Source organism: Pontibacter flavimaris (assembly GCF_001907195.1).
GTDB classification, from domain to species: Bacteria; Bacteroidota; Bacteroidia; order Cytophagales; family Hymenobacteraceae; genus Pontibacter; species Pontibacter flavimaris.
The window spans coordinates 230687-288357 of record NZ_LVWA01000003.1 but is presented as its reverse complement, the minus strand read 5'-3'; the positions used below and the strand labels follow the sequence as shown (position 1 = coordinate 288357).

The 57671-nt window shown below is 54.2% G+C and carries 47 protein-coding genes (2 of these 47 running past the window's edge); 30 read left to right on the top strand and 17 right to left on the bottom strand.

Features of this window, described 5'->3' with window-relative positions; genetic code table 11:
* The 7 genes from A3841_RS03445 to A3841_RS03415 form a co-directional block, all read left to right on the top strand.
* Nucleotides 1-914, top strand: partial view of a TolC family protein gene (locus A3841_RS03445; protein WP_073850915.1) — the 3' portion only. It extends 415 nt beyond the left edge of the window; only the last 914 of its 1329 coding nucleotides appear in the window; its start codon lies beyond the left edge, outside the window; it ends in the stop codon at nt 912-914.
* An 18-nt stretch (nt 915-932) separates the two neighbouring features.
* Complete coding sequence (locus A3841_RS03440) at nt 933-2075, top strand: efflux RND transporter periplasmic adaptor subunit (protein WP_073850914.1); 1143 nt, start codon at nt 933-935, stop codon at nt 2073-2075.
* A 35-nt stretch (nt 2076-2110) separates the two neighbouring features.
* Nucleotides 2111-5311, top strand: coding sequence for an efflux RND transporter permease subunit (locus A3841_RS03435; protein WP_073850913.1), 3201 nt, complete (start codon nt 2111-2113; stop codon nt 5309-5311).
* Between the two features lie 241 nt (nt 5312-5552).
* Nucleotides 5553-7028: a copper-containing nitrite reductase gene (gene nirK / locus A3841_RS03430; protein ID WP_073850912.1), complete on the top strand. Its 1476-nt coding sequence runs from the start codon at nt 5553-5555 to the stop codon at nt 7026-7028.
* Nucleotides 7029-7046: 18 nt separating this feature from the next.
* Nucleotides 7047-7829: a formylglycine-generating enzyme family protein gene (locus tag A3841_RS03425; RefSeq protein ID WP_073850911.1), complete on the top strand. Its 783-nt coding sequence runs from the start codon at nt 7047-7049 to the stop codon at nt 7827-7829.
* 41 nt (nt 7830-7870) lie between these two features.
* On the top strand, nt 7871-8503 hold the full coding sequence (locus A3841_RS03420) for an SCO family protein (protein WP_073850910.1): 633 nt from the start codon (nt 7871-7873) through the stop codon (nt 8501-8503).
* Between the two features lie 51 nt (nt 8504-8554).
* Nucleotides 8555-9967 (top strand): alginate export family protein, encoded by a 1413-nt coding sequence (locus A3841_RS03415; RefSeq protein WP_170866139.1) that lies wholly within the window; start codon nt 8555-8557, stop codon nt 9965-9967.
* Nucleotides 9968-10053: 86 nt separating this feature from the next.
* Here the strand turns inward: A3841_RS03415 and A3841_RS03410 are convergent, their stop codons facing one another.
* Nucleotides 10054-10929 carry an SDR family oxidoreductase gene (locus tag A3841_RS03410; protein WP_073850909.1) on the bottom strand — a complete coding sequence of 292 codons (876 nt, stop codon included), beginning with the start codon at nt 10927-10929 and terminating at the stop codon, nt 10054-10056.
* Nucleotides 10930-11029: 100 nt separating this feature from the next.
* Here A3841_RS03410 and A3841_RS03405 point away from each other — a divergent pair, with 100 nt between their 5' ends.
* Nucleotides 11030-11455, top strand: coding sequence for a nuclease A inhibitor family protein (locus tag A3841_RS03405; RefSeq protein ID WP_073850908.1), 426 nt, complete (start codon nt 11030-11032; stop codon nt 11453-11455).
* A gap of 6 nt (nt 11456-11461) precedes the next feature.
* Here the strand turns inward: A3841_RS03405 and A3841_RS03400 are convergent, their stop codons facing one another.
* A complete protein-coding gene (locus A3841_RS03400) occupies nt 11462-12916 on the bottom strand; it encodes a phytoene desaturase family protein (RefSeq protein ID WP_073850907.1) in 1455 nt (484 codons plus the stop codon).
* A 95-nt stretch (nt 12917-13011) separates the two neighbouring features.
* Between A3841_RS03400 and A3841_RS03395 the strand changes: the two genes are divergently transcribed.
* The 4 genes from A3841_RS03395 to A3841_RS20815 all read left to right on the top strand — a co-directional run bounded on the left by A3841_RS03395 (nt 13012) and on the right by A3841_RS20815 (nt 16063).
* On the top strand, nt 13012-13842 hold the full coding sequence (locus tag A3841_RS03395; protein WP_073850906.1) for an SDR family oxidoreductase: 831 nt from the start codon (nt 13012-13014) through the stop codon (nt 13840-13842).
* A 144-nt stretch (nt 13843-13986) separates the two neighbouring features.
* Nucleotides 13987-15210 carry a BaiN/RdsA family NAD(P)/FAD-dependent oxidoreductase gene (locus tag A3841_RS03390; RefSeq protein WP_073850905.1) on the top strand — a complete coding sequence of 408 codons (1224 nt, stop codon included), beginning with the start codon at nt 13987-13989 and terminating at the stop codon, nt 15208-15210.
* A gap of 81 nt (nt 15211-15291) precedes the next feature.
* Entirely contained in the window at nt 15292-15741 is a 450-nt protein-coding gene (locus A3841_RS03385; RefSeq protein ID WP_073850904.1) for a ferritin-like domain-containing protein, read from the top strand.
* A 100-nt stretch (nt 15742-15841) separates the two neighbouring features.
* Nucleotides 15842-16063, top strand: coding sequence for a DUF6544 family protein (locus A3841_RS20815; protein WP_394332883.1), 222 nt, complete (start codon nt 15842-15844; stop codon nt 16061-16063).
* Nucleotides 16064-16482: 419 nt separating this feature from the next.
* On the opposite strand, the gene A3841_RS03380 is transcribed toward A3841_RS20815, so the two are convergent.
* Nucleotides 16483-18336: a DEAD/DEAH box helicase gene (locus tag A3841_RS03380; protein WP_073850903.1), complete on the bottom strand. Its 1854-nt coding sequence runs from the start codon at nt 18334-18336 to the stop codon at nt 16483-16485.
* Between the two features lie 659 nt (nt 18337-18995).
* On the opposite strand from A3841_RS03380, the gene A3841_RS03375 reads away from it, so the two are divergent.
* From A3841_RS03375 to A3841_RS03350, 5 genes are all read left to right on the top strand, one after another.
* Nucleotides 18996-19532 (top strand): hypothetical protein, encoded by a 537-nt coding sequence (locus A3841_RS03375; protein WP_073850902.1) that lies wholly within the window; start codon nt 18996-18998, stop codon nt 19530-19532.
* Between the two features lie 168 nt (nt 19533-19700).
* Nucleotides 19701-23096 carry a UvrD-helicase domain-containing protein gene (locus tag A3841_RS03370; RefSeq protein ID WP_073850901.1) on the top strand — a complete coding sequence of 1132 codons (3396 nt, stop codon included), beginning with the start codon at nt 19701-19703 and terminating at the stop codon, nt 23094-23096.
* Nucleotides 23097-23214: 118 nt separating this feature from the next.
* Complete coding sequence (locus tag A3841_RS03365; protein WP_073850900.1) at nt 23215-23649, top strand: VOC family protein; 435 nt, start codon at nt 23215-23217, stop codon at nt 23647-23649.
* A gap of 441 nt (nt 23650-24090) precedes the next feature.
* Complete coding sequence (locus A3841_RS03355) at nt 24091-27003, top strand: PD-(D/E)XK nuclease family protein (RefSeq protein WP_073850898.1); 2913 nt, start codon at nt 24091-24093, stop codon at nt 27001-27003.
* 47 nt (nt 27004-27050) lie between these two features.
* Complete coding sequence (locus A3841_RS03350) at nt 27051-28145, top strand: FUSC family protein (protein WP_073850897.1); 1095 nt, start codon at nt 27051-27053, stop codon at nt 28143-28145.
* 49 nt (nt 28146-28194) lie between these two features.
* On the opposite strand, the gene A3841_RS03345 is transcribed toward A3841_RS03350, so the two are convergent.
* Complete coding sequence (locus A3841_RS03345; RefSeq protein ID WP_073850896.1) at nt 28195-29181, bottom strand: aldo/keto reductase; 987 nt, start codon at nt 29179-29181, stop codon at nt 28195-28197.
* Between the two features lie 146 nt (nt 29182-29327).
* On the opposite strand from A3841_RS03345, the gene A3841_RS03340 reads away from it, so the two are divergent.
* On the top strand, nt 29328-30389 hold the full coding sequence (locus tag A3841_RS03340; RefSeq protein WP_073850895.1) for an oxidoreductase: 1062 nt from the start codon (nt 29328-29330) through the stop codon (nt 30387-30389).
* A gap of 113 nt (nt 30390-30502) precedes the next feature.
* On the opposite strand, the gene A3841_RS03335 is transcribed toward A3841_RS03340, so the two are convergent.
* Both A3841_RS03335 and msrA read right to left on the bottom strand, forming a co-directional pair.
* The gene (locus A3841_RS03335) at nt 30503-30910 is read right to left on the bottom strand and encodes a phage holin family protein (RefSeq protein WP_073850894.1); all 408 of its coding nucleotides are present in this window, start codon (nt 30908-30910) and stop codon (nt 30503-30505) included.
* Between the two features lie 75 nt (nt 30911-30985).
* Entirely contained in the window at nt 30986-31660 is a 675-nt protein-coding gene (gene msrA / locus A3841_RS03330) for a peptide-methionine (S)-S-oxide reductase MsrA (RefSeq protein WP_073850893.1), read from the bottom strand.
* A 118-nt stretch (nt 31661-31778) separates the two neighbouring features.
* Here msrA and A3841_RS03325 point away from each other — a divergent pair, with 118 nt between their 5' ends.
* Nucleotides 31779-32597, top strand: coding sequence for an aminotransferase class IV (locus A3841_RS03325; protein WP_073850892.1), 819 nt, complete (start codon nt 31779-31781; stop codon nt 32595-32597).
* 160 nt (nt 32598-32757) lie between these two features.
* Nucleotides 32758-33474 (top strand): 3-ketoacyl-ACP reductase, encoded by a 717-nt coding sequence (locus tag A3841_RS03320; RefSeq protein WP_073850891.1) that lies wholly within the window; start codon nt 32758-32760, stop codon nt 33472-33474.
* Nucleotides 33475-33548: 74 nt separating this feature from the next.
* Here the strand turns inward: A3841_RS03320 and A3841_RS03315 are convergent, their stop codons facing one another.
* Nucleotides 33549-34313 (bottom strand): MBL fold metallo-hydrolase, encoded by a 765-nt coding sequence (locus A3841_RS03315; protein ID WP_073850890.1) that lies wholly within the window; start codon nt 34311-34313, stop codon nt 33549-33551.
* Between the two features lie 69 nt (nt 34314-34382).
* On the bottom strand, nt 34383-35177 hold the full coding sequence (locus A3841_RS03310; RefSeq protein WP_073850889.1) for a thymidylate synthase: 795 nt from the start codon (nt 35175-35177) through the stop codon (nt 34383-34385).
* Nucleotides 35178-35569: 392 nt separating this feature from the next.
* Between A3841_RS03310 and A3841_RS03305 the strand changes: the two genes are divergently transcribed.
* From A3841_RS03305 to A3841_RS03295, 3 genes are all read left to right on the top strand, one after another.
* A complete protein-coding gene (locus A3841_RS03305; RefSeq protein WP_235861278.1) occupies nt 35570-36151 on the top strand; it encodes a hypothetical protein in 582 nt (193 codons plus the stop codon).
* Nucleotides 36152-36306: 155 nt separating this feature from the next.
* Nucleotides 36307-38250: an AAA domain-containing protein gene (locus tag A3841_RS03300; RefSeq protein WP_073851195.1), complete on the top strand. Its 1944-nt coding sequence runs from the start codon at nt 36307-36309 to the stop codon at nt 38248-38250.
* Nucleotides 38251-38330: 80 nt separating this feature from the next.
* Nucleotides 38331-38843 (top strand): FKBP-type peptidyl-prolyl cis-trans isomerase, encoded by a 513-nt coding sequence (locus A3841_RS03295; RefSeq protein WP_073850887.1) that lies wholly within the window; start codon nt 38331-38333, stop codon nt 38841-38843.
* 215 nt (nt 38844-39058) lie between these two features.
* Here the strand turns inward: A3841_RS03295 and A3841_RS03290 are convergent, their stop codons facing one another.
* Nucleotides 39059-39643: an acyl carrier protein phosphodiesterase gene (locus A3841_RS03290; RefSeq protein ID WP_073850886.1), complete on the bottom strand. Its 585-nt coding sequence runs from the start codon at nt 39641-39643 to the stop codon at nt 39059-39061.
* A 146-nt stretch (nt 39644-39789) separates the two neighbouring features.
* Between A3841_RS03290 and A3841_RS03285 the strand changes: the two genes are divergently transcribed.
* Entirely contained in the window at nt 39790-40290 is a 501-nt protein-coding gene (locus tag A3841_RS03285; RefSeq protein ID WP_073850885.1) for a pyridoxamine 5'-phosphate oxidase family protein, read from the top strand.
* Nucleotides 40291-40396: 106 nt separating this feature from the next.
* A complete protein-coding gene (locus A3841_RS03280) occupies nt 40397-41128 on the top strand; it encodes a spheroidene monooxygenase (protein WP_073850884.1) in 732 nt (243 codons plus the stop codon).
* 244 nt (nt 41129-41372) lie between these two features.
* On the opposite strand, the gene A3841_RS03275 is transcribed toward A3841_RS03280, so the two are convergent.
* Together A3841_RS03275 and A3841_RS03270 are read right to left on the bottom strand one after the other, a co-directional pair.
* The gene (locus A3841_RS03275; protein WP_073850883.1) at nt 41373-42098 is read right to left on the bottom strand and encodes a DUF1003 domain-containing protein; all 726 of its coding nucleotides are present in this window, start codon (nt 42096-42098) and stop codon (nt 41373-41375) included.
* A gap of 40 nt (nt 42099-42138) precedes the next feature.
* Nucleotides 42139-42804 (bottom strand): DsbA family protein, encoded by a 666-nt coding sequence (locus A3841_RS03270; protein WP_073850882.1) that lies wholly within the window; start codon nt 42802-42804, stop codon nt 42139-42141.
* A gap of 808 nt (nt 42805-43612) precedes the next feature.
* Here A3841_RS03270 and leuS point away from each other — a divergent pair.
* Nucleotides 43613-46381 (top strand): leucine--tRNA ligase, encoded by a 2769-nt coding sequence (leuS, locus tag A3841_RS03265; RefSeq protein WP_073850881.1) that lies wholly within the window; start codon nt 43613-43615, stop codon nt 46379-46381.
* 341 nt (nt 46382-46722) lie between these two features.
* Here the strand turns inward: leuS and A3841_RS03260 are convergent, their stop codons facing one another.
* The 4 genes from A3841_RS03260 to ispG form a co-directional block, all read right to left on the bottom strand.
* Entirely contained in the window at nt 46723-47223 is a 501-nt protein-coding gene (locus A3841_RS03260) for a MarR family winged helix-turn-helix transcriptional regulator (protein ID WP_073850880.1), read from the bottom strand.
* A 203-nt stretch (nt 47224-47426) separates the two neighbouring features.
* Complete coding sequence (locus tag A3841_RS03255) at nt 47427-47789, bottom strand: MmcQ/YjbR family DNA-binding protein (RefSeq protein WP_073850879.1); 363 nt, start codon at nt 47787-47789, stop codon at nt 47427-47429.
* 5 nt (nt 47790-47794) lie between these two features.
* Nucleotides 47795-47962, bottom strand: a complete 168-nt coding sequence (locus tag A3841_RS20180; protein WP_170866138.1) for a DUF6728 family protein — start codon at nt 47960-47962, stop codon at nt 47795-47797.
* Between the two features lie 115 nt (nt 47963-48077).
* Nucleotides 48078-50054 (bottom strand): (E)-4-hydroxy-3-methylbut-2-enyl-diphosphate synthase, encoded by a 1977-nt coding sequence (gene ispG, locus A3841_RS03250; RefSeq protein WP_073850878.1) that lies wholly within the window; start codon nt 50052-50054, stop codon nt 48078-48080.
* A gap of 282 nt (nt 50055-50336) precedes the next feature.
* On the opposite strand from ispG, the gene A3841_RS03245 reads away from it, so the two are divergent.
* On the top strand, nt 50337-50702 hold the full coding sequence (locus tag A3841_RS03245; protein WP_073850877.1) for a hypothetical protein: 366 nt from the start codon (nt 50337-50339) through the stop codon (nt 50700-50702).
* Between the two features lie 61 nt (nt 50703-50763).
* Here the strand turns inward: A3841_RS03245 and A3841_RS03240 are convergent, their stop codons facing one another.
* Entirely contained in the window at nt 50764-52953 is a 2190-nt protein-coding gene (locus A3841_RS03240; RefSeq protein ID WP_073850876.1) for a glutamine synthetase III family protein, read from the bottom strand.
* Between the two features lie 265 nt (nt 52954-53218).
* Between A3841_RS03240 and A3841_RS03235 the strand changes: the two genes are divergently transcribed.
* The 3 genes from A3841_RS03235 to A3841_RS03225 all read left to right on the top strand — a co-directional run bounded on the left by A3841_RS03235 (nt 53219) and on the right by A3841_RS03225 (nt 57447).
* The gene (locus A3841_RS03235) at nt 53219-55060 is read left to right on the top strand and encodes an LTA synthase family protein (protein ID WP_083610182.1); all 1842 of its coding nucleotides are present in this window, start codon (nt 53219-53221) and stop codon (nt 55058-55060) included.
* 372 nt (nt 55061-55432) lie between these two features.
* Nucleotides 55433-56755, top strand: coding sequence for a tRNA (N(6)-L-threonylcarbamoyladenosine(37)-C(2))-methylthiotransferase MtaB (gene mtaB, locus A3841_RS03230; protein ID WP_073850875.1), 1323 nt, complete (start codon nt 55433-55435; stop codon nt 56753-56755).
* Between the two features lie 68 nt (nt 56756-56823).
* Nucleotides 56824-57447: an OmpH family outer membrane protein gene (locus A3841_RS03225; RefSeq protein WP_235861277.1), complete on the top strand. Its 624-nt coding sequence runs from the start codon at nt 56824-56826 to the stop codon at nt 57445-57447.
* A gap of 136 nt (nt 57448-57583) precedes the next feature.
* On the opposite strand, the gene A3841_RS03220 is transcribed toward A3841_RS03225, so the two are convergent.
* A protein-coding gene (locus A3841_RS03220; RefSeq protein WP_073850873.1) for an ABC transporter permease crosses the window boundary here: on the bottom strand, nt 57584-57671 show its final stretch. The gene runs 1157 nt beyond the window's last position; only the last 88 of its 1245 coding nucleotides appear in the window; the start codon falls outside the window, past its right edge; the stop codon is at nt 57584-57586.

Sequence of the window (57671 nt, the reverse complement as noted above, 5' to 3'; positions counted from 1 at the left end):
ATACCAAGATAAACACGGTAGTGGATGTGAGCAAAGCCTTTTATGATATACTGCTCACCCAGGAACAGCACCGCATCCTGCATGTGAACCTGGTTCGCCAGGAAAAGCAGTATAACGATGCCCGCAGCCGCTACGACGTTGGCCTGGTAGACAAGACCGACTACCAGCGAGCAGCCATCACGCTGGCTAACATTCGTAGCGACATCAAGCGCGCTGCGGAAGCCATCAAGGCCAAGGAAGCCTACCTGAAGCAGCTAATGGGTTTCCCGATCGAGAAGGATGTGGAACTGGTGTATGAATATGACCGGATGGAGCAGGCTGTGCTGGTCGATACCACTGAGGTGATTGAATTTGCCAACCGTATTGAACTGCAGCAGTTGCAGACCCAGCGCCAGTTGCTGGAGCTGAACACAGCCTATAATAAGTGGAGCCTCCTGCCGACTGTCTCTGCCTATATCAACTATAACTGGTTATACTTCAACGATCAGTTCGCGGACCTCTACAGCGCGGCCTACCCCACCTCTACCGTAGGGCTGCGTGTTTCTATTCCTATCTTTCAGGGGACCAGAAGGCTACAGGGAATTAAGATCGCCAAGCTGCAGGAAGAGCGCTTAGATGTGGCTATTGAGGATACCCGCAAAGCCATCAACACCGAGTACCAGGCATCGCTTGCCAACTATAAAGCCGACTACACCGATTGGCGCACGCTGCAGAGTAACCTGGAGATGGCTCAGGAGGTGTACGACATCATAAAGCTGCAATACGACGAAGGCGTGAAGGCTTATGTGGACCTGGTGGTAGCTGAAAGCGAGCTGCGTGCCACGCAGATCAACTACTACAACGCCCTTTACAACCTGCTGGCCAGCAAGCTGGACTACCAGCGCGCCATAGGCAACATAGATATCAATCAATAACAATCAGAGAAAAAGAGAATGAAGAGGAAATACGTATGGCTGGCCGCGGCCGTCATCAGCCCAACTATACTTATGTCGTGCGGCGGTGATAAAGCCGGACAGCAGCAGATGAACCCGGCCGCCATGGCCGTACCGGTAAATACTATCAAGGTTTCGGAACAAAGCGTCACAGGAAAGGATACGTACCCCGGTACGGTTACCGCGCTGCAGGAAGTGCAGCTCCGCCCGCAGGTTTCGGGCTACATCACCGATATCTATGTGCAGGACGGGCAGCGTGTAAAGCGGGGCCAGAAGCTCTATGAGATAGACCGCAGCAAATACCAGGCTTCCTACCAGCAGGCGCGGGCCAACCTGGCAAGTGCCGAGGCCAACCTGGCCCGGGTGCAGAAAGATCTGGAGCGTTACGAGCGCCTGGCAGAGCGCGATGCGATCGCCAAGCAACAGCTGGATTATGCCCGCACGGAGGTGCAAACTGCTAAGGCACAAGTTGCCTCAGCGCAGGCGCAGGTGCGCAGCGTTTCCACCGACCTGGGTTATTCCGTTATCAATGCCCCCTTCGATGGCAATATTGGCATCTCGCAGGTACGGGTGGGAGCTCAGGTATCGCCGGGACAACCCTTGCTCAACACCATCTCCTCCACTGATCCGATTGCCGTGGATATCGTGATAAACGAGCAGGAGATTGGCCGCTTCAACCGGATGCAGCAGGGCAACCAGCCAGACTCCCTCTTTACCATCACCCTGAACAACGGAGAGCAGTACCCGCACAATGGCAAGCTGCTTGCCATCGACAGGGCCATTGGCCGCCAGTCGGGTACCACCACGGTGAGGGTACAGTTCCCGAACCCGGACGAGCAGCTGATCCCGGGCATGACGGTATCACTGAATGTGCTGAACCAGGACATTGGCGATCAGCTGGTGATCCCTCACAAGGCCGTGACGGAGCAGCTTGGGGAGTTCTACGTGTATGTGGTGCAGGGCGACTCCGTAGTGCAGCAGAACGTGCAGCTGGGCACGCGTTTTAAGAGCAGCATCGTGGTACGCGAAGGCCTGAAAGAAGGGCAGCAAATCGTTACAGAAGGCGTGCAGCGCCTGCGCCAGGGCGCCAAAGTACAGGTGGGTGAGCCACAGCAACAGCCGCAGGCCTCCAGCCAGAAATAATTTCTATCAATTTAGAGGAGATTTAGAATAGTAAGATGATATCAGATGTTTTTATAAGACGGCCCGTCACCGCCATGGTGATCTCGATTGTGATCGTTCTGGTGGGTACGCTGGCCATGATGAATTTGCCTGTCACGCAGTATCCGGACATCTCCCCTCCTACGGTAGCCGTATCGGCCACCTACACGGGCGCTGATGCCCAGACGATCGAGCAGATCATCGCCACACCGTTGGAGACGCAGATTAACGGCTCGCCGGGCATGGCCTACATTACCTCTACCAACACCAACGGCATGCTGAGCATGACGGTAACCTTCGAGGTAGGGACCGACATCGACATTGCCACCCTGGACGTGCAGAACCGGGCCAGTATCGCGGAGCCGGCCCTGCCGGAGGATGTGCGCCGCCTGGGCGTAACTGTGCGTAAGCGTAACCCGAGCATCATGATGGTGATTGGTATGTACTCGCCCAACCGTACCCACGACGTGGAGTACCTGGACAACTATACCAACATTTATGTGCGGGATGCCCTGATGCGCGTGAAGGGTGTGGGGGATATTTTCTCCATTGGCCAGGACTTCAGTATGCGCCTGTGGCTGCAGCCCGACAAGCTGGCGCAGTACAACATTGGTACAAGTGAGGTGATCGCCTCCATTCAGGAGCAAAACCTGCAGGTGGGCGCTGGTACCGTAGGATCCGCCCCGCAGTATGATTCCCAGTCTTTCCAATACCCCATCACGGTAACCGGCCGCCTACAGACGCAGGAGGAGTTTGGCAACATCATCGTGCGGACCAACCCGGCAGATGGCTCACTGGTATACCTGCGCGACATTGCCCGCATAGAGTTCGGTCGTTTTGACTACAACAGGGGCGCCACGATTAACGGCAACCCGGCCACCATGATGCTGATCTACCAGGCTCCTGGTAGTAATGCCCTGGAGACAGCTGAAGGCATTTATGCTGCGCTGGATGAGATTAAAGTTTCCTTCCCTGCCGATCTGGACTACATAGTATCGTTTGAGTCGGTGTCGGTGGTAGAGGCATCCATCAACGAGGTGGTGCGCACCCTGGTGGAGGCGCTCATACTTGTGATTATTGTGGTATTCCTGTTTCTGCAAAGCTGGCGGGCGACGCTGGTACCGATCCTGGCCATTCCGGTTTCTATTATTGGTACCTTCATCTTCTTTATCCCGCTGGACTTCACCATTAACACGCTGACATTGTTCGGTTTCGTGCTCTCCATTGGTATTGTGGTGGATGACGCCATTGTGGTGGTGGAAGCGGTGCAGCACAACATGGACCACGAGGGGCTATCGGCCAGGGACGCGACACGCAAGGCCATGAAAGAGATCACGGCACCGGTAATTGCCATTGCGCTTATACTTGCTGCGGTGTTTATTCCTGTAGGCTTTATTCCGGGCATCGTAGGGCGCCTGTACCAGCAGTTTGCCATCACCATTGCAATCTCTGTATTGATCTCTGCCTTTGTGGCGCTTACGCTCACACCGGCGCTCTGTTCGCTGATGCTGAAGCCGATGAACGTGAACAAGAGCTCCAAAGGCATCAACAAGTTCTTCTACCGCTTCAACAACTGGTTTGGCCGCACCACGGAGTCCTACTCCAGAGGTGTGCGCAAGTCGATCAAGGCTACGCCGCTGGTGCTTATCCTGCTCGTCCTGCTGTATGCGGGTACCACCGGCATGTTCATGACCAAGCCATCGGGCTTTATTCCTACAGAGGATGAGGGCCGTCTGTTTGTGTCAGTAGAGCTGCCTGAGGGTGCCTCCAAGAGCAGAACGGAAGCTGTTTTGGGCCAGATGGGGGAAATGATGACGGAGGTACCGGCTGTGAAGAACTATACCGCCATCTCCGGCCTGAACGCCATCAACTTCTCCTTCAAGTCTAACAGCGGTACTTTCTTCATACAGTTGCACCCTTGGGAGGACCGTAAGGATAAGGCTGACCAACTGGCAGGCGTAATGGCCACGATGCAGCAGAAGTTTGCCACCATCAAGGAAGCGAATGTGATCGTGGTGGCGCCGCCTGCCATTCCTGGTCTGGGTGCCTCGGGTGGTTTTACCTTCGTGCTGCAGCAGCGCCAGGCAGGCTCTACCCAGGAGCTGGAGCAGGTGATGGGGCAGTTCTTGGGGGCGGCGAATGCCCGTCCGGAGATTGCCATGGCCTACAGCTTCTTCAACACCCGGACCCCGGGCTACCACGTAGAGGTTGACCGCGAGAAAGCCAAAAAGCTTGGCGTAAGCGTATCTGATGTGTACGCTACTCTTTCCACTTACATGGGTAGCCGCTACGTGAACGACTTTACGCGCTACGGCCGTAACTTCCGGGTGGTGGCGCAGGCCGATACCGCTTTCAGGATGGACATCGAGAGCCTGAAGCAGTATTACGTGATGAACCGCCAGGGCCAGTCAGTTCCGCTGAGCGCACTCGTAACCGCTGAGGTAGAGGAAAGAGCCGCTGTGATTTCGCATTACAACCTGTTCCGCTCCGTGGATATCAACGGCAGCGCAGCACCAGGCTATAGCTCCGGCCAGGCGCTGCAGGCCCTGGAGGAAGTGGCGGCACAGGTGCTGCCGGCCGGGTATGGCTACGAGTTTACGGGCCTGAGCCGTGAGGAGCAGGCAGCCGGAAGTACGACCATCTACATCTTCGCGCTTTCCATACTGCTGGTGTTGCTGTTACTGGCGGCCCTGTACGAGAGTTGGTCCGTGCCGTTCTCCATCCTTTTTGCCATTCCGCTGGGAATGTTTGGGGCTATACTTGCCCTGACGCTCCTGCCCAAGCTGGACAATAACGTGTATGCCCAGGTAGGTATGATCACATTGATCGGTCTGGCTGCCAAAAACGCCATTCTGATTGTGGAATTCGCCAAGGAGCGTGTGGATCGGGGCATGGAGCTGATTGAGGCGACCATAGAGGCAGTGAAACTGCGTCTGCGCCCTATTATCATGACATCACTGGCCTTTATACTTGGCGTGACGCCTCTTGTCATGGCCTCTGGTGCCGGTGCCGTATCCCGTCAAACGATCGGGTGGGTGGTAATCGGTGGCATGTTGGCGGCAACGTTCCTGGCCATCTTCGTGGTGCCGGTGCTGTACGTGGTGATAACCAGAATCGCTTACGGCAAAAAAGGCCTGGAGGAGTTACGTGCGAACGCAGACTACCGGCCTGACGATGAGGAAGGCGGCGATCCTACCTACGTGAATCCTCATTCCTAAATCATCCGGATAGTTTCGGATTCCATCAAACAGCCCCGGCTCATCTAAGCCGGGGCTGTTTTTTTTTCGCGTGGCCTGAAGTATGGCCCTGCAGTATCATACTTTAAAACACTAAAATATTCCTGCTTAAGCCCTTTTTGTACCCGGGTGACAAAAGTCATCCGGCGGCATGACAGCTGTCATGAATTAGAAGAGAAAGAGGTATTTATTTAGCATAAGAAATCTTCTAAACAACACAAGTATGAAAAGGTCTACACTCAAAAAAACAGTAGTGCTACTTGGCCTGGGCCTGTACAGTATGGGCATCCTTAGCTCCTGCAGTACGCAATCCTCGCACGCGGAAACTGCGGCTAAAACCGATGATGCCATACCGAAAGAGCTTCCCACCGTGGAGGCGGAACTGACGGATGCACCTAAAGTGCCGGCTCCTATCACACGCAGCCATGCCGCCAAGGTGGTGGTGCGCCTGGAGGTGACGGAGGTGGTGAAGAAAATGGCGGATGGCGTGGATTATACTTTCTGGACATTCGGCGGCTCGGTACCGGGCAAATTCATCCGTATCCGCCAGAACGACGAGGTGGAGTTCCACCTGATGAACCACCCTGACAGCAAAAACCCGCACAACATCGACCTGCACGCCGTTACCGGCCCGGGCGGTGGCGCTGCCTCTACCTTTACCGCTCCTGGCCACGAAACGGTTTTCAAGTTTAAGGCGCTCAACCCCGGCTTGTATGTTTACCATTGCGCCACGGCCCCAGTGGGCATGCACATTGCCAACGGTATGTACGGCCTTATACTTGTGGAGCCGGAGGAAGGGCTGCCTAAGGTTGACAAGGAGTACTACGTGATGCAGGGCGACTTCTATACAAAGGGCGATTTCGGGGCGCCTGGCCTGCAGCCTTTCGATATGCAGAAAGCCCTGGACGAGAACCCCTCCTATGTGGTGTTCAACGGCTCAGTGGGAGCCCTGACCGGCGATAATGCCCTGACAGCCAAAGTAGGCGAAACCGTGCGCCTGTTCGTGGGTAACGGTGGCCCCAACCTGATTTCTTCCTTCCACGTGATCGGCGAGATCTTCGACAAAGTATACGACGAGGGTGGCTCCACAGCCATCGAGAACATCCAGACAACGCTGGTGCCAGCCGGTGGCACTGCCATCACAGAGTTCAAAGCCGATGTACCGGGCAACTACGTGCTGGTGGACCACTCCATCTTCCGGGCTTTCAACAAGGGCGCGCTGGGCATGCTGAAAGTAGAAGGCACCGAAGACAAGAAGATCTATTCCGGACAGATCGTGCAGAAAATCTACCAGCCGGAGGGCTCTACCGTGCAGGAGATGCCATCGGCAGGAGCGCCTAAGGCAGCCATCGCCTCCAGCAAGGATATGCGCCTGGAATTGGGTAAAACCCTGTACGCCCAGAACTGCCAGGCCTGCCACCAGGCCGAAGGACAAGGTATAAAAGGTGCCTTCCCTCCGCTTGCCAAGTCTGATTACCTGAACGCCGACGTGGACAGGGCCATCGGGGTGGTAGCCCACGGCCTGGAAGGGCAGATTAAAGTGAACGGCGAGCTCTACAACAGCACCATGCCTAAGCTCAAGCTTTCAGACGAGGAAATTGCCAACGTGATGACCTTCGTGATGAACAACTGGAGCAACAAAGGCGGCGAGGTGACACCGGACCAGGTGAAGAAAGCTAAAGATAATTACAAGCACTAACCCTTAAACCCCAGAGAGATGCTTTACAGACTGATCGTTTTGTTACTGTTGATGGGAATCAGCTTTAAAGCGCAGGCACAGAAGCCCCTGCCCCAGGATATGGTGTTGGTAAAGGGCGGAGCTTTTGTGCCCCTCTACGGGGGAGATTCCGCAGCGGTTAAGGTGAAAAGCTTTGCGCTGGATGCCTACCCGGTCACCAATGCCCAGTACCTCCGCTTCGTGAAGGAAAACCCGCAGTGGCGCAAGTCAGCGGTAAAAAAGCTCTTCGCGGACGCGAACTACCTCAGGGGCTGGAACGGGGATTTAAGTATAGGGGCCGCGGCAGACCAACTGCAAAACAGCCCGGTGGTGAGCGTGTCGTGGTTTGCGGCCAAAGCCTACTGTGCGTGCCAGGGCAAGCGCCTGGCCACCGTGGAGGAATGGGAATACGCCGCCCTGGCCAGCGAGACAAAGGCCAACGCCGCCAACGACGAGAAATTCTATCAGCGAAGTATAGAATGGTACAGCCAGCCAAACCCCACTTACCTGCCGCCCGTGCAGCAAAGCTTTAGAAACTACTATGGCCTGTATGGCATGATTGGGCTGGTGTGGGAATGGACACAGGATTTCAACTCCTCGCTGCTCATCGGCGAATCCAGGGCGAATGCCAGCCTGGACCGGCAGCTGTTCTGTGGCTCGGGCTCCAGCGGGGCAAAGGATACCAAAAACTACGTGGCCTTTATGCGCTACGCCTTCCGCTCCAGCCTGAAGGCAAACTACACGGTCTCTAACCTCGGCTTCCGCTGCGCGCAGAGTTTATAAGATTTGATTTATACTTGGTATACACCCTTCTTCTAAAAAACATGAAACGTCTTCTACCCTTCTCTTTTATACTTGGCCTAGCCCTGAGCAGCGGCTGCAGCCAACCCGAAACCACTGATGCCCACGCTGCGCACCATGCGCCGGAACAGGCCATACAGGCTTTACCAGCCGCCGAACTAGGCGACATGTCGCTGTACCAACTGGAATCAGAATGGCAAACCGAGGAAAATGAAACAATACAACTGGCCGACCTGCAGGGCAAAGTGCAACTGGTGGCGATGATGTACACGAGCTGCACCTATACCTGCCCCCGCATCGTGGCCGACCTGAAGCGCATTGAGGCGGGCATCGACAAGTATAAAAACGAGGTGGGCATTGTGCTGGTAACCATGGACCCGGCCAACGACACGCCCGAGAAGCTACAGGAATTTGCTCTGGAGAATAAGCTGGACCCTAATCGCTGGCAACTGCTGACCAGTAACGACGAGAGCATCCAGGAACTGGCGGTGCTGCTGAACATGAAGTATAAAAAATCCCCGAACGGCGACATTGCCCACTCAAACATCATCTCAGTGCTGAGTGCGCAGGGTGAGATCATCTACCAGCAGGAAGGCCTCGGCAGAGACCCGGACGAGACCGTGAAAAGTATAGAAGCGCAACTGCAAAGTATGTAAGCGGCGGCCCAACCGATCGACAGTATGAAAGCCCTCTCAAACGCATCGCTTATGAAAAAACGTCTACTCCGCGCGCTCCTGCTGTCAGGGGCCGGTATTCTACTGCTGCAGCATACTGCTTCGGCGCAGCTCTCCTTTACCGGGCAGCTCCGCACCCGCACTGAGTTGCGCGACGGGCAAGGCACTTTGCCAACGTCTGACACCAAAGCCAGCGTTTTTACGAGCCAGCGCACCCGCCTGAACCTGAGTTACAGCACGGATCGCTACCGCTTTTTTATCTCGGGGCAGGATGTTCGAGTGTGGGGCGCCGATCAATCCACCATCAGCAATCTGGAGGGCGGCAAGTTGTTCCTGCACCAGGCCTGGGGCGAGGTGATCCTTAGCGATTCCTCAAGTATAAAAGTGGATCATCTAAGTATAAAAGCCGGACGCCAGGAAATTATGTATGACGACTCCAGGCTGCTGGGCAACCTGGACTGGCTGCAACAGGCCAGGCGCCACGATGCGGTGGTGCTAAAGTTCAGCCATAAGGGTTGGGTGGCGGATGCCGGTTTTGCCTTTAACCAGAACCACGGCAAAGACACCCCGGGCAAGTCCGGCAACATCTACCAAAGTATACCGGCCGTGCCGGTGGCACCGGGTACCAACGGCATCGGCATGCAATATAAAAGTATGCAGTACGGCTACGTTGCCAGAACGGGCAGCTTTGGTAAACTGAGTATGCTGGTGTTTAAAGATGATTTCCAGAAGACGGAAACCGTGGAGGGCACCACTACTTTCAAGGAAGGCGTGAATAGCCGGGTAACTATAGGCGGCGCCTTATTCGCTAATTTATCAGGCAACCTAAGCCTGAACGCCGCGGCCTATTACCAGGGCAACAACGACCGCCTCGGCCATAGCCTGGATGCCTACAACCTCACGATGGATGCCGCTTATACTTCCGGAAAGTTCACTATCAATCCCGGCTTTGATTTCCTTTCCGGCAATAACACAAGCAAGCAAAGCAAGGTGAACCACCGCTTCGACCCGCTGTATGGCACGCCGCACAAGTTCTGGGGCTTTCTGGATTACTTTTACGTGGCCGATGCTTTTGGAATGGAGGGCAACCCAACCCGCTCCCCCGGACTGGTGGATTACTTCATCCGCAACAAGTATAAAACCAGCGATAAACTGCTCCTTACCCTGGACCTGCACGAATTTTACGCTGCCAACAGCCTAGCACCGAGCGAGGCGCTCCCCCACCTGAAACCATCCGGCAGGCGATTCGGAACGGAAATAGATTTCGTGGTAAACTACAGCATCTTCAAAAACGTGAGCCTGGAAGCCGGTTACGCCACCATTTTTGCGACTGATAACCTGAAACTGGTGAAGGCGCCAGCCGCAGCAAAAGAAGACCGCGGCCAGTGGGCCTACCTGATGCTCAGTATCACGCCGGATTTTCTGGCGAAAAATGATGGGAAATGATGCTAAAAGTATAACCACAGGAAAACAACAAAAAGCGCCTCTGCCATACTTGCAGAGGCGCTTTTTTATACTATCACAGGAAATATTTACTGTCCTTTTCCGCGCATCTGCTTCTCCATGGCATCCCACATCTCCTGCGGAATCTGATCGAAGGCGTTGAACTCGCCGGCTCCGTAAAGCCACTCGCCCCCGTCTATCGTTACCACCTCGCCATTTACAAAGGCTGCGTAGTCAGAAACTAAATAGGCAGCCAGGTTTGCCAGCTCCTGGTGCTCGCCAAAGCGGCCCACCGGGATACGTTTTACCGGGTCCAGCTTGTCAGCCAGCTGCTTGGGGAACAGGCGGGTCCAGGCGCCCTCGGTTGGGAACGGACCCGGGGCAATGGCATTGGAGCGGATACCGTACTTGGCCCACTCCGAAGCCAGCGAGCGCGTCATGGCCAGCACACCCGCCTTGGCACAGGCCGACGGCACCACGTAGCCGGAACCCGTCCAGGCGTAAGTGGTCACGATGTTTAGGATGGTCGCCTCCTGCTGCTGCTCAATCCAATGCTTGCCCAAAGCCAGGGTGCAGTTGTAGCTTCCTTTCAGCACGATGTCGGTTACCACGTCAAAGGCTTTGTGGCTCAGGCGCTCGGTGGGGCTCACAAAGTTGCCGGCTGCATTGTTCACCAGCACATCCACCCTGCCGAACTTATCGAGTGTGACCTGCAGCATGGCCTCTATTTCGTTATACTTGCGCACATCGCAGGCAATGGGCAAAACGGTGCCTCCGGTCTCTTCCTCCAGTTCTTTGGCAGTCTGCTCCAGCACCTCCAGTTTGCGGCTGCAGATAACGGCGTTGGCACCGAGCTCCAGGAAATATTTCACCATCGAACGGCCCAGTCCCGTGCCCCCACCCGTCACGATGATGGTCTTGCCTTTCAGGGCGCCTTCTCTCAGCATTGGTTCAGCTTTAATCATAGGTCTATCGTTTAAGGTTATGCGGCTATACGTAACCGAATCACACTAAAGATAAGTATAGCCTGGCACTCATACTTATCAAGTTCGAAAATTAAGGGAAATGAACAAAGAGCAATTGCAGAAAGAGCTGATGCAAGCCGTGGATGGGCTGCTGATGCAAAGCGAAATTGAGGCACCGTTTGAGTTTGTTTATTTGGAGCAGCCGCAGGGCCGGCAGCTAAGGCCCGAAGACGTGGTGGAGCATGCCGGCAAACCATCCGGCATGGCTGTGAAGGTGCATACGCTGGAGGAATTTCTTAGCCAGATGCAAGGCGTGGATTCTGACGTGAGAAAAAGTACCCCCGACGGGCAAGCCGCATACAGGCGTTTAACCGAAACCCTGCTGCGCCTGCTGCAGGACGTGAAAGTGTACAGCATCACGCAGATCGGAACGGAGGCCTACATTCTGGGCAAAGCGGAGGATGGGAACTACGCCGGCCTGCGCACCATGTTTATTCAGGATGAGGCAAGTATAAAGGAGGAATAGCGGCGGCTAATAGTGGTCCTGGAGCAGCTTGTTCGTTGCGATGATCCCGCTCAGGCAAACGCCCGGAATGCCCTGCCCCGGATAGACGGTGTCGCCGCAGAGGTAGGCGCCGCGGTGGTCCAGGCGGGCATCTTTCATTTGCCAGGGCTTGATGTGGCGGTACTGCGGGTAGCCGCCCACTGCGCCGTACGCCCGTTTGGTCCAGAAGATCCAGCCGCCCGGTGTGGCCGATTGCACCCGAATTATACTTTCCCGCTTGAAAAGGCCCCGCTGCACCAGCACCTGAAGTATGGCCTGCTCTAAAGCCGTTTTGTTTTGGATGATGCATTGCTGCGGATGGTGCACGTGCGTGCTTATACTTGCCACCATTTCTCCTTCCGGCGCCCTCAATTTATCCTCTGGGTGGCTAAAGCTGATGAAAATGCTTTTGCTTCCGATCTCGGGCAGCCCCTCCGGCACGTGCAGCTGGTGGTGCAGCACCTGCTTTGCCTCTTCCGCCCGCAGTACCAGCGACATGGTAAAAGCACCGTTCAGCTGCCCGCTCTCCAGCACGTAGGGTTTCAGCCGCTGTTGCATCTGCTCCTCTTTAAAAAGCTGGAGTGTGTTGATTAGCGGGATGCCGGAAATCATAAACCGGCTGCTGATACTGCCTCTGTTCGTTTCCAGCCGGTAGCCATCCCTTAAACTTTTTACCAGCATCACCTCCCGGCCATACTTGATGATCGAGTCTTTGGAAAGTATAAACTGCTCCAGTGGCTTTACCAGATTTATCAAACCGCCGGGCACATAGTAGTTGTTGTACAACGTATAGCACAGGGCCGTGGCGCCGAAAAGCTCGTTCACCTCCGGCAAATAGCTTTGGGCCGTTATCAGCAGCTGCTCGTTCACGAAATCCACGAACAGCTGGTTCTGTAGCAGGTCATACTTTCGCAGCACCTCCTCCATCGTCCGGAACGCCTTGGGCAGCAGCATTAGCTGACCGGGCCTGGCACGTAGCCCCGATAGCAGCACATCCTCTAAATTAGAGAAAGGAAAGCTCTGTTGCTGCAGCGAGGTTCGCCATACTTGCTGGCTAACCTTGTAGCAATGCTCCCAGAACGCGCGCTGGTTATACGTGCCAAACACCCGCTCGGCTTCTGTAATCCATTGCTCCAGGTTGCCATAACGGGTCACGGTTTGGCCATCGGGCAGGTGCACCTGCATGGGCGGCTCCAGCCGCTGCACGGGCACGTTTATACCTGTCTCATCCAGCAGATAGCGCAGCGGCATGTGCGCGTCCAGCCCCACCAGCGTGGTGGCGCCTGTCTCGAACCAGTAGCCCTGGCGCTTGTAGGAGGAGGCACACCCGCCCGGGTATTTGGCCTGCTCCAGCACACAAACCCTCAGCCCGCGCTTCGCCAGCAGGGCCGCTGCCGTCAGCGACCCAACCCCAGAGCCGATTATTGTCACGTCATAGCGCATTTATACTTTACTTTGTGCCACTTTAAGCAGGAGTATTGCCATTCTAAACCAATCGGTCTGCGTAATGTTGTGGAAGTATAAAAGAAGACGATAACATGGAGGACAAACGGACGATCAGCATCATGGGCTGCGGCTGGCTGGGCATGCCCCTGGCGGAGCGGCTGCTGCAGCAAGGGTACTCGGTGAAGGGCTCGACCACCACCCCCGAAAAAATTGAGGTGCTGCTGGAGAAGGACATACAGCCTTACCTGCTGGACCTGGGCAGCGATTTGCTGGACAAGCCCGCGCTGGAGGATTTCCTGGATACGGACGTGCTTGTACTCAACATCCCGCCGCACCTGCGCTCCGACGGCGGAGAGGCCTACATGAGCCAGATGCAGCTGCTGCTCAGGTTCCTGCTGGATTCGCCGGTGAGCCGCATCCTGTTCGTTTCCTCCACCTCTGTGTACCAGGACCTGAACCGCGTGGTAACTGAGGAAGATATTAGCTTTACCGAGGAGCTGGAGCCCAAAAACATGCTGCTGCAGGCGGAGCAACTGATTCAGGACCGGGAGGACTGGGTAACGACCATTGTGCGTTTCGCTGGTTTGGTGGGCGGCAACCGGCAACCCGGGCGCTGGCTGGCAGGCAAGAAGAACGTGCCGGACGGGGACGCGCCGGTAAACCTCATCCACCGGGACGACTGCGTGAACATCCTCTACCGCATTATTGAGCAGGAGCGCTGGGGCAAAGTATACAACGCCTGCGCCGACGAGCACCCACGTCGCAGGGATTTTTATACTTCCACTTCCGTGGCCTTGGGACTGGCGCCTCCTGAGTTCCAGGACATGACGGAGACCCGGTTCAAGCTCATCAACAGCCAGAAATTAAAGGACGAGCTGTCTTATACTTTTGTACACCCTGAGCCGATGGCTTTCTTTTCGTAGCTTTGTAGCTGATCGTTAAGAGTTGATTGCTGATTGTTGGAGTAGTTATTTCTGTTAAAACGCACTGCTGGCGGAGTCGCAAAACGATGCGTCTCTCTCCTATTTGCAACAACAGGCAACGGTCAGTAAACTACAGATCTTGTAATGGACATAGTTGTAATAGGTGGCGGGGCCGCTGGTTTTTTTGGAGCGATAACAAGTGCGGAGGCAAACCCGCAGGCAAAGGTGCTGCTGCTGGAGAAAACGACCAAGCTGCTCTCGAAGGTGCGCGTTTCGGGCGGGGGACGCTGCAATGTTACCCACCACTGCTTTGTGCCCACCGTTTTCGCGCAGTTCTACCCGCGCGGGGCGAAGCAACTGAAAGAGGCGTTCAAAGTATTCGGTGCCCGCGAGACGGTGGACTGGTTTGCCCGGCGTGGCGTAAAGCTGAAGGCCGAGGCAGATGGACGCATGTTCCCGGTTACCGATAGTTCCGAAACCATTGTGGACTGCCTGCTGCAGCAAGCCCGTAAAGCCGGAGTGCAGATAAGAACCGGTGCCGCCGTGGAAAGTATAAAACCCGTGCAGGAAGCGGGGCAGACATACTTTATACTTCAGCTCGGCAGTGGCGAAAGTATAAAAGCAGACAAAGTACTGGTGAGCACCGGCGGAAACCCCAAAAGTCAGGGCTATGACTGGCTTCGCCAGTTAGGGCATACCATTCAGGAGCCCGTGCCGTCGCTGTTCACCTTCAATGTGCCTTCCTCTCCCCTGAAAGATTTGCAGGGTGTGGCGGTGCCGCACGCGCGGGTACGCATTGCCGGCCAGAAACTGGAGTATGAGGGGCCGCTGCTCATCACCCACTGGGGGTATTCCGGCCCGGCGGTCCTGAAATTATCCGCTTGGGGCGCCCGGCATTTTTACGAGCAGCAATATACGTTTACGGCCCTTATCCAGTGGCTGCCGGAGCATACCGAAGAGCGCCTGCGGGAGGAGCTGCAACAGTTCAGGCAGGCGCACCCTAAGAAAAACGTAGCCACTAACCCCCTTTTCGGGCTTCCGCAACGCCTCTGGCAGGGCCTTACCCGGTTGGCTGAGGTGCCGGAGCAGGTGCGTTGGGCGGAGCTTCCCGCCAAGAGCACCAACAAGCTGGTGGAGGCGCTGCTACGCATGCCGGTGGCGGTAAACGGCAAAACCACCTTTAAAGAGGAGTTTGTGACCTGCGGGGGCGTGGACCTGATGGAGGTGAACATGAAAACTATGGAAAGCCGCGTGCAGCCGGGTTTATACTTTGCCGGCGAGGTGCTTGATGTGGACGGCATCACGGGCGGCTTCAACTTCCAGGCCGCCTGGACCACCGGCTACCTGGCAGGCATTGCAATGGCTTAAATTTCATTGGGTTATCAGAATTGGCAACCAAAGCACTTCCATATCAGTATGAATGCATATTAGATCAAAACCGATAAAACTATGGAAATTAATAAAGAAGTACATTCTACTGTACACCACCTGATAGAGCGCTGCAAAGACGGAGCCAAGGGCTATAAGACCGCCTCTGAGGACGTTGAGGATCAGGACCTGAAAGATTTGTTCCGCAAGTATGCCGTGCAGCGCGACAGCATGATCACAGAACTGCAGGACCAGCTGCACCAAATGGGCCATACCGATGAGGAGTCCAGCTCTATTGAAGGCACTATCCACCGCGCCTGGATAGACCTGAAGTCTGCCCTGTCCTCCAAAGACAGGGTGCGGGTGCTGGAGGAGTGCGAGCGCGGCGAGGACTATGCGGTAAAAGCCTATAAAGAGGCGCTGGAGAAGGACCTGCCAGCCCACCTAAAGCAGATTATTGAGCAGCAGTACAAGGATGTAAAGCATGCCCATGACCACATCCGCACTCTGCGCGATGCCGCAAAGGGATAAGCTATACGCTGATTATAGCATAAAAGCATAAAAAAGGAGCCTTTAGAGGCTCCTTTTTTATGCTTCCCACTTTTCGTTTTGCTTAAAACCGGAAGCATCACTGGTTATACATCTGGCCGAAACACCCTTGCGCCCGGCAGCATTTCTGCATAACCAGATAGTATGGCAAAAGGCCGGTGCCAGCAGTGTAAGGGCAAGTATAACAGACGCGGGTATTACGGTAAACGGCGAGTTCTTTTTCAATGACCGTGGACAGGTAAACGAATTCCGGGCAAATGACAGATTTTGTTGTCCCAGAAACAGCAAAGAACACCAACGTTAGAGATAGCCTGACTTGTACGACAGGTACCGTGAGCTAAATGGGATTCAAGATCCGACGGTGGTACGGGCGGCCACATACTACAAGGGCAGGAATATGCATACTACAGTGACGGAATAATGGACTTCACCTATATCAGAGATTCTAAAGTATAGCCTGAAAAAACAATAAGGGTAGCATCCGTCTGATGTTACCCTTATCGTATCTAACTGCGTGAACAGTTAGCTTAATCTTCCAACCTTTTTATGATACTCTTTTAACGGCAGTATTACGGAAAGGTTATGCCGTTTTCAAACTTTTTTAAATCAAAAGGGCCGACGTTTCAAGTCGGCCCTTTCTTCAAGCTCGGAAGTTTAAACTTCTTGCGCTGATTACTTTAATATATACGTGCCATAATTGGCAGTGTTTCAGAAAGAACAAGATTAAAATCTTCTTTTACGGAATCCGCCGCCACCTCTTCTATCACCGTCACGATCTCCACCGCCACCGCCGCTACGACGGTCTCTGAAACCACCGCGATCACCACCGTAACCTCCGCGGTCTCCACCTCGGTCACGATCGCCGCCACGGAATCCGCCGCCGCCTTCACCCCGGAAGCCTCCGCTTCTGCGGCCGCCTCTGTCCCGGTCACGGTCGCCGCCGCCTCCAAAGCCAAAGTCCTCGCCGCCTTCTTTCGGGCCCGAGCCTTTCTTCTGCGATTTCTCCACGATCACCAAACGGCCATCGTACTCCACGCGTCCGATGCTCTCCACGATCTCTGCGGTATACTCGGTGGGCACTTCCACAAAGCTGAACTTGTCGTACAGGTCAATATCGCCTACACGTCCTTCCGGAATGCTGGAGTTCTGCGCCAGCAGGTCGATCAGGTCGCGCGGGTGCACACGGTCTTTCTTGCCGATGGTGATGAACAGGCGGTCCATGCCCTCTTTGGTAGCTCCCAGGCCTTTTTCCGCCTCGGCTCCTTTTTCCTTCACCTTCTGCTCCTTCAGGTTCATCTTGAGCAGGGCTGCCGCTACGTCAAGGGGCGTATACCCATCCGTTTCGTTCACGAAACGCTCAATACGGGCAACATGCTTGGCCAGTTGGCCTTTGTCCAGCACTTCCTTCACTTTATCGAAGAAGATGTTGGTGCGGATCTCGTTCACGTCCTCCAGGCTAGGCACCTGCTGAAGCACGATCTTGGCCTTGGTATAGCGCATGATGTCCTTCAGCTTGTAACCGTCTGAACGTCCTCCCACAAAGGAGAACGCCTTGCCGGACTTGCCGGCACGGCCGGTACGGCCAATGCGGTGCACATAAGATTCCTCGTCCTGCGGCAGATCGTAATTGAATACGGCCTCTACGTTTTCTACGTCCAGTCCACGGGCGGCCACGTCTGTAGCCACCAGTATCTCCAGCGTTCCGTTTCGGAACTTGTTCATCACGGCTGTGCGCTGGTTCTGGTTCAGGTCGCCGTGCAGGGCGTCGGAGAAATAGCCACGGGCCTGCAGGCCGCTTACCAGGTCATCCACCATACGCTTCGTGTTACAGAAGATGATGACGGATTTCATGTTATACATGTCCAGCAAACGGGAAAGAACTTCCTGCTTGGCGCTGTTGCGTACTTCAAAATAAGCCTGGTCGATGTTGGTTACGGTCAACTCCTGGTGCACCACTTTCACGAGCACAGGGTCTGTCTGGTAACGCTTGGTCATCTCCATGATCGGCTTCGACATAGTGGCCGAGAAGAAGATGGTCTGACGGTTTTCCGGAATGCGCTCCAGCACATACTCAATATCCTCGCGGAAGCCCATGTCAAGCATTTCGTCCGCCTCGTCAAGTATGATTTTCTTCACACCGTCCAGCACCAGGGTGCCGCGGTTGATGTGGTCCATTACACGACCGGGCGTACCGATCACGATCTGAACCCCCTGCTTGAGGGCGCGCAGCTGGCGGTCATAGCTCTGGCCACCGTAGATCGGCACCACGCTGATGCCTGTCTTATACTTTGCCAGTTTCTGGATCTCTCCGGATACCTGAATGGCCAGCTCACGCGTAGGGCACAGGATAAGTGCCTGCACACGTCGGTCATTCGGGTCAATGGTTTCAATGGTTGGGATGCCGAAAGCGGCGGTTTTGCCAGTGCCGGTCTGGGCCTGGCCGATGATGTCTTTTCCTTCTAAAACAACCGGGATTGCTTGTGTCTGGATGGGGGAGGCTTCTTCGAAACCCATGTCAGCGATGGCACGCTGCACTTCCGGCGAAAGCGGAAGCTCTTCAAATCTGATTTTGTTCATCTAATTTTTTATAACTGATACATCTGGAGGCAGTCTGCTAATCAACCATTCTCTGCACTTAAGAGAGCGACAAATAAAAAACAACTATGCTAGCCAACAGTGTAGTAACCAGTTATCTGTAAATCAGACCGAATCCAAATCAAGCTGCAAAGGTACTTAATCTAATTGATATTTGCTACTCCCTTCCGAAAATTACCATTATATCTTAATTGCATCTCTATTTCCTCCTTTAACCCTCATAATCAACCCATTTACTTAAATTAATAGTTTAAATATGTATACTTAAATTTTAATGATATATTACGGCTTATTTTAAAATAAATATGGAATAAAGGCAACTACGGGAATGCCGACACGTTAAAACAGTATATTTACTCGCAGAATAAGTATACTCACCACAGATTATACTTTACAATGAATTAATTTTACTTGGACCGCGTAATATACTCACACAAGCCGAAGTCTTACCGCCTCTTTAGCCAGCTGAGTCCTTATGCTTACCACACTGAATTGCACTGATAGTATTAAAATTTTGAATAAAGGAACCTCCTAGGAGCTATAACCATAGCTTTCAAGCACTTATATGCTTTCCCAGAAGATTCAGGAAGATACTTACAAAAATATATCAAAAATATCCCTAACCTCTTATTCTTTTCATTATGCTGCACTTCTCCAAAATCTCAACAAAAGGCAAGGATTTTAACCTCATCGCGTCAGGTGCGCTGGCATTCAAAATCCACAACAAGATCCTCAAGGACGAAACATTCCACAAAGGCGCCAAGATAAGCCGCAACATGCTGCTGGGCGGCGTACCTGCCAAGGCCCTGAACACCGACCGCCGCAACGTGTTCTATGTGATTCTCTCGGATGTGGACCGCACGAATGTAGAGCAGCTTTGCGAGCTGATTGCACAGGAGCGCAGGAAAGGAAGTTATGCTGTTTGCCAGGTTATTCCGCTGTACTATAACGAGCCCTCGTTTAAGGCCCTGAAAACGCTGCGCCAGAACTTCGATGAGGTGATTGAGCTGAACAAATTTAACCTGGGCTCCAGCAAAGTATTGATGAGTTCCGAGCAGCAGCGTTGCCTCATTACCGACTATTCCCTCTCCATGGCCCGCATCATGTACCACGTGTGTGTGAAGGACTTCGCGTCGGTTGCCACCGAAGCAAAAGGCGAACTGGTATACGCCGGCTAAACACAGCTTACTAAAACGATATCAGGCCTCTGCTCCGAAATGGGCAGGGGCCTTTTTTCTTATCCTGTTGTATCCCTTATACTTATCACTCGGCTGCCAATATTTTCAGCCAGATGTTAGAAGGAAGAGCCGGCAAAACTGTATCTTTAAAGTATAGCTACCACTGCCATGCCATCCGTTTTTAAGATATACTCCTCCTCTGCCGGCTCGGGCAAAACCTATAACCTGACGAAAGAATACCTGAAATTGGCCCTGCATACGGCAGACCCGGATTATTACCGCGGCATTCTGGCCATAACCTTCACCAATGATGCCGCTGCCGAAATGAAGGAGCGTATACTTGGCGCGCTTCGCAACTTTAACGACAAAGGAATTACGGAGAAAGAGCAGCAGAAAAGCGAGAACCTGTTGCGCCAGATCACCGAAGAACTGCAGGCAGAGTATCCTGAAGAGCAGCTGGACGTGGAGGAGGTACGGAAACGCGCGGCTATACTGTTCCGCCAGATACTCTACAACTACTCCGAATTCAGTGTGAGCACGATCGACAGCTTCGTGAACAGGATCGTGCAGGCCTTTACGCGCGAACTGAACATCCCGCAGAACTTTGAGGTGGACCTGGACTCCAATACCTTGCTCAGCACGGCCGTGTCGCTGTTGCTGGACAAGGTGACGGACTCAAAGGACGACCTGCTCTCCCAGACGCTGGAGCAGTATGCGCTGGAGAAGGCCCGCGAAGGTAAAAGCTGGACCCTATTGCCCGACGATTTGATGGACTTTGCCCGCAATTTATTAAACGAACAAGTATATGAGGCCATCACCGACCTGCAGCAGCTGAGCCTGGAGGACTTTAAGCAGGTGCGCGAGCAGTTATACTTAGTACAGCAACAGGTGGCCGAAACGGTGCAGGAGGCGGCGCAGCAGGCCCTGCAGCTCTTCGAGCAGGCCGACGTCTCCCCTGCCGACCTCTACCAAAGCACCCGGGGCATCTGGTCCTACTTCAACACCTGGCTCAAGTCAGTGGACCTGAACTATGGCAACAACTACGCCCGCCAGACGATTGAGGACGATAAGTGGTATGCCGGCAAGGCCTCTGCTTACGCCAAGGCGCAGATCGAAAGTATAAAGCAGCCGCTTACCGATTTATACTACCACATTGAAAGTATAAAAGAACAGTATGCCGCCACTTTTACGCTGGTGCAACAAGTAGTGCCGCATCTCTATAAAGTATCCTTGCTAAACGAGCTGGAAAAATGCCTGCAGGAAATCAAGCTCGACAAGAATACGGTCCATATCTCCGAGTTTAACAAGCGCATCATCGATATTGTACTCAAAGAGCCGGTGCCGTTTATTTATGAGCGCCTGGGCGAGAAGTATAAACACATCCTGATCGATGAATTTCAGGACACTTCGGTGCTGCAATGGAACAACCTCTTGCCGCTGGTAGACAACGCCCTGGCCTCGGGACATTTTAGTATGGTGGTAGGTGATGCCAAGCAGGCGATCTATCGCTGGCGCGGCGGCGAGATGGAGCAGATTCTGCACCTGTATAAAAACTCCACGCGCCAACTTTACGAAAACCGCCGCCATGGCCCGCTCATTCGCGAGCGCTATGAATCGGTGGACCAGGCGCTGCAGCCGCAGAACCTGAGCGTTAATTACCGCAGCCGCTCCGAGATCATCGACTTCAACAACGAGCTCTTTACCTTCATCTCCCAGGAGCACCCGGAATTCGGTATGTTCACGTCCATCTACGACAAGGACTTTGCCCAGCAGGTACCTACGGGCAGCGACAAAAGCAGCGGCCATATCCAGATCCTGTTCACCCACGACGATGACCTCAACTACAAGTATGATTTGAACCGCTGCGAGCGCACGGAGGAATTCTATGCGGGTTATCAGCACAAAGAGCTACTGACCTACGACGAGAGTACGCTGAATATGGTACTGCAGCTGGTGCAACAGGCACTGGCCGAAGGCTATACTCTGAAAGACATCGCCATACTTTGCCGTACCAACCAGAAGAGCAAGCTCATTGCCAAGTTTCTGAAAGAACGCAAGTATGACATCATCTCCCAGGACTCGCTCTCGCTGCAGTTTGCCGAGGTCATCAACCTGATCATTGCCATGTTCCGGGTCTTCAACCGCCCCAACGATTCGCTGGCTAAATCAGAGGCGCTGTACCTGGTCTGCAAAGTATCGCTGGGCGTGATTCCGGATGTGGAGATGACTAAGACCATTGCCGACATTGCCAACGATAAGGAGAACCAATCGTTCTTCGGCCAGCTGCGCGTGTTCGGTTTTGAGGTGCAGGAGCGCGAAACGGGCAACCTCTCTATTTATGAGCTGACGGAGAAGCTGATCCGCATTTTTGATTTGCTGGGCAAGAACAACGAGAGCGAGTACCTTTTCCGCTTCCTGGACTTGGTGCTCGAGTATAGCCTAAAGCACAGCAACAACCTTAATAACTTCCTGGCTTACTGGGATGTGCAGAAGGAGAAACTAAGTATAAATACGCCCAAGGACCGCGACGCCGTCACCATCACCAGCATCCACAAGTCCAAGGGCCTGGCCTACCCGATCGTCATCATCCCGTTTGCCGACTGGAGCACCGAGCCGAAGCGGGGCTCGCTCATGTGGAGCGCTTTGCCCGAGGAGGTAAGTGTGACAGGCAAGTTGCGCAGCGTGGCAGTTAACATAAGTTCTAAACTGGAGAATACGACGCTGGCCAAACAGTACAGCACCGAGATCGAGAAAACCTTCATCGAGAACCTGAACATGCTCTACGTGGCCCTCACCCGCCCAATCGACAGATTATACTTGATCGGCAATGCCAAAGACCTGCTGGAGGAGCGCAAGGCGCCGAAGCTGGACGGGCAGGCCAAAAACGTGAGTCATATATTATACCGCTACTTGGCACACAAAGAGCTGTGGACATTCGGCCAGCATTGCTACCAACTGGCGCAAGGCAGGCCGCAAAGTATAAATCATCGCCCCACCGACGAGAAAGCCTACTTCCTTGACCACCTGACCTCTGCCGACTGGGAGCAGCGCCTGAAGATAAAGCAGCACGCCAACAACGTGTTCGACTTCGAAACGCAGACCGTGCAGCGCCAGCAGAACCGCAAACTGCACTATGCCCTGGCCCGCATCGCCTTTGCCCCGGAGCTGGACAAGGTGCTGCGCCAGATGGGCTACGAAGGCATCATCAGCGAGCGCGAAAAGCCAGACCTTAAGCAAAAGCTGACACAGGTGCTGCACCACCCCAAACTCAGCCGCTACTTTACCAACAAAGTGGTAGTAGAGCATGAGAAGGAAGTGCTCGACGCCCGCGCCTACCTCTACAAACCCGACCGCATCGTGTTCGACGGAGAGGCCGTGGTACTGCTAGAGTTTAAGACGCCGCCACCCGAGCGGGAACACAAGTATAAACTGGACCATTACGCCGTACGCTTCCGGCAGTTGGGGTATCAAAACGTAAAATGCATCCTCTTTTATTTCGAAACGGAGCAGGTGCTGGAGTGGCAATACGGCGGTAAGAAGGCAGAGCAGTTGGGGATGTTTTAACCCCACCCCGGCCCTCCCCTAAAAACAGGGGAGGGTGAAATATAAAATACAAGTATAAAATAAATAAAAACCTTAACACCCCCTCCTGTTTTTAGGAGGGGGCAAGGGGGAGGTAACCATGGAACAAAGATTAACGCTCATCACCTTAGGGGTACGAAACCTGCAGCGCGCCAGGGAATTTTACCAGAACGTTTTTGGCTGGCAACCTACGGAGAACGACTCTGAAGGCATTGTCTTCTTTCAATTGAACGGCATGCAGCTGGCCCTTTTCCCGCAGGAGTCCTTGGCTGACGATGCAGGTGTTCCTCCGGAAGGCAGCGGCTTCAAGAAGTTCTCGCTGGCCTACAATGTGCGCTCGGAGCAGGAGGTGGATGAGCTGGTGGCACAACTGGAGGAGAAAGGTGCTACGGTAGTAAAACGCCCCGAGAAGGTTTTCTGGGGCGGCTATAGCAGCTACATCTCCGATCCGGATGAAAACCTGTGGGAGATCGCCTACAACCCCTTTCTGCTGCCAGATGAGCCGAAAGGACATAGGCATACTTCTATACATTAAGGCAAACATAACTATGCAAAAGTTAATCAGAGTCGGATAGATCGTCGCTGCTTTGCTGGTAGCGGTAAATCTTATACTTGATAAAGCATACATTACTTCTGGTCCGTCTGTTATGGTTTTAGCTGTGGATACCTTTGTACAACTGCTGATGCTAATTGGCTTAGGGTGCATCATAGCCGCACTAGCATCTGCTATACCTTTTAAAAGTAGGAGCTATAGTGAACGCTATAAAGTTATGTTGCCTTTTGCTATTGCGCTTACCGCTGGGCTGCTGAATGTAATGCTGCTCATTCTCATTAATCCTTAATATCTTACTTCTGTCATCCTGAAAGGATCTTGCTGGCAAGTTTTAAGACCTTAACTACTAGAACCAGGACTCTTCCAGAATGACAATAAAGGAAATTCACTCAATCGCTCATTCACCCATTCAACATTCCATCCGTGCAAACCTTTCTGGAGCTAACGGCCAAATACGTTTACGAGAAGTATAAAGAGCACATCAGCGACCTATGCATCGTGCTGCCGTCGCGGCGTGCGAGCTTTTTCTTTAAAACTGCGCTGGCACAGGCGTCGCCGGAGCCGATCTGGTCGCCGGAGGTGTATGCGATGGAGGACTTTATCCGCAGTCTCTCCAAAACCGAAGTACTGGAGCCGATTAACCTGCAGCTGGAACTCTTCGACCTCATGCGCGAGCAGGATCCCAAACTCGACTTCGACAACTTCGTGACCTGGGCCGGTACCCTGCTGGAGGACTTCAGCCGCATCGACCAGAACCTGGTGGACACGAAGAAGCTGTTTGAGTACCTGGGTGAGGCGAAGGCGCTGGAGCGCTGGGATCCGAAGTTTTTGGGCAAAGAGCTCTCTCCTACCCTTAAAAAATATTTCAGCCTCTGGGACAACATCGAGAAGACGTACCACAACCTGCAAAAGCGCCTGCTGGAGAACAAGCAGGCCTATACAGGTATGGCTTTTCGGAAGGTTGCCAGGGATATCGATAAAATAGCCAAGGAAAGCACGTGCCACCAGTTCATCTTCATCGGCCTCAACAGCCTGACCAGCTCCGAAGAGAAGATCATCCGTACCCTATTAAAGCATGAGAAGGCCGAAGTGCTGTTTGATACCGATGATTTTTACATGGACGAGCAGGGCCTGAGCAACCGCGCCGGAAGTTTCCTGCGCAAGTATAAAAGCACCTGGAATTTACCGGAGTGGCGCTGGCAACAAAACTTACTCTTAACGGACGAGAAGGAAATCAACGTGATCGGCGTAGCAAACGCGAGTATGCAGGGCAAGCTGGCCGGGCAACTGCTGCAGGAGATACGCGAGCAGAACCCGCATGCGCAGACCGCCATCGTGCTGCCCGACGAAACACTGTTGCTGCCGGTGCTGCACTCCATTCCGGAAGATGTGCCCACTTATAACGTGACCATGGGCCTCAGTTTCCGGGGTACGCCGCTTTTTAACCTCATCGATTTGCTCTTTGAAGTACACCTGACGGGTGTCACGCAACTGCAGAGCTCGGGCTATAAAGTATACCAGTACCACCACCTGAGCGTGACAAAGCTGCTCACCCACCCTTTCATCCGGCGCTATGAACTCGCTTTAAACGATGACCCGGAGCAGGCCCGATATCATGGGATGATCCAGCAGGTGCTGGATAAAATGGTGCAGGAGAACCGGGTGCTCATCACGGCGCAGGAGCTCATCGACCTGAGCCAGCACCACCCGCTTTTCGAAACGCTGTTCCGTACCTGGCGCGACTGCGACGATATTATCGTGGCGATGTACGAGCTCATCGAGTTGCTGCGCCAGGTGTACACGCACGGCCGCAACAGCATTGAGACGGAGTACCTCTACATCTTTTATACTTTGGTCAAGCGCCTCGATACGATTTTCGACTGCCGCGAGCACAAGATTTCGGTGCGCAGCTTCCGCAAGTTTTTGTATGAGCTGATCGGGCAAACGCGCCTGCCGTTTAGCGGAGAACCGATCTCCGAAGTACAAATTATGGGTATGCTCGAAACGCGCGCGCTCGACTTCGAGAACCTTATTATACTTTCGGTGAACGAGAACGTGCTGCCGGCGCCCAAGCGGCAGGAGAGCCTGATGCCGTACGACGTGCTGCGCGAGTTTGGCCTGCCCACTTACTCAGAGACCGAAGGGGCTATGGCCTACAACTTTTACCGCCTGTTGCAGCGCGCTAAAAAGATCAACCTGCTCTACGTCCTACCCTCCGACACCTACGGCTCCGGCGAGAAGAGCCGGTTTATACTTCAGCTGCAGAACGATTTAGCGCTGCGTAACCCCAAGATCACCTTCCGCGACATGATTGCGGCGGTGGAGCAGCAGGAGATGCGGCAATACGAGGAGGACATCGTGGTGCCCAAGTCGCCGGAGATTCTTGCCCAGCTGCGGCAGGAGTTGGAGCGCGGCCTCTACCCTTCGCACCTGAACATGTACATCAACTGCTCGCTGCAATACTACTTTACCCGCATCGCCAAAATGCAGGAGATGGACCAGGTGGAGGAACAACTCGGCGCTGACCAGTTCGGTACCATCGTGCACCAGGTGCTGGAGGATTTCTTCCGTCCACACGAGCAAAGCGGTGAGCCTATACTTGCCGAACATGTGACGCAAATGCTGCAGGCGCTGCCGGAGAAGGTGAAGCAGGAGTTTAGTAAGGTAACACGGGGCGCCAAACCGGAGCGGGGCATGAACTACCTGCTCTTTAAAGTGGCCGTAGAAGTGCTGGAGAAATACCTGCAAAAGCTGAAAAGTTCGGACGAGCTGCCGCTGTACGTGCTGCGCCTCGAGGAAACGCTGGCCACCATACTTCCGGTGCAGGTGGGCGATGAGGTGGTAAATGTGCGCGTTGCGGGTAAAGCCGACCGCATCGACCTGACCGGGAACGAACTGCGCGTGATCGACTACAAAACCGGAAAAGTAGAGCAGAACCAGTTGCGCATCAAGCCGGAGGACGTGGAGCTGCATTTTCTGTCCGACCGCAAGTATGATAAAGCGCGCCAGCTGTGGCTCTACGAGTATGTGCTCAAGCGGGTGCTGGAGGAGCAACCCGAAACCATACTTCGCAACGCCGGCCACATCCTAGCGCAAAGTATAAATCCGAAATCTGGTATCCTCTCCTTCCGCAACCTGGATGCTGGCGTGCTGCTTTCTGATCTTCCCTTTTCAAACAGTCATGCTGCAGCTGAATCCTCTGGGTTTGTGGCAACATCGGAAGCCATCCTCACCGATTTTGTGCGCCGCATGCTGGACCCCGAGGAGCCGATCCGGAAAACGAAAGACCTGGACGTGTGCCAGTGGTGCGCCTACAGGGGAATTTGCGCGCGGTAGCGAAGTATAAAACCATGCTTATCCTGTTGTAGAAATAGCAATCTTGTGTGAAGAAGATCATAGCAATACTGGAAAGATTCGGGCTCACGCTGCAAATCGCCAAGACAGCGCTGGCCGCTGCGCTTTCCTGGTTTATAGCCTCCAGCATGCTAAACGCTGCGTATCCATACTTTGCGCCGGTTTCCGCTATCATCACGGTTCAGGTGACAGTGGCTGACTCGGTAAACAAGGCTTCGCAGCGCATTATCGGAATTATTGGCGGCGTGCTTTTGAGTATGCTCCTGGGGCACTGGTTCCAGGTGAACACGGTGTCCATTTTCTTTATCATCCTGCTGGGGATGGGCATTGCCCAGGCTTTCAAGATGAACCCGCAGATTATCTCGCAGGTGGCGGTCAGCTCGCTGCTGGTGCTTGCTTTTGGCCAGGTTGATTCGGGCTATGCCTATGAGCGCGTGATCGAGACGGTGCTCGGTTCAGGAATCGCCTTGCTGATCAATGCGCTTATCATCCCGACCGATGCCATCCCGGATGTGGAGAAAAGTATAAGAACATTTAATAAAATGGCCGCCACAACCCTCAGCGGGCTGAGTGACTTGCTCAACAATACAGGCACCCGCCTGAAAACAGGCCGGACCGAAGTCAATGCACTAACAAAAGCAGCCCTGGAATGCCGCAAGTCGCTGGAGCTGGCCGAGCAAAGCCTCAAGTATAATCCCTTGCTCACCCACAGGCGCGAAAAGCTAAGCCGCCTGGCTTCAGACAGCAGGCGACTCCACAGCATCATGATTCAGATCCGGGGCATCCGCAGAAGCCTGGCGGATCTGCAACTGAACAACACCTTCCAAAGCGATTATGCAGGAAAGGAGCAGCTTATACTTTCCCTGAAGGCTACCGCGGCGTGCATCAGTGCTTTCGGCAAAACGATTGTTCATCCATCGGAAGAGAAAACGGATAGACTAAGCGCGTCCGTACGGGCGGCACGGCGCGAACAGGCACGTAGTCTCGAAACCCTGACGCATGTCACGGCACTGCCCGTACTTCAGGACATGGGCAGTATCCTGACTGATTTGAGCCGTATTGTTACGGAGACGGAGCGGCTGGAAGTGGAGGAAGAAGAGATAGCTTCGAAGCATGATGCCTAAAAACGGAGCAAGCTTATATGCTGGGCTGCTCCGTTTATATAGGCTATGATCACACATTCACCGCCTTCATCTGCTCCTCCTGGTATCGGCCACCGGCGGCCACGCCTTTTGGCGCGATGGTATCAATCTGCTGTAGTTCCGCCTGCGTGAGCTTCACGTCCAGTGCCTTCACGTTTTCCTCGAGGTATTTGCGGCGCTTGGTTCCCGGAATCGGCACCAGGTCCTCTCCTTGCGCCAGCAGCCAGGCCAGTGCCAGCTGCGATGGGGTGCAGCCTTTCTGCGAGGCCAACTCCTCTATCTTCTGCACCAGGTCCAGGTTTTTCTGGAAGTTCTCGCCTTGAAAGCGCGGCGACTGCCTCCGGTAATCGTCTTCTGCCAGATCCTCAAATTTCTTAAACTGTCCCGTCAGGAATCCCCTGCCAAGCGGACTATAAGGGACAAAACCAATGCCCAGCTCCCGACAGGCAGGCAGGATCTGGTCTTCCACATCGCGGCTCCAAAGTGAGTACTCTGTTTGCAGCGCCGTGATCGGGTGTACTTTGTGCGCTTTTTTAATCGTTTCTACCCCCGCCTCCGACAGGCCCAGGTACCGCACCTTGCCTTCTTTAACCAGGTCGGCCATAGCTCCAACTGTGTCCTCAATCGGTGTGTTTTTATCCACCCGGTGCTGGTAGTAAAGATCAATGGTCTCCACGCCGAGGCGCTTCAGGCTGGCTTCGCAGGCTTGCCTGACATACTCCGGTTTGCCGTTCACGCCCAGGAAGCTACCGTCTTTCCCGCGCATATTCCCAAACTTTGTGGCAAGGATCACCTGGTCGCGCCGATCGGCAATGGCCTTGCCCACCAGCTCCTCATTGGCACCCACACCATACATGTCGGCAGTGTCCAGGAAGTTAACGCCCAGTTCCAGCGCCAAGTGAATGGTGGCGATGGATTCATTGTCATCGCGGTTGGAATAGAAGTCGGACATGCCCATGCAGCCCAATCCAAGCGCCGACACTTCCAATCCTTGTTTTCCTAGCTTTCTTTTTTTCATCTGTAGTTTAGTATCTTGTAGGTGAAACTTAATTTCCCTTTAAAAGGACAAGTATTGTTTACGCGGATGCCACCATGGCGTCTGGATGAACACATACCCTTGGCTTGCTTCTGCCGGGGCTTCGCTAAAATTGAACCTGAAACAACATGAATCAACCCATAAATGTAGGCCTGCTGGGCTTCGGAATGGCCGGAAGAACTTTTCACGCTCCATTTATTTCGAACGTGCCGGGCCTCCGCCTGAAAAAGATAAAAGCCAACCGGGAAGAAAGTATAGCCTTGGCTCGCACCCGTTTCCCAGAGGCTGAGGTCGTGCCGAGCGAAGAAGATGTTTTCAGCGATAAAAGTATAGACCTGGTGGTGATCGCCACGGCAAACCCCACCCACTACCCACTGGCCAAGGCCGCGCTGCAGGCCGGCAAGCATGTGCTGGTAGACAAGCCCTTTACCATCACCAGCACCGAGGCAGAAGAATTGATTTTGCTGGCCAAAGAAAAGCAGAAAGTGCTGACGGTGTACCAGAACCGCCGCTGGGACTCCGACTTTAAAACGGTGCAGCAGGTGGTGCAGGCGGGGCTGCTGGGCAGGCTGGTGGAGTATGAGGCCCACTTCGACCGATATCGCAATGAGATAAAGCCCAACACCTGGAAAGAGGAGGCCCTGCCCGGCGCCGGCATCCTTTACGACCTGGGCGCCCACCTCATCGACCAGGCTTTATACTTGTTCGGCGAGCCGCTGGAAGTATACGCCGACGTGCAGGTGCAGCGTGAACTCTCGCAGGTGACGGACTATTTTGAGGTGGTGCTCCACTACAAAAGTATGAAAGCCATTTTGAAAGCCGGCATGCTGGTGCGCGAGCCGGGTCCGCATTTTATACTTCATGGCACTGAGGGCTCCTTTGTAAAGTATGGCATGGATGTGCAGGAGGAGCACCTGAAGGCCGGGCGCTTCCCGGCCGATACGCCGGATTGGGGCGTAGAGCCCGAGCAGAACTGGGGCACCCTGAACACTACCGTGCAGGGGCTGCATTTCAAGGGCAAAATCGAATCCGGGAGGGGTGACTACAGCGGCCTGTATCAGAACGTATACAAAGCCATACTTGGCCATGAGGAGTTGGTGGTAAAGCCCGAGCAGGCGCGCAATTCGATAAAAGTGATCGAGCTGGCCATGCAAAGCAGCCGGGAAAAGCGCCGGGTAACGTATAGCTGACCCTCCGGCACGGGCAATTGGTGAAGGCCGTGCAGGTGCCGTTTATTCTTTCAGGAGAAAAAAAGCCTGTGCCACACGCGGCGGCACAGGCTTTTTATATGTTTGCTTTCTAGCTACGCTACGGCAACATACTCCGTTTTTGGCTGCTCTTTCTGCTGCAGCAGCGAATATTCGCCATCGTCCTCACCGCGGGCCATGCCTACCAGGTAAAGCGCCAGCGCGGTGGCAACGGCAATGATGATGGCGGGCAGGAACCCGTCTACCTTAAAATTGCCTACCAGCTTATCCACTAGCTTGATCATAAGGGCCGTCACGATGATGCTGACGATCGCCTCCAGCAGGAAGAACGACACCAGGTTCAGCAGTCCGCCCAGAATCCAACCGATGGTGGCGTTGAAGATACCGATCAGGAAGGCTACCCAGAGCGCGGTCCAGAAGCTCTTCACGTGCACGCTCGGCAAGATATAAGCCAGCAGCAGTATCACGCCGGCGCTAACGAGTAAATCAATAATAAATCCCATAGTTTTATGTTATGTTGGAAAATATAAACTTGCCTCTACTACGTGCGCGGCATTAAAATAGATATACTTAATCGTCTATTCTATATATTCCCGCTTGAGCTTGCTCCGGTAATTATCCTCAAACTTCCGCACCTTCGGCCTGGCCACCGATACCACGTAAGGGTCCTGTGGGTTGCGGCGGTAATAGTCCTGGTGGTACTCCTCAGCGATCCAGAATTTATCCAGGGGCTGCACATGCGTGACGATCTTGTTCTTGTAGGTGCCTGCCTCCTCCAGTTGCTTTATATAGGCCTCCGCCTGTTTTTTCTCCTCCGGCGTTTTGTAGAACACGATGGAGCGGTACTGCTTGCCCACATCAGGGCCCTGGCGGTTAAGGGTGGTGGGGTCGTGGGTGGCGAAGAACACCTCCAGCAGCTCCTGGTACGTGATCTGGCTCGGATTATAGTAAACCTGCACCGCCTCGGCGTGGTCGGAAAGGCCGGAGCTGACCTGCCGGTAGGTCGGTTTTTTCTCCTTGCCGCCCGAGTAGCCTGAGATAACGGCCTTCACGCCCTTCAACCTTTCGAAATAGGCCTCGGTGCACCAGAAACAGCCGCCGGCAAAAACAGCGCTTGGCAGTCCCACGGTATCCTCCTCCTGCGCCAGCGCATCGCTGCCCGTCAGTTGCATGCGGTCGGAGGTGTTTGCCTCGGAGCAGGCTATAAAGCAAAAAAGGGCGGCAAAAAGAAAGAGTAAGTTCCTGGTAATCATAAGAGAAGGATTTATACTTTATAGTACGTGATGCCAGCAGGGCGGTTTTTTCTAAATCAAATGCACAAGTCTCCGGCAGATAACTTAAATTTAATACCTTAACTAAAGCAACGGCGTCTTGTTCATACTTTATAACGATGCGTTTCTCCGGGAGTCTGACTGCCACCTGCCCCTTTCCGACAGGGCTTTTCAGTATAATGACGGCTTCTTTGAGACAGCCATACTTGTAAACGGGCACATCCGCTTCTGGGAGCAGCACCGCGAGCGCATGCGCGAGGCGGCCGAGGCCCTGCGACTGGAGCTTCCGGCATACTTTCAGGAGCCCTACTTGGAGGATAAACTGCTGCAGCTGGCCCGCCAGCAAAGAGCCGAAACGTATGGCCGCTTAAAATTGAAAGTATGGCGTGCCGGCGCCGGGCTGTACACCCCACAAACGAGTCAGGTGAACTGGCTGGCAAGTATAGTGCCGGCTACGCCCGCTTCCCAACAGCCGCTGCACATCGGTATATGCCAGAACAGCCACACGTATTATACTTCCCTTTCGCACATTAAAGGTCCCAACGCGCCTTTGTATGTGCTGGCCGGGCTGGAGAAACAGGCACAGCAGCAAGACGACATGCTGCTGCTGGACCGGAATGGCCAGGTGGCTGAGCTCATTTCCTCCAACATCTTTTGGGTGAAGGAGAACATACTCTATACTCCTGCCCTTAGCTCCGGCTGCGTGAACGGCATCCTGCGCCGGAATATACTGGCCTGGTGCCATTCACAAAGTATAAAAACGCAGCAGGTGCTGCTGGCGCCGGAGCAGCTGCGGCAAGCCGACGCCGTTTTCGCCGCCAACGTGACGGGCATCCGCGCCATCGCAAGTATAAACGGATCGGAACTGAGCCAAAATGAAGCGTTTGTGGCCCAGCTTCGCGCGGGGCTGCAAGTATAAAATGCTTCATCTGCAAGTATAAATTATTCCACTTAAGTAAACCCATACTTCCATCCTGTCGCTTTGCCGGAGCATCCATTTATATACTTTATAGGGCCCGGTTTTAAAACATTTTGGGTGATGAACTTGTAATTGGAGCAATAAACCTCAACATAAAAGTATGGAATCACTAAAAGGAAAGAACGCGTTGGTAACTGGTGCCGGCAAAGGCATTGGCCGGGCCATTGCCCTGGCACTGGCCGCTGAAGGCGTAAACGTGGCTCTGATGGCGCGCACCACGGCTCAACTGGAGCAAGTGGCCCAGGAAGTGAAGGCAAAAGGTGTGAAAGCGGCTGTCGTAACGGCTGATGTGACGGATATAAACGCTGTGGATAAGGCTGTGGCGGATGCACGCGAACAGCTGGGCCCGCTTGATATCCTGATCAACAATGCCGGCGTGGGGGCCTTTGCCAAGTTCCTGGAGCTGGAGCCGGAGAAATGGGAAAGCATTATTAAAGTGAATTTGCTGGGCCCCTACTACGTTACGCGCGCCGTGCTGCCCGAGATGATCGAGCGGCAAACGGGAGACATCATTAACATCTCCTCCACCGCCGGGCAGAAAGGCGCCCCCGTAACCAGTGCCTACAGTGCCTCCAAGTTCGGCCTGATCGGGATGTCGGAATCGCTGATGCAGGAGGTGCGCAAGCACAATATCCGTGTCTCCACCCTCACGCCCAGCACCGTCGCCACCGACATGGCCATCGAACTGAAGCTGACCGACGGCAACCCTGAGCGCGTGATGCAGCCGGAGGACTTTGCCGAGTTCATCGTCGCCCACCTCAAGCTCAACCGCCGTGTGTTTGTGAAAGAGGCCGGCCTGTGGTCCACAAACCCCTAGCGCCACCCAATGTATAAATACCAGAAAAGCACAGACTTTACGGCCTGTGCTTTTCTGGTTTCACTAAAGTATACTTACTTATTCGGGTACCATTCCTTCAGGCGTACCTCAATGTTCTTGTTCTTTGCCCCTACCAACTGCTTGAATTTCTCCACATCGCTGAGGCCGTTCTGGCCGCGGTAATGGTACGGGTACACAATTTTTGGCTGAAACTCCAGCACGGCATCGGCGGCCTGATCCACTTCCATGGTGTAGGGCAGGTTCATACTTACAAAAGCCACGTCGATGTCCTCCAGCCGCCGCATCTCGGGTATACCCTCGGTATCACCTGATATGTAGACGCGCTTATCGCCCAGCTGCAGCACATAGCCATTGCCCCTCCCCTTTGGATGGAAGGCACCGGCAGTGTCGGGCAGGTTATACATGGGCATGGCAAGTATGTTGATGCCCTGCTGCATGCTTTGCCCGCCATTGTCAAGTATCACCAGCTGCTGCTTATACTTCTCCGGCAGCATCTCCGCCACCGCACGCGGCACTACCAGCCTTACTTTCTCCGTATTGAGGGCACCCAGGGTGGCCGTATCCAGGTGGTCGCCATGGATGTCGGTGATCAGGATCAGGTCTGGCTCGGGTAGCCCTTTAAAAAGATCCGCTCCACCGTATGGGTCCACATAGATGGTTTTGGCCTTATAGGTCAGCGCCAGCGTACCGTGCGTGATGGGCTGTATCAACAAAGGCCCGCCACTGGTCTTGAGCGTGTCCGGGGGCGTTAGCTGCTGCGCCTGCACCTGCACAAAGGCAAGCAGAAAGGCCAGGGCAAGTATGGGTTTCAGTTTCATGGTGTTAAGATTAGGTGGAAAGGATAATAACCGACATACATACGCAAATTATCCGTACCCGACTGAAACCTACACCGCCACAGGCGCCTTTATACCCGGATGCGGGTTATAGTTCACCAGCTCAAAGTCCTCAAACCTAAACCCAAAGATATCCTGCACGGCAGGGTTCAGCTTCATCTGCGGCAGCTCGCGCGGCGCGCGGCTTAGCTGCAGCTGCGTTTGCTCCAGGTGGTTGAGGTAGAGGTGGGTATCGCCGCCGGTCCAGATAAACTCGCCCGGCTCCAGTCCTGTTACCTGCGCCATCATCAGCACCAGCAAAGCGTACGAGGCGATGTTGAACGGCACGCCCAGAAACACATCGGCGGAGCGCTGGTAGAGCTGACAGGAGAGTTTGCCCTCGGCCACGTAAAACTGGAAAAAAGCGTGGCAGGGCGGCAGTTTCATGTGCTCTATCTCGGCCACGTTCCAGGCGCTCACAATGATGCGGCGCGAGTCGGGATTGTGCTTCAGCTGGTTTACCACCTGTGTGATCTGGTCGATGTGGCGGCCGTCGGGCGTGGGCCAGTTGCGCCACTGCGAGCCGTATACCGGGCCCAGGTCGCCGTTCGCATCCGCCCACTCATCCCAGATGCTCACCCCGTTCTCTTTCAGGTACTGGATGTTGGTATCGCCTTTCAAAAACCAGAGCAGCTCATGGATGATGGAGCGCAGGTGCACTTTCTTGGTGGTGACGAGCGGGAACCCCTGCTGCAGATCGAAGCGCATCTGGTAGCCGAACACGCTCAGGGTGCCGGTGCCGGTGCGGTCTTCTTTCCTTACCCCGGTGTCCAGGATGTGCTGCATCAGGTCTAAATATTGCTTCATGCGTGGTTGCTATTTTTGTGGAGGGATAAAGATAGGAAAAATGTGATTCGCCTGCAGGAAGAAAAAGCCCAAAGTTCAGGGTAATCCAAATGGCTGCAGCCTGCAGCTAAAGCTGGCAAAAAGTGAGGACAGTTTCTCCTTGCAACTACTGCGCTTTTATACTTTTTGCAGCCCGGGCCTGGGCGGCAACCTCCCGGAGCTGCACGACTTGCTTTCTTTGGTAGCGGCGGGGTTTATGTGGCAGCAACCGGCTTTGGCGGTGGTTTTTTGGCTTCCCAGGATTTGCCGCCGGTGCCTTGTTTCTACTGCCTTACGAAAAAATAAATTGGGCCTGATCCAATAAGGATGACCATATTTGCGTGTAAATTGTGGGTTAAGAATACAGAGTGATGATGAAAAAGCTATTTACGTTGGTGGTGTTGAGCCTCTGGTTTGTGGGGGCACAGGCGCAGGAAGCAAAGGTGCAGGCAGAGGATAAGTTGACGCGCTTGATGAGCGAGCGGGAGCAGCTGATACTGGAGTATCAGTATTATAAACAGCAAAACAGCAGCTTCTGGGGCACCCAATCCAAGAAGGATTTGCTCAACGTGATCGAAACGCTCAAGAAGATCATTAACCTGGACACCGAGCTGGTAGGTGCCGTGAAGGAGAACAGCCTGCGGCAGTACGCGCAGAACACGGTGCAAAGCAAGCGCGAGGGCAAGCTCAGCCTGGAGGATCAGCGCAACTTCGAGAAGCAGATTAGCAGCCTGAAGAGCGAGGTGAAAACGCTGGAGAGCACCCTGCGTAAGAAAGACCGCGAAATGGCGGAGCTGCAGACACAGGTAAAGGCCACCTACGACCTAAAGTACGGCAAAGACAAGGTGATCTCGGTGCTGGCGGTGGGCGCCTTTTTACTGCTGATGTACGCTGTTTTCCTGCAGGTGCGCCTCAACAAGGCCAGCTCCAAATCACGCAAGAAAAAGAAAGTATGATGTATACTTTGCCGGGGCATGCATGAATCTTAACGGGTATGGATGTGTTATACTTGCTGCTGCTGCTACAAAGCAATTTCGCGGAAAGCATCCGCATAAAGGGAACTAAAGTATAAAGGCTGGGGCAAAACGCCCAGCCTTTCTTGTTGATATACATGAGCGACATATTATTAGAACTGAAGCAGGTACAGGACCTGCTCAAAATAGAACAGGAAGAGGACCGCCAGCAATACAAGATCAAGAGCCTGAAAAGCACCATTGCCGAGCGCAAGGCCATGGGTTTCTGCTGGTACCCGGTCACCATCTCCAAGGAGGAAATTGGCTTCGGCAACAAAGTAGTGGTAGAGCTGGAGCGCACCAAGGACCGCGACCAGCTGCACCTGTTCCAGGTGGGTAAAACGGCTGCCCTTTTCAGCAACAGCGGCGAGCGCCAAAGTATAAACGGCGTGATCGTGGGCCTGAAACGCAACAAGGTGCAGCTGGCCACCAACAAGGAAGACCTGCCGGACTGGGTAGAGGATGGCCGCCTGGGCATCGACCTCACCTTTGACGAGATGAGCTACCGCGAGATGGAGATCGCCATGAAGAAGGTGCTCGAGGCGTACAAAAACCGTCTGGCGGAGCTCCGGGATATCCTTTTAGGCGATGTGCCCGCCCAGTTCAGCGATGCCACCCTGGACGAGATCCCGTCACTGAACCCCTCGCAGAACGAGGCGGTGCGCCGGATCGTGCAGGCTAAGGATGTGGCCATCATCCACGGTCCTCCGGGCACAGGCAAAACCACCACCCTGGTGCAGGCCATCCTGACTACCCTTAAAACGCAGAAGCGCCTGCTCGTAACGGCCCCCTCCAATACCGCTGTGGATCTACTTACCGAAAAGTTAGCCAACGAGGGCGTGAACGTGATCCGCATCGGCAACCCCTCGCGCGTGTCGGATGTGCTGCTGGAGCATACGCTGGACGCGCAGGTAATGGCACACCGATCCTATAAAACCCTGAAGGATTACCGCAAAACGGCCGAGGAGTACAAGCGCATGGCTTTCCAGTTTAAGCGCAAGTTCGGGCATGAGGAGCGGGCGCAGCGGCAACTCTACAAAATGGAAAGCAAGCGGCTGCTCGACGAGGCCGACCGGGTGGAGGAGTACATCACTGAGGACCTGCTCAACCATGTGCAGGTGATCACCTGCACCCTGGTAGGCGCGGCCAACAAAGCCATTCGCCACCTGGAGTACGACACCGTGTTCATAGACGAGGCGGCACAGGCGCTGGAGCCGGCCTGTTGGATCCCGATTTCAAGAGCAAAGCGCGTGGTACTGGCCGGTGACCATTGCCAGCTGCCGCCCACAGTAAAATCGTTCCTGGCCGAGCAGAAAGGCCTGGGCAAGACGCTTTTCGAGAAGTGCATCGAGCGGCAGCAGGATGTTTCGGTGATGCTGAAGACGCAGTACCGCATGCACCACCACATCATGGAGTTCTCGAACCAGCAGTTTTATAATGGCGAGCTGATGGCGCACGAGAGCGTGCACAGCAGCGATTTGCACGAGTATAGCCCGCACTTTGCGCCGGGCCTGGCCGTGGAGTTTGTGGATACGGCCGGGTGTGGCTACAACGAGGCGGAAACGCCGGAAAGCAGCAGCTCGGCCAACCCCGACGAGGCCAACCTGCTGCTCAACCACCTGGCGCACCTGCTGAAAGACTACAGCCACGCCGACGAGGAAGTGGAGCACCTGCGCATTGGCGTTATCGCCCCTTACCGCGCCCAGATCAATTACCTGGAGGACCGCGTGGAGCACATGCCGAAGCTGCATGAGCTGCGGCAGCTGCGGCACCTGTCAGTAGGCACCGTGGACAGTTTCCAGGGGCAAGAGCGCGACATCATCTACATCAGCATGACGCGCAGCAACGAGCAGGGCGAGATCGGTTTCCTGGCAGACATCCGCCGCATGAATGTGGGCATGACGCGTGCGAAGAAGAAAATGGTGATCGTGGGCGACAGCGCTACCCTTGGCCAGCACCCGTTCTACGCTTCGTTCCTGGCTTACGTAGAAAGTATAAACGCCTACCGCAGCGCCTGGGAGCTGCAGGAGCTAATGGAGTAAAACCCCTAAACATTGGACGGGGTTTAGAGGTATGGATATAAATTATTACCTTTCAAAACTCGAAAACTAAACAATAAGACATGAAGATTGAGAAAAACAAAGTAGTCTCGCTCACCTATGAACTGCGCATTATGGACGAGCAAGGCGAACCAAGCCTGATAGAAACAGCCGATAAAGAACAGCCGATGGTATTCATCTATGGCTTGAGCGGCCTTCCGGAGCAGTTCGAGGAAAAGCTGGATGGCTTGTCGGTTGGCGATTCCTTTGACTTTAAACTGGATGCCGAGGAAGGTTACGGCGGACAGGACGAGAACGCAGTGGTTGACCTCCCGAAGAATGCCTTTGAGGTAGAGGGCGCCGTGCCGGAGGATATGCTGGAGATCGGCAACTACATCCCCATGACCGACAGCGAGGGCAACCAGCTGCAGGGCCGCGTGGTGGAAGTAACGGCTGACACGGTAAAGATGGACTTCAACCACCCGCTGGCGGGCAAGGAGCTATACTTTAAAGGCAAGGTGGAGAGCATCCGCGAAGCCACGCCGGACGAGCTTTCGCACGGCCACGTGCACGGCGAAGGCGGTGTGCATCACTAAAAAGTATAAACGCTGAAAGTATAAAGAGAGGGGCGGCAGGATATTTTCTGCCGCCCCTCTTTAGTTGTAGCGTAAAAGAGGGAATGCAGCCGGATTGTCCTGAATAATCCATGTCTTGTATTTGCTCTTTCACAATTTCGGTAAGCTAATGCTCAAGGACGAGGAGGCGATTGACTTTCTCCAAGGTTAGTTACAGACCTGAAAAGTAAAGATACTCACAACTCCTCCCTCACCCCTGCCACGTACCGCTCCAGTTCCGGGAAGAAAACCTGGAAGTCGGCAAAGTATAAATCATACTGCTCCACCAGCTCCTCGGCCGCCGTTTCCATACCCGAGGCAAAGGTGGTGCGGCGGCTCATGCCCTGCAGCGCCTGCCCTATCCCCTCCACTTCGGCGTAAGACTCCAGCCAGTTCTGCCGCTGCATGTATTCAAATAGGTGCTGCATGCGCGGTGGCAGCACGTGGTGGTGCTGTCCGATCAAGGTATAGGCCTTCTGTACAAAATCAGGTAGGGGCTCGCCGGCATAGGCACTGAAATTGCGGGCCAGGAAATGATCATAATACATGTCGGCAACAACCGGGGAGAATTTTTTATACTTCGGGCGGAGGCGGGCTTTTGTCTCGGCCACCACCGGGTGGGTGTCGGTGTAGGTATCGATGAGGCGGTGCAGGCGGATGCCTTTGGCGATGCCGGGTGCGTACAGCTCGGCCTGCCTGCCCTTCACGGCATCCGCCATAAAATTACCCACCAGTAGCTCATTGTCGTTGCCGGAGAGGTAGATGTGTGCCAGGTAGTTCAAAGGGTGAGGAAGGGTTAGGTGAAAAGTATAAACCGGCTACTCCGCCTATTGTTTTAGCGGCTTCTGGGTGGCGTTGGTTGCAGCGGGCAAAGTATAAACCCTAGGCTACAGCGCCGCGTAATCAAACACAAACAAGATATACAGCTATGCAAAACGACCCAAACACCAAGGAAAATCTCAGGAAGCTCCTGGACAAAATAAAAGACGTGAAGATTGCCATGATGACCACCGTGGATGATGACGGCACACTGCGAAGCCGCCCCATGAAAAACCAGCAGGCGGAGGCGGATGGCGACATCTGGTTCTTTACCGGCTACGAGTCTGGCAAGTCGCACGAAATAAAGCACGACGCCCATGTTAACCTGAGCTATGCCAACCCGGACGACAACCTGTACGTGTCTATCTCGGGTAAGGCACAGCTGCTGCGCGACCAGCAGAAGATAAACGAGCTCTGGAGCTCCGACATGAAGGCCTGGTTCCCGGAGGGCAAAGAAGACAAGAACATCGGCCTGATCCGCGTGAGGATTGACAAAGCAGAGTACTGGGACACACCGAGCAATACCATGGTGACGTTATTTGGCATGGCCAAGGCAGCCATTACCGGCGAGCCAGCCAAAGGGGGCGAAAACAAGAAGATCAATTTATAGTATACTTATGAAATTTCTCTGCAGCACCTGCCGGACATAATGTTTTGGCAGGTGTTTTTTTTGAGAGCAACTAAAAACTATATCTTTAAGCATTACTGATAACTGCATGAACGCCACCTCCCCCCGCCTCACCACCCTCACCCTTTTCGGTATCCGCAGCGGCCACATTCGGTGGGGGCTGGCGCAGATGGGCACCTCCGGGCCGAAGCTGCAGCAGGTGCCGGGGCTGAAGTTTTTCAAGCTGCTGGGCAGCGGGCACGGCAAGGGCTTCAGCATCAAACCCAATTTCAGAAGGTATGGCCTGCTCTGCACCTGGGAGAGCGAAGCCGCTGCCGATGCCTTTTTGCAGGATTCCGGCCTGATGGGGGAGTATAAAAATCACACCGACGAAGTATGGACGGTGAAACTGCTGCCTTTCCAGTCGCATGGCCGGTGGGACGGCGTGGAGCCCTTCGCTCCCGCTCTCGCTGAAAAGTATGAGAGCGGCCCCATAGTCGTACTGACGCGGGCAAGTATAAACTGGCGGGCCTTGCCCAACTTCTGGCGCTTTGTGCCGCAGGCAAGTATGGCGTTGGATGCCGCTGACGGCCTGCTGTGCTCCATTGGCTTGGGCGAGCTGCCGCTGGTACGCCAGGCTACCTTCAGCGTGTGGGAGTCGGGGGAGGCGATGATGGCCTATGCGTATAAAAACCCGCTGCACCAGGAGGTGATGCGCCGCACCCGCTCCGAGAACTGGTACAGCGAGGAGCTCTTTGCCAGGTTTAAACTCATCAGCAGCCAGGGCACCTGGAACGGAGAAGATCCTTTGGAACATGTGTTGGCAAAAGCTCAACTTTAGAACATCCCCGCCTACCCAAGCAGCATCACACAGATACTACCACCGATATTTAAGAACCGAATAATGTGCTGATTTTGTAATTGTCTGCCGGGAGAGGCACCGAAGAAAGCCAGGGCAAACTATCTGAGTACGCTTCCCCAAAAATGGCCAGCGCAAGTATAACTACATGGCCCGCACCCGTTACCGGCAAAACCAGCTGTCCTGAGAAGCCAACAAAGGCAACTACGGTTAAAGGGTTCACAACTTATTTTGTGTGATTTTTCTTCTTGAACTGCTCCATGATCTCTTCCAGCAGGTCGAGTTGCAGTTGCTGAATCTCCACCATTTGCTGGTTCTGTTGCATTAGCAGGTGGTCAATTTTCTCGTGCAGCAGCCTTATTTCCAACTCGGCCTTCAGGTTTACCTTGTAGTCGTGCTCGGAACGCAGGCGGTCCTTGGCTTCCTGCCTGTTCTGGCTCATCATGATAATGGGCGCCTGTATGGCAGCCAGGCAGGAGAGAATGAGGTTGAGCAGGATGAACGGGTACGGGTCGAAGGGGCGCGTGGCCAGCAGGTATACGTTTACCGCCATCCAAAGCAGCAGGAATGAGAAAAAGATGGTGATAAAGGTCCAGCTGCCACCGAAGCTGGCGATATGGTCGGCCATCCGGTCGCCGAGGCTTACATGTTCCTCCAGTTGCTCCTCCACATTGCTGGAGAGCAGCTCCTGCTGGTTTATACTTTGCATCACCTCCTCCTCCAGTTCCGTCAGTTCGCCCACTTCCTGCCGCAGCAGCTGCTCCAGGTAGAGCTTGCGGTACTTCGCCAACACCCCCACGGACACATACTTATCCTCGTCCAATTCCGGGAAATCAACTTTTAGCAGCTTGAGCAAGCCCGGGCGAATGGTGTTACCCGGCACCAGCAGGTGCAGGGGCAGGCGCTTTTTAGTGACTTGGCAAAAGCCGAAGGATTCGCGGTGACGTTTCATGACAGAACCTCTGGGAGGCAGGCTTCTTGCTTAGTCCAAATTACGGCTGCTCTGGCGCCAGTTGCTGCAGCACACGATCCAGGTGCGCCTTCATGCCATCGTAGGGGCGGTAGCCGCGGCTGATGAGGTGGATGCTGGTGCCGTTCAGCAAGTATAAACTCGGGAACGCCGTGGCCTGCAGGTGGCGGGCAATGGTGAAGTCCTGCTGCGTTTTCTCCTTCATCTCCTCTGTCTCGTACTTCTCTAGGAAAGTCTCCTCCGCCACACCAAAGGTGGAGGCAATACTGGCTAGCACCTCGGGCCTGGTTACATCGTTGTTCCTGGCATAGAAGGCACGCTGCACCGCACCGGCCATGCCGAACTCGTGCTCCGGCCTGAGGTAGCGCATCGTGACCACGGCCCGGCAGCCCGGCTCGGTATCGTACACAAAATCCGTGCGCTCAAAGAAAGTATAATCGAAGGGCTGCTCCGTTATCTTCTCCACGTCCTGCCAGTGCTGCTTGATGCCTGCCTTCATCTGCTCTTCCAGCGGCTGCTCGGTGCCGGGGCGCAGGCCGCCCATCACCAGCTTGAACTGCATCTTTCCCTCCTGCTCTTCCATCAACTGCTTTATAACAGGTGCAAAACCATAGCACCAGGAGCACATCGGGTCCATCACGTAGATCAGGTGGATGATATCGAGGAGGTCGTGTTTCTTCTGTTCCATGGCGCAAAGGTAGGGGTTTGGAGGATTTATACGTTGTTTTACGGTTTTAAAGGCGGTGGAGTGGTTTTTAGAAGGGTTTAGAGCTATGCTTTCAATTTCATTTTAGCCTCAGCCATTCTTTATACTTGCTTTTCTCTGGCGCAAGTCTCCAGACTTGTGACTTAGAGTGGTGTCGAGTCTCTGACTTGACTGGCTTGAAAAGCCATAGTTGCTTTGGCTATACTTGCTGGTTTATACTTCATTGCCTCCGCTTCCTTTCACTTAAACCTAGCTATACTTTCAAAACACCGCTGATCCTCTAGTTCCCACAAACCTACCGTTTCATTTCCGACTTTGGTGCTCTCAAGCCCGAGAGGGCTCGTCCTTTGGCATCGCGCTGTGTTCCCTCCTGCCTTCGCTGCGCTGCGGCTGCTCAACAAGTTGAGCACCGGATCTCACAAGGCGCTCAACCCAAGGACTGGGATCAGATTCGATAGCACCGGCTATGCAACAGGAACCGAGCTCCCTCTCCTGTTTTTAGGAGAGGGCTGGGGAGAGGTGAAATTCCCCTCCTTAGACAAGAGGGGTAGGGGTGGTTGGATTCGTTACCGCAAAGCCCCCTCCCCTGTTCTTAGGGGAGGGCTGGGGTGGGGTGGCCCAGTACTACAAGGACCATAACCCTAACATTCTATCCCGATGGAAAAATCATTCCACAAAACTGCTCTGGCGCTGCCGGCTTTACATTTTAGCCATGCAGCAATTTAACAATCCAACAATTAACAATTAACTTAGCGTTTAAAGTAAGATAGAAGCGAACACACGATAAACTATGTCAGAGTATAATTTCAATCAGATTGAGAAGAAGTGGCAGCGTTACTGGGAAGAAAACCAGACGTTTAAAGCCACCGCCACCAGCGATAAGCCCAAGTATTACGCCCTGGACATGTTCCCCTACCCTTCCGGGGCCGGGCTGCATGTGGGCCACCCGCTCGGCTATATCGCCTCTGATATCGTGAGCCGCTACAAGCGCCTGAAAGGCTTCAACGTGCTCCACCCCATGGGTTTCGACGCTTTTGGCCTGCCCGCTGAGCAGTACGCCATCCAAACCGGGCAGCACCCGGCCATCACCACCGAGGAGAACATCAAGCGCTATGTGGAGCAGCTGAAGAACATCGGCTTCTCCTACGACTGGGAACGCGAGATCCGTACCTCAGAGCCGAACTACTACAAGTGGACGCAGTGGATCTTCATGCAGCTGTTCAACAGCTACTACAACTACAGCACCGACAAGGCCGAGCCGATTGATGCATTGGTGCGGGTTTTCGAGCTGAGTGGAAACGAACAGGTAAACGCTGCCTGCGATGAAGACACCCCGGCCTTCTCCTCAGTGGACTGGAATAACTTTAACGAGCAGCAGAAATCAGAGATGCTGCTGAAGTACAGGCTTACTTACGTGGCCGAAGCCGTGGTGAACTGGTGCCCTGCCCTGGGCACGGTGCTGGCCAACGACGAAGTGGTGGGCGGCGTGTCGGAGCGCGGCGGCTACCCGGTAGAGCGCAAGAAAATGCGCCAGTGGATGATGCGCATCACGGCCTATGCCGAGCGCCTGCTGCAGGGACTGGAAAGTATAGACTGGCCGGAGCCGGTAAAGGAAATGCAGCGCAACTGGATCGGCAAGTCCGTTGGTGCTGAGCTGGACTTTGCCATTGAAGGTGCTGAAGATAAGATCAAAGTATTTACCACCCGTATCGACACGATTTTCGGGGTATCGTTTGTGGTGCTGGCACCGGAGCATGAGCTGGTGGAGCAAATTACGACGGATGCGCAGCGCGCGGCGGTGGAAGAGTACGTGAACGTGGCCAAAAACCGTTCGGAGCGCGAGCGCATGACGGACGTGAAGACCGTGAGCGGCGTGTTTACGGGTGCTTATGCCATTAACCCGCTTTCCGGGGATAAAGTGCAGATCTGGATTGCCGATTACGTGCTGGCCGGTTATGGCACCGGTGCCGTGATGGCGGTTCCGGGCCACGATAGCCGCGACTATGCCTTTGCCAGGCACTTCGGCCTGCCGATTCCGCAGGTAGTGGAAGGCGGCAATATAGCCGAAGAAGCCTACGCCGGCAAAGAAGGTAAGATCATCAACTCCGGTTTCCTGAACGGGCTGGAGGTGAAAGAAGCAATAAAGGCAGGCATAGCCAGGGCTGAGGAACTGGGCGTTGGCAAAGGCCGCACGCAGTACCGCATGCGCGATGCCGTGTTCAGCCGCCAGCGCTACTGGGGCGAGCCGGTGCCGGTATACTATAAAGACGGTGTGCCGCACCTGATCAAAGAAGAAGAGTTGCCGCTGGAGCTGCCAAAGATCGATGCTTACCTGCCCACCGAGACCGGGGAACCGCCACTGGGCCGGGCCCTGGACTGGAAGTATAACGGCAAGTATGAGTATGAACTGAGCACGATGCCGGGCTGGGCGGGCAGCAGCTGGTACTGGTACCGCTACATGGACCCGCAGAACGACAAAGCCTTTGCCGATAAGGACATCATCGAATACTGGCGCAGCGTGGACTTGTACATAGGCGGTTCGGAGCACGCGACGGGCCACTTGCTCTACTCCCGCTTCTGGAACAAGTTCATGTACGACCTGGGCGTAGTGGTGGAACAGGAGCCGTTCAAAAAGCTCATCAACCAAGGCATGATCCAAGGCCGCTCTAACTTCGTGTACCGCATCAACGGCACCAACAAGTATGTTTCTTTTGGTTTGAAAGAGCAGTACGAGACTTCTCCGTTGCACGTGGATGTGAACATCGTGGAGAACGATGTGCTGGACCTGGAAGCCTTCAAGAACTGGAGACCGGAGAATGCCGATGCGGAGTTTATACTCGAGGATGGAAAGTATAACGTGGGCGTGGAGATCGAGAAGATGTCGAAATCCAAGTATAACGTGGTGAACCCGGATGACCTGGTAGAGAAAATGGGCGCCGATACACTGCGTATGTACGAGATGTTCCTGGGGCCGCTGGAGCAGTTCAAGCCCTGGAATACCAACGGCATGGACGGCGTCCACAAATTCCTGAAAAAGTACTGGAAGCTGTTCTTCGACAAAGAGGGAAACCTGCAGGTAACCGATGAGCAGCCTACGGCAGAAGAGCTCAAGGTGCTCCATAAAACGATCCGAAAGGTGGAGGAAGATATCGAGCGCTTCTCGTTCAACACATCGGTACCAACCTTTATGATCTGCGTGAATGAGTTGAGCCAGCTAAAGACAAAAAAGCGTGCGATACTGGCACCCTTAACCATACTTTTATCTTCTTACGCGCCACATATTACGGAGGAGATCTGGCAGAAACTGGGGCACTCGGAAAGTATAAGCCATGCCACCTTCCCGGAGTTTAAGGAGGAATACCTGGTGGAGAACACCTTTGAGTACCCGGTATCGGTCAACGGCAAGACTCGTTCTAAAATGACGTTTGCCCTGGATGCACCGCGCGAGGAAATGGAGAAGGCGGTACTGGCTGATGAGCAGGTAACGAAGTTTTTCGAAGGTAAAGCACCGAAGAAAATTATCATCGTGCCTAACAAAATCATCAACGTGGTAGTATAAACTATCCCCATATACCAACTAACTAAGCCAGAAGCCGCTGCAGCTCCCCACAGCTGGGCGGCTTCTCGTTTTTTCAGCCGGTGCCCCGCGAACAAGGGCGGGGAATGTTACAGGAAAAGAAAATCTCGCCTGACAGCCTTGCTATACTTTTAACCGGAAAAGCTCCACCTAAAGTATAGCCACACTTCCTACGGCAGTTACAGAATTGCTCCAAGGCCATTTTGACCGGAGCACAGGCATAGCCCTAAAAGCAGCGAGGTGACAGGAGAAAGCGCGGGGCCTCTTCTGTCACCTCGCTGTTTGCTTAAGGTGAGTAAGGTTAGTAAAGTTCAGGTGTTATATTATGCCGTAGCGACTTCTACAGAAGCCATTCTCTCTTCGGTGTTGGTAATGGATTCACGCACTTTGTAGAGCAGTTCCACCAGGGTGGCGGCTTCCTCCTCCGTAAGGCCCTGCAGCAGGGCATCCAGCAGGTACAGCTCCTTGTCAATGCCCGAGAGAATGGATAAGCCCTCGCTGGAGATAAGGATATTCACCAGGCGCTTATCCGTTGGGTTCTGTGTGACGGTTACGTAGCCTTTGGCGTTCAGGCGGCTCACCAGGCGGGAGGCGTCGGACATCTTGTCCAGCATTTTCTCGCGCAGAAAGGAGGTGGAAACAGGCTTGGGGAATTGATCTCTCAAAATGCGCAACGCGTTATACTGCTGGCTGGTAACATTGTGCTTCTTAAAGAAGCTCTCGTACCCGTTGCTAAGGAAGCCACAGGTATAAAGCAGGCTCATACTTGCCTTTTGCCACTCATTCCGGAAGGCGCCGATGCTAAGTTGATTGTTAAGGTTCATATTTGTGTTAAGGTGAGTTTTACCAATTATAAGAAAAAAATCTCAATTGATAAACCCCTAACACAATAAATAAATAGTAAAAACGTTATTTAAGATGAAATTATACCGAGGAATCGCTACTCTGTCTCACAACATCAATGTAACCACATTGACTATAAGCTGTTTATAGCTTAAATCCCCCTACCCGATTTTTATACTTCTTTTCATAGGCTATCCAGGCCCAGTTCCTGCCGCAGCGCTTTCTTCAGTTTGCCAGCCACCAGCAGGTATGAATCGTCGGTCCACTGCTTCAGCAGGGTATCAGGCAAGCCTGCCTCCGGCAGCACCGTGTTCCAGTGCAGTTTATTCATGTGGTAACCAGGCTTCACCTGCGGGTACTGCTCGCGTAGTTCCACCGACCGCTCCGGCTCACATTTCAGGTTTATGCCTTTCGCGTAGTCCGCAATACTGCACATGGCAAACATCTTACCGCATACCTTAAACACCAGCGTGTCCTCGTCAAAAGGCGTTTCCTCGGTCGTTCCTGCCTTCGCCAGGCAATACTCCCTAAACTCCTCTATGTTCATGCCGCTCAGATGTGCTTGATGATGAAGTAGATCATGGCCGCCAGGAACATCAGGATGGATACCTTGTTGATGGTGTGCATGGCGCGCAGGTTAAAGTTGGATTTGCGGCTGGGGTCCTTTTTCCGAAAGAAATAAGTGGCCACCTCCGACAGGTTAAAAAGTCCCTTTTTCATAATACATTGGTGTTTTGGATGTAGGGGAAAAGTATGAATTGCCGTGTCCGACGCTCTTGTGCAGGTGTTCTTGTTTAGGTTTATACTTGGATTGGAGAAGGGCGGAAGCGAAAATTTATACTTCCTCCTCCAGCCGCACCGGCTCTATCCAGCGGTTGTCCTCGCGTATCAACTCGATCAGCTCGTCCACGGCACGGTCCGCAGGCACCGATTTCTTCACCACCGTCTGCCCCCGGTACAGCGCGATCTTGTCCTTGCCCACGCCCACATACCCATAGTCTGCGTCAGCCATCTCGCCGGGGCCGTTCACGATGCAGCCCATAATGCCGATCTTTATTCCTTTCAAGTGGTCAGTGCGCTTGCGGATCATGGCGGTGGTCTCCTGCAGGTCGAACAGGGTGCGGCCGCAGCTGGGGCAGCTGATGTACTCGGTTTTGCTCATGCGTGTGCGGGCGGCTTGCAATATGCCGAACCCTAGCTTGTTGAGTGCATCGATGGTCTGCAGTTCCTCCTGCTTCTCCTGTTCCGGTAGCAGCTCCGTGCTCAGCAGCACGCCATCGCCTAAGCCATCGATCAGCAGCCCGCCCACATCTGTGGCGGCATACAGTTGTACCTGGTCCGTGGTCAGTTGGCCATATTCACGCTTAATGATGCAGGGCGTCTGCACCCCGTTGTTCATCAGGCGTATAAAGCACTTGCGCAATTCCGGCATGGCATGCTCGTTCTGCGTGTGCAGTACCAGCACGGCGGTTTTGTCCTGCTTGAGCGCCTCCATCAGTTCCGGGGTGATATCGTGCACGTTGGCAAGTATAAAGTTCAGCCTGGAGTGTCGCTCGGCCTTGCTCAGGTATACTTCGGCGCGCAGCAGCGGATGGCGATCCTCGCGCTGCGCCGCCTGTAGCCAGGCAGCGTGGTTCACGATCTCCTTCAGTCCGTTTGGCAGCATAAAGGAGATCGGGGTATCACCGGTGTATATGTAGTCGGCACCCAGGTCGTTCATGTTGAACTTGTCGAGCAGCATGGAGTACAGATGTCCCACGGCTTTCAGGTCGGCATACTTTATGTCTTGCAGGCGGCTCAGGTCGGCCACTACGCGCGGCACGTTCAGCCCGCCCTGGTTCTCCACCTCCACCGTCTCGCGGCGGTGATACCGGAACGGGTTGATCGGGTTGTTGCAGATAGGCTTGATGGGCTGCGCCTTCTCGGCCCGATAAGTATAACGATCGATCAGGGCCTGCGCCACAGGGGCCTCGGCCTCCGGAGCCTCCGTCAGGGAAACGCGCACAGTATCGCCCAGTCCATCCTCCAGCAGGGTGCCAATGCCCACGGCCGACTTAATGCGGCCATCCTCAGCCTCCCCGGCCTCAGTTACGCCCAGGTGCAGCGGGTAAGGCTGCAATCCTTCTTCCTCCAGCTTCTGCACCAGCAAACGGTAGGCCTGCACCATCACCTGCGTGTTAGAGGCTTTCATCGAGATAACGATGTCATAGTAGTCCTCGTCCTCGCAGATACGGATAAACTCCAGCGCACTCTCCACCATGCCCAGCGGCGTGTCGCCGTAGCGGCTCAGGATGCGGTCGGACAGGGAACCATGATTAGTGCCGATGCGCATGGCCGTGCCGTGCTCCTTGCAGATGCGCACCAGCGGCACAAAGCGCTTCCGGATTCTGTCCAGCTCTGCCTGGTAGGTTTCGTCGTTATAGGCGATGACCTCAAATTTCTTCTTGTCGGCATAGTTGCCCGGGTTCACGCGCACCTTCTCCACGATGCGGGCAGCCACCTCGGCGGCGTTCGGGGTAAAGTGAATGTCGGCAACAAGGGGCACGTTGTAGCCGCGCCGGCGCAGCTCCCCTTTAATGAGTTGCAGGTTTTCGGCCTCCTTCATACTTGGCGCCGTGATGCGGATGTACTCACAGCCCGCCTCGATCATGCGGATGCACTGCTCCACCGAGCCTTCAGTATCCATGGTATCCACGGTAGTCATCGACTGCACGCGGATCGGGTAATCGCCGCCCATCGGCACGCCGCCAATATTTACCACGCGTGTTTTGCGGCGCTTATACGCTACCAGGCTGGGGCTGTAAGAATTCATTGTATGTTCCAGTTGACAATTCATGCGTATCTTTAACTAAAGTAAAGGCTGCTTTGTTCAATCGGCAAAATACGGAATTTTCCGCGCATGCCCCCGCTTCCGGAGCTCTTTTCAAGTATGGCCAGTGGTTTATACTTTATACCAGAAACTAGAGCCCGCTTAAAGCAACGGAAAGGTATAGATCACATTCCAGCCTGTGAAGAAATTCTCCTCTATGCCAGCTGCGTGTTTTCCCTCCTGGCCGGGGATTTTTACGTAGTACTATGGAACACCCTCATCCCCATGATCTATATGCACCAGTTCATACCCCGGAATTCCTGGCCGAAGCTGCAACAGCTGCAGCGCTGGGGCCAGCTGCGACAAGAGCAGATGACCCTGGCCTTCTACATTACCAAGGATACCGTGCTGCAGTACCTGCGCCACCAGATAGAGCGCGGCAACTGGCGCGAGGTACAGGAAGTGCTGAAAGGCAAACCCATGACAAAGGCCGGCCAGTTTATTTACCACGAGCTGCGCGACAGAGTGATTGGCAAACTGATCATGCGCCTGGGCCTGCGCAAGGTGATCGCCGTGGGTTTGGTCATTGTGCTGCTCCCGATCATACTTGCCCAGGTGGCTGGCGAGCTTCTTCGGAGGGTGCGGCCCTAAAGCAACAAAGGCATCCCTGACGGATGCCCTTGCTTATCAACCTTAATATAATAAAATACGCTTAGTGGCGGAACAGCAGCTCGCGGTACTTCACCAGTGGCCAGTCCTCGTCGTCCACCATCAGTTCCAGCTTGTCCACGCTGTAACGGATCGGGTCGAAGTAGCTCAGCACCTGCTCGTTGTACATGATGGCGCGCTCCCGGGCGTCCTCTATCTTGTTGGCTACCTTACGGGAATTCACCATGTCGCGCACATTTTTCTGTAGCGAGCTGATGTAGCCGGACATTTTCTTGATGCCCTCGATCGTGCTCTGGGTATACTCATCCTCCAGCCCCAGCTCCTTCAGGCCGCGTACATTGGCGATGAGCTTGTTCTGGTAAGCGATAGCCGTTGGGATAACGTGGTTCATGGCCAGGTCGCCCATAATGCGCGACTCGATCTGGATCTTCTTTACGTAGTCTTCCAGCAGAATCTCGTGGCGCGCTTCCAGCTCCACCTCGGTAAAGATGCCGTGCCGGGCAAACACCTCCTTCACGTCCTGTCGGCTGTACACATCCAGGGCAAGCGGTGTTGACTTGACATTGGATAGCCCACGGCCCTCCGCTTCCTGCTCCCACTCCTGAGAGTAACCGTTTCCTTCGAAACGGATGGCCTTGGAGGCGGCCACGTACTCGCGTAGTATCTGGATGATAGCCAATTCCTTCTTCATGCCTGTCTCGATCAGCTCATCCACCGACTTACGGAACTCCAGCAGCTGATCGGCCACAATGGTGTTCAGCACCGTCATAGGAGAGGATGAGTTGGCGGAAGAACCTACCGCACGGAACTCGAATTTATTGCCCGTAAAGGCGAACGGAGAAGTACGGTTACGGTCGGTGTTATCGCGGAGTACCTCCGGGATGCGGTCGATACCCAGTTTCAGGTACATGTTGTCGCCCTTTTCCATCGGCACCTTGGAGGTGCGCTCAAACTCATCCAGCACCGCCGTCAGCTGCTGCCCGATAAACACGGACATGATGGCCGGCGGCGCCTCGTTAGCACCCAGGCGGTGGTCATTGCTGGCGGAGGCTATACTTGCGCGCAGCAGGTCGGCGTGGGTAAAGGCGGCTTTAATGGTGTTGATGAAGAAGGTGAGGAACTGCAGGTTCTCCTTTGGTCTTTTGCCCGGGCTCAGCAGGTTTACGCCTGTGTTGGTGCTCATCGCCCAGTTATTGTGCTTGCCGCTGCCGTTCACGCCTTTAAAGGGTTTCTCATGCAGCAGCACTTTAAAATTGTGTCTTTCCGCTACCCGGTTCATGATGTCCATCAGCAGCTGGTTGTGGTCTACTGCCAGGTTGGCGTCCTCAAAGGTAGGCGCACACTCGTACTGGTTCGGGGCCACCTCGTTGTGGCGTGTCCTCAGTGGAATCCCCAGTTTCAGGGCCGTTTTCTCAAAATCAACCATATAGGCGTGCACCCGGCTCGGGATGCTGCCGAAATAGTGGTCCTCCAGCTGCTGGCCCTTGGCCGGGGAGTGGCCGAAAACAGTGCGGCCGGCAATCACCAGGTCCGGGCGCGCCTCGTACAGCGACTTGTCCACCAGGAAGTATTCCTGCTCAATACCCAGGGTCGTGTTTACCCTGGTTACGTCTTTATCGAAGTACTGGCAAACCGGCACGGCGGCGTCGTTCAGCAGTTTCAGCGATTTAAGCAGGGGCGTTTTATAGTCGAGTGCCTCGCCTGTGTAGGCCACAAAGATGGTCGGGATACAAAGGGTGCGGGTGCCCGCGTTCTCAATCAGGAAGGCCGGGGAAGATGGATCCCAGGCACTGTAGCCGCGGGCCTCGAAGGTGTTGCGGATGCCGCCGCTCGGGAAAGAGGAGGCGTCCGGCTCCTGCTGCACCAGCGCGCTGCCCTTAAAGGTCTCGATAGCTTCTCCATCACCGGAAAGGTCGAAAAAGGAGTCGTGCTTCTCGGCTGTGGCGCCTGTGAGGGGCTGGAACCAGTGCGTGTAGTGCGTAGCCCCCTTGCTCATGGCCCAGGTCTTCATGGCGGCAGCCACGGCATCGGCAAGTTCACGGTCTACCTTCTCGCCTGCCTCGATGGTGCGCTGCAGGCGCTTGTAGTTCTCAGTGGACATGGTGGAACGCAGGGCGCCATTACCGAAGACGTTCTCACCGAAATACTCTGAGATAATCTGAGATGGTTGCTCCACCTCTCCAGGTTTGTGCTCACTGGCCTGCTCCAGCGCTTTGAATCGAAGAATTGCCATGGGGTATGGGGGTTGGTATGAAATGACGCTTCAAATATAGAAACAAAATTCACGAATCATGCAGACACCCCTATTTTTTTAAACCCATTTCTGAAAATAAACTCTTAATTTAATGGATACCCCCTTCGTAGCAAAGGCAGTTTTAGGTTTATGTCATACTTTACCAACATTACCCCTGAAAACAAGACCCTCCTGTTATAGCCCTAGAACTATCGCCTGAAATATTCTGTTATGGTAGGGCTGACTTATACTTTATATTTGCGCTGTGAAAAACCGCATCTTCTTCCAGCCCTTATACTTCTTGTTCTGGATGCTATACTTCATCGTAGCCAGGGCCATTTTTCTTTTTTATCACCTCGACCGCAGCGCTGAGCTCACCTCCTCCGAAGTATTTTATACTTTTCTGTATGGCCTCCGGCTCGATGCCTCCTTTGCGGCTTACCTCAGTATACTGCCGTTCCTGCTGTTGCTGCTGGCCAGCCTGTGGCAGCGGCTGCAGGTGGCTAAAATCATCCGCTACTATACGTTTATACTTTTGGCGCTGCTCTCCACGCTGCTCACCGTGGATCTGGAACTCTACAGCCATTGGGGCTTCCGGCTGGACGCCTCTCCCCTGCAGTACCTGAACTCGCCGGCCGAAATGGCTGCCTCTGCCGCTACGGCGCCCCTGTTCATCCTTTTCCTGGTAACCCTTTCAATCTCCGTGGCCTTTATTTTTGTGTACAGACGTTTTTTTGATCTGACAAAGTATAAATTGGCGCCGAACAGGTGGTTGCTGGCTGGTGCGTCGCTTGTTTTCGCTGCCCTGCTGGTGCTGCCGTTGCGGGGCGGTTGGCAGCAGATCCCCATCAACCAGAGCGTGGTATACTTCTCGGACAAGCCCTTTGCCAACCACGCCGGCCTGAACATGCCCTGGAACCTGATGCACGCCCTGCTCAAGTATGAGGAGTCGACCAGCAACCCCTACAAGTATATGCCGGAAGAGGAGGCGCAGGCGCTGGTGCGGGAATTGTATGCGGCCGTTGCCACAGACTCAGCCGAGCAGCTACTGCGCGTGCAGCAACCCAACGTGCTGTTTATCATTCTGGAGAGTTATACGGCCAAGTTCGTGGGAAGCCTGGGCGGCGAGAAGGGCGTAACACCCAACCTGGACAAGCTGGCTGCCGAAGGTATAAACTTCACCAACATCTACGCCTCCGGCGACCGCAGCGAGAAAGGCATGGTGGCCTTGCTGAGCGGCTACCCTGTGCAAACCACCACCTCTATTATAAAGTACCCGAAGAAAACGGAGAAGCTGCCGCAGCTAAGCCAGGTGTTCGAGGCGCAGGGGTACAGCACCAGCTATTACTATGGCGGTGAACTCGAGTTCGCCAACATCAAGTCATACCTGCGCAACGGCGGCTACGACAGGCTGATAGACAAGTATGATTTCGACCCCAGCACCTATAACTCCAAGTGGGGCGCTCACGACCACGTGCTGTTTGCGCGCGTGCAGCAGGACCTGAAAGAGGAAAAGCAGCCGTTTTTCAGCACGGTTTATACTTTGAGCAGCCACGAGCCCTTCGAGATCCCGATACCGGCCAAATTCCCGGGAACCGATGAGGAGGCGCAGTTCCGTAATAGCGTGTATTACACCGACTGGGCTTTAGGCAAGTTTATAGAGGAAGCAAAGCAGCAGGATTGGTGGCAGCATACCTTGGTAGTGCTCGCCGCCGACCATGGCCACCGCCTGCCCGGCAACGACCCGAACCATGCCCCCGGCAAGTTCAGGATTCCGTTTATACTTACAGGCGGCGCCTTGGCAAAAGGAGGAATTACCGTGGACGGCATCGGCAGCCAGTCCGACATTGCCGCCACCCTGCTGGCGCAACTACAACTGCCGCACCAGGATTTTCAGTGGAGCCGTAACCTGCTGGCACCAACCTCCTCCCCTTTCGCGTTTTACATCTTTAACGACGGCTTCGGCTACGTCACCCCGGCGGGTGTTCTTGCCTTCGATAACACGGCGAAGCAGCCAATTATCAGGGAGGAAGGCGTCACGGAAGAGCAGCTGAAGTATGGCCAGGCCTATATGCAGGCATCTTTTGAGGATTTTGTGGGGAAGTAGTTTTGGATTTGGAGATTCGAAGAAGTGTAGATTTGAAAATATGCGTTGTACCTGGATGTTTGATGCGCGTATGCGGTAATCTATTGCCAGATGCAAAGTATAAAGTATGGATCAGGGGATAAAAGGATGGCGTTATACTTTGGAGACCATTAAAAGTATACAGTATAAGTATAACGTATAACCTCAGGAATCCCGAGCACTAACCTCATGAAAGAGCAGAAGGAGTTGCTTCTCAAAAGACCTAAGCCATACGTTAACTGACCATTACACCCCTGTCGTAACACAGTAAAGAATTACCACAGCTTCAAAATTCCAAATCTCCACCTCACCCCATCTCCAAATTAATAATTTTTGTACCTTTGCCCCCTGATTATGAAGAAGAAAGTCGCTTTTTATACTTTAGGATGTAAGCTTAACTACTCCGAAACCAGCACCATCGGGCGTATTTTCCAGGAGCGGGGTTTTGAGAAGGTGGAGTTTACCGATAAACCGGACATCTACGTTATCAATACCTGCTCAGTAACCGATAACGCCGACAAGAAATGCCGCAAGATCGTGAAAGAGGCCCTCAAGCACTCGCCGGACGCGTTCATTACCATTCTGGGTTGCTATGCCCAGCTCAAGCCGAAAGAAATCTCCGAGATTCCGGGGGTGGATGCCGTGCTCGGCGCCGCCGAGAAATTCCAGCTGATGGACATCCTGGAGACGTTCGAAAAGAAAGACAAGCCGCAGATCTTCGCCAGCCCTATCTCGGAGGCCAATACCTTCCATAATTCCTACTCTTTCGGCGACCGCACACGCACTTTCCTGAAGGTTCAGGACGGTTGCGACTACTCCTGCTCCTTCTGCACCATTCCGCTGGCGCGTGGCAACAGCCGCTCCGACAGCATCGAAAACGTGGTGAAATCGGCACAGGAAATAGCTGCATCCGGGGTAAAGGAAATTGTGCTGACAGGCGTGAACACCGGCGACTTTGGCTTGCAGGACGGGGAGCGCGTGGAAACCTTTTTTGACCTGGTGCAGGAACTGGACAAGGTGGCGGGTATCGACCGTTTCCGTATCTCCTCCATCGAGCCTAACCTGCTCAAAGACGACATCATCGCGTTTGTGGCTGATAGCAAACGCTTCATGCCGCACTTCCACATTCCGCTGCAGTCGGGCTCCAACAAGATCCTGAAACTCATGCGCCGCCGCTACCTGCGCGAGCTCTACGCCGACCGCGTGGCCAAGATCAAGTCGCTGATGCCGCACTGCTGCATTGGGGTAGATGTGATCGTGGGCTTCCCGGGCGAGACGGAGGAAGACTTCAAAGAGACGTATAACTTCCTTAACGGACTGGACGTGAGCTACCTGCACGTGTTCCCGTACTCGGAGCGCGAGAACACACTGGCCCCGGATATGGAGGGCAAGGTAAGTATAAAGGACCGCAACCGCCGCGCCGACATGCTGCGCATCCTTTCGGAGAAGAAGAAGCGTCATTTCTACGAGCAGAACATCGGCAGCGAGTTTACGGTGCTGTTTGAGGACGACGTGAAGGACGGCAAAATGGAAGGCTGGACGGAAAACTACGTGCGCGTGGTGGCCAAGTATGATCCGGTGCTGATTAACGAGACAAAACATGTGCGCCTGACCCATATAGATGTGCAGGGACTCATGGAAGCAGAGGAAACTTTCCAGGAGGTGCTCCGGCATTAGGTTTTTGCCTGAGAAATGGTTTATATTTAAGCTGCGAAATCTTCCAACTAAACAAATTAAGATAAAGCGTGAAAGTTTTAAAAATGACCTTAGGGTTGGCTGCCGCTTCCGCCATGATGGTGGCCTGCAACCAGAAACCCACCAATGGCACCACCGCCGCTTCTGCCGACACAGAGACAACCGTTGCAACTCCGGATATCGTGTACGTGAACTCCGATTCCCTGCTGGCCAACTACGAATACTTTAAGGATGTGCGCACCCGCCTGCAGTCCAAAGCCGAGCAGAAAGAGAAAGACCTGCGCACCCAGGCTGAGTCATTTCAGAAGGAAGTGCAGCGCTTCCAGCAGAACGCCGGCGGCATGACGCAGCAGCAGGCACAGGCCACTGAGCAGCGCCTGATGCAAAAGCAGCAACAACTGCAGGCCCTGCAGCAGAGCTCCGGTAACGAGCTGATGACCGAGGAATCGGAGGAAATGAAGAAGATCTACGACCGCGTGGAGGAATACCTGAAGCAGCTGAGCAACGAAGAAGGCTACAAAATGGTGCTGACCTACCAGCGTGGCAACAGCGCCATCCTCTACGGCGACTCTACCCTGGACATCACCACCAGCGTGGTATCAGCCCTGAACAAGAACTACGAGTCTGAGAAAGCCGAGGCTGACAAGAAAAAGACTGAAGAGAAGAAGAAGTAAGCTTCTGATACGTATAAACGAAAGAGCCTGTAGCTTCATTGCTACAGGCTCTTTCGTTTATACGTGAAGTCCCCTCAAGAAGAGCGTGTTTATACTTCTGTACCTCAACTACATCATTGTGATGTGGCTGGAAAGCCTACTCATACCTTAACGACTCGATCGGATCCAGCTTGGACGCCTTATAGGCCGGGTAGTAGCCGGAAATGACGCCAACCAGCACGCAG

Coding starts and splice junctions, on each gene's coding strand:
- nirK (WP_073850912.1), top strand. CDS start 5,553: ATGAAAAGGTCTACACTCAAAAAAACAGTAGTGCTACTTGGCCTGGGC.
- A3841_RS03365 (WP_073850900.1), top strand. CDS start 23,215: ATGGAACAAAGATTAACGCTCATCACCTTAGGGGTACGAAACCTGCAG.
- A3841_RS03320 (WP_073850891.1), top strand. CDS start 32,758: ATGGAATCACTAAAAGGAAAGAACGCGTTGGTAACTGGTGCCGGCAAA.
- A3841_RS03420 (WP_073850910.1), top strand. CDS start 7,871: ATGAAACGTCTTCTACCCTTCTCTTTTATACTTGGCCTAGCCCTGAGC.
- A3841_RS03400 (WP_073850907.1), bottom strand. CDS start 12,916: ATGCGCTATGACGTGACAATAATCGGCTCTGGGGTTGGGTCGCTGACG.
- A3841_RS03390 (WP_073850905.1), top strand. CDS start 13,987: ATGGACATAGTTGTAATAGGTGGCGGGGCCGCTGGTTTTTTTGGAGCG.
- A3841_RS03340 (WP_073850895.1), top strand. CDS start 29,328: ATGAATCAACCCATAAATGTAGGCCTGCTGGGCTTCGGAATGGCCGGA.
- A3841_RS03440 (WP_073850914.1), top strand. CDS start 933: ATGAAGAGGAAATACGTATGGCTGGCCGCGGCCGTCATCAGCCCAACT.
- A3841_RS03285 (WP_073850885.1), top strand. CDS start 39,790: ATGCAAAACGACCCAAACACCAAGGAAAATCTCAGGAAGCTCCTGGAC.
- A3841_RS03245 (WP_073850877.1), top strand. CDS start 50,337: ATGATCTATATGCACCAGTTCATACCCCGGAATTCCTGGCCGAAGCTG.
- A3841_RS03415 (WP_170866139.1), top strand. CDS start 8,555: ATGAAAAAACGTCTACTCCGCGCGCTCCTGCTGTCAGGGGCCGGTATT.
- A3841_RS03370 (WP_073850901.1), top strand. CDS start 19,701: ATGCCATCCGTTTTTAAGATATACTCCTCCTCTGCCGGCTCGGGCAAA.
- A3841_RS03295 (WP_073850887.1), top strand. CDS start 38,331: ATGAAGATTGAGAAAAACAAAGTAGTCTCGCTCACCTATGAACTGCGC.
- A3841_RS03395 (WP_073850906.1), top strand. CDS start 13,012: ATGGAGGACAAACGGACGATCAGCATCATGGGCTGCGGCTGGCTGGGC.
- A3841_RS03435 (WP_073850913.1), top strand. CDS start 2,111: ATGATATCAGATGTTTTTATAAGACGGCCCGTCACCGCCATGGTGATC.
- A3841_RS03310 (WP_073850889.1), bottom strand. CDS start 35,177: ATGAAGCAATATTTAGACCTGATGCAGCACATCCTGGACACCGGGGTA.
- A3841_RS03315 (WP_073850890.1), bottom strand. CDS start 34,313: ATGAAACTGAAACCCATACTTGCCCTGGCCTTTCTGCTTGCCTTTGTG.
- msrA (WP_073850893.1), bottom strand. CDS start 31,660: ATGATTACCAGGAACTTACTCTTTCTTTTTGCCGCCCTTTTTTGCTTT.
- ispG (WP_073850878.1), bottom strand. CDS start 50,054: ATGAATTCTTACAGCCCCAGCCTGGTAGCGTATAAGCGCCGCAAAACA.
- A3841_RS03405 (WP_073850908.1), top strand. CDS start 11,030: ATGAACAAAGAGCAATTGCAGAAAGAGCTGATGCAAGCCGTGGATGGG.
- A3841_RS03305 (WP_235861278.1), top strand. CDS start 35,570: ATGAAAAAGCTATTTACGTTGGTGGTGTTGAGCCTCTGGTTTGTGGGG.
- leuS (WP_073850881.1), top strand. CDS start 43,613: ATGTCAGAGTATAATTTCAATCAGATTGAGAAGAAGTGGCAGCGTTAC.
- A3841_RS03380 (WP_073850903.1), bottom strand. CDS start 18,336: ATGAACAAAATCAGATTTGAAGAGCTTCCGCTTTCGCCGGAAGTGCAG.
- A3841_RS03345 (WP_073850896.1), bottom strand. CDS start 29,181: ATGAAAAAAAGAAAGCTAGGAAAACAAGGATTGGAAGTGTCGGCGCTT.
- A3841_RS03260 (WP_073850880.1), bottom strand. CDS start 47,223: ATGAACCTTAACAATCAACTTAGCATCGGCGCCTTCCGGAATGAGTGG.
- A3841_RS20180 (WP_170866138.1), bottom strand. CDS start 47,962: ATGAAAAAGGGACTTTTTAACCTGTCGGAGGTGGCCACTTATTTCTTT.
- A3841_RS03280 (WP_073850884.1), top strand. CDS start 40,397: ATGAACGCCACCTCCCCCCGCCTCACCACCCTCACCCTTTTCGGTATC.
- mtaB (WP_073850875.1), top strand. CDS start 55,433: ATGAAGAAGAAAGTCGCTTTTTATACTTTAGGATGTAAGCTTAACTAC.
- A3841_RS03385 (WP_073850904.1), top strand. CDS start 15,292: ATGGAAATTAATAAAGAAGTACATTCTACTGTACACCACCTGATAGAG.
- A3841_RS03270 (WP_073850882.1), bottom strand. CDS start 42,804: ATGGAACAGAAGAAACACGACCTCCTCGATATCATCCACCTGATCTAC.
- A3841_RS03335 (WP_073850894.1), bottom strand. CDS start 30,910: ATGGGATTTATTATTGATTTACTCGTTAGCGCCGGCGTGATACTGCTG.
- A3841_RS03240 (WP_073850876.1), bottom strand. CDS start 52,953: ATGGCAATTCTTCGATTCAAAGCGCTGGAGCAGGCCAGTGAGCACAAA.
- A3841_RS03425 (WP_073850911.1), top strand. CDS start 7,047: ATGCTTTACAGACTGATCGTTTTGTTACTGTTGATGGGAATCAGCTTT.
- A3841_RS03255 (WP_073850879.1), bottom strand. CDS start 47,789: ATGAACATAGAGGAGTTTAGGGAGTATTGCCTGGCGAAGGCAGGAACG.
- A3841_RS03275 (WP_073850883.1), bottom strand. CDS start 42,098: ATGAAACGTCACCGCGAATCCTTCGGCTTTTGCCAAGTCACTAAAAAG.
- A3841_RS03410 (WP_073850909.1), bottom strand. CDS start 10,929: ATGATTAAAGCTGAACCAATGCTGAGAGAAGGCGCCCTGAAAGGCAAG.
- A3841_RS03300 (WP_073851195.1), top strand. CDS start 36,307: ATGAGCGACATATTATTAGAACTGAAGCAGGTACAGGACCTGCTCAAA.
- A3841_RS03375 (WP_073850902.1), top strand. CDS start 18,996: ATGCTGCACTTCTCCAAAATCTCAACAAAAGGCAAGGATTTTAACCTC.